The following is a 55,225-nucleotide window of genomic DNA, read 5'->3' as shown; positions in this document are numbered from 1 at the left end:
AACCGCTCCCCGTCCACGGCCGACTGCGCGAGGACGAAGGAAAATGCCGCCATCAGCGGCCCGATCAGGCGCGGCCGCTTCTGCCAGCCGGCGAAGCTCGCCTCCGACATGCGGCCGTTGACCAGGACCATGGGCACGCCGCGCTTGGCCGTGTCGAGCGCCAGGTTGGGCCACAGCTCGCTCTCGACCCAGACCGCCAGATCGGGCCGCCAATGGTCGAGGAAGCGGCGCACCGCCGCCGGATGGTCGACCGGCACGAACTGATGGAAGGCCCCCGCAGGCAGCCGGGTCGCCATCAGCGCGGCCGAGGTGACCGTGCCCGTGGTCAGCATCACGGCAACCCCGCGGTCGACCAGGCGGCGGATCAGGCCGAGCACCGATTGCGCCTCGCCGACGCTGGCGCCATGGATCCAGACCAGCGGCCCCGCCGGCCGGCCCCGCCCGGCGTGGCCGAGCCGTTCGGGCAGGCGTGCCGCATCCTCCTTGCCGCGCCGGCGCCGGCGCTCCAGCAGCGGGCGGACCAGCGGCGTCGCCGCATAGGTGAGCAGGCGGTAGAGGCCGGGCGTCATCATCGCCGCCTCCCGCGGCCGGGCTCTTCCGGCTCGATCGGGGTCCGGCCCATGCGGCGGTCGGCCTCTGCGGTCAGGTCGTTTAAAGTGGTTTCGAGGCGGAGCCGCCAAGCCTCGAAGCCCGCCTCGTCCAGGTCGGGCGGCACCACCATGGGCTCGCCGACCAGATAGAGGCCGTGGTTGAAGGGGGTGGAGAGCAGGAAACGGTCCCAGCTCTTCAGAAAGGGGCCGCGGCGGGTCGAACAGGTGATCGGCACGATCGGCACACCGGTCGCCGAAGCCGCCGCCACCGCGCCGCCCTGGGCGCGCATGCGTGGCCCGCTCGGCCCGTCCGGGGTGAAGACAGCGATGCCCTTGGCCGCCACGACGTCGAGCAATTCGCGCATCGCCGCGACGCCGCCCCGCTTGGTCGAGCCGCGCACGGTCGACATGCCCAGATTCTCGATCGAGCGGGCAATCACCTCGCCGTCGCGATGGGTCGAGATCAGCACGTGGAAGCCCCGCAGGCGGCGCCAGCGAACCCGCGCCATCAAGAGCAACCGGCCGTGCCAGAAGCACACCACCAGGGGCTTCTGATTCTTCCAGGCGTCGAGCAGCAGGGCGAGACCCGGCCCGTCCTCCTCCATCCGGCTGGTCGCGCGGACAAAGCGGATATAGAGCCCAACGAGCCGCGGCAGCAGCCACTGCACGACGCCCGACTTGGCCAGCCGCTTGCCCAGCGGCACCTTCTTATTGCGCTTCGGCCTGGGCATAGAGCCGTGCATAGAGGCCACCCCGGGCCAGCAGTTCCTCGTGGGTGCCGCCTTCGACGATGCGGCCGCCTTCGACCACATAGATGCAGTCGGCATCGACGATGGTGGACAGGCGGTGCGCGATCACCAGGGTGGTGCGGCCCTTCATCAGGGTGCGCAGGGTCGACTGGATCGCCCGTTCGGACTCCGTGTCGAGAGCCGAGGTCGCCTCGTCCAGGAGCAGGATCTTGGCATCGCGCAGGAAGGCGCGGGCGATGCAGATGCGCTGGCGCTGCCCGCCGGAGAGTTTTACGCCGGATTCGCCGACCACGGTCTCGAAGCCCTGGGGCAGGCCGTTGATGAAGTCGAAGGCCGCCGCCGCCTTGGCCGCCGCCTCGACCTCGGCACGGGTCGCCCCCGGCCGGCCATAGCCGATGTTGGCCGCCACCGTGTCGTCGAACAGCGTCGCCTCCTGGGCGACCAGCGCCATGTTGCGGCGGAGCGAGACCATGGTGACGTCGCGGATGTCGGTGCCGTCGATCCGGATGGCGCCGCCCGCGGGGTCGTAGAAGCGCGGGATCAGGTTGATCGTGGTCGACTTGCCGCCCCCCGAGGGGCCTACGAGCGCGACCGTCTTGCCCGCCGGCACGGTGAAGGTGACACCCTTCAGGGCGGCCGTGCCGTCGTTATAGGTGAAATAGACGTCGTCGAAGGCGATCTCGCCGCGCTCGACCGCCAGGTCCTTCGCGTCCGGTGCATCGACCACCCGGGGCTTCACGTCCAGCATGGCGAAGACGCGCTCGGCCGCGGCCAAGCCTTCCTGCCAGGTGTTGTTCAGGGTCGAGAGGCTGCGCAACGGCTGATAGGCCATGATCATGGCGGCGATGAAACTGGTGAAGGCGCCGAAGCTCATCTCCGAGGTCTGCGCCTGCGACCCGGCATAGAGGATGATCCCGGCGATGGCGGCAGCCCCGACCGCGTCGTTGATCGGCACGGTGGCCGACTTGGTGCGCACGCCGCGCATCAGATGGCCCAGGCGGCGCTCGACCGAGGCGGTCACGGTGGCCACCTCGTCCGCCTCGCGGCCATAGGCCTTGACCAGGCGGGTACCGTCGAAACGCTCGGTCAGCAGGGAGGACAGGGTGCCGGTCTCGGCCTGGGCCTTGGTCGAGACCCGGCGGGTCTTCCGCCCGGCCTTGCGCATGACCAGCATGGCGATCGGAAAGCCGACCGAGGCCAGGATGGCGAGGCGCCAGTTCTGGTAATACATGACGCCGATCAGCATGACGACCGAGACGCTGTCGCGCAGCAGGCCGACGATCCCCTTCGACACCGCATCGGAGAGCAGGCCGGCGTCATAGAGGAAGGCCGAGAGCAGGCGGCCCGAATGGATGTCGTGGATCCAGGCCAGATCGGCGCGCATGAAGCGCTCGAACAGGCGGAGCTGGGTGTCGGCCACGATGCGCTGCCCGACATAGGACATCTGCACGCTCTGGATATAGTCGGCGATGGACTTGATGATCGCCGAGATGACCACCGCCGCCGGCACCACATAGAGCGCGGTCGGGTCGCGCTTCACGAAGATGTCGTTGATCGCGGGATCGAGCAGATAGGCGAGCGCCGCCGTCATGGCGGCGACGATCGCCATCATGATGCCGGCCAGCACGAGACGCCGGGCATGGGGCTTCACGGCGCTCGCGAGCAGCCGCTTGATGATGGAGGATGCGGCCTTGTCGGCGCCGATCGATGAGGCGGAGGTCGTGGTCAACTCGTAACTCGCATTCGGGCGCCGGACCCTAGCACGGTTGCGCCGACGGGCAAAACCGCCTTGGGGCGGCGTCCGGCGCAAGGCTAGAGTGGCGGCCATGGACAAGATTCTGGTCAGTGCCTGCCTGATGGGCGAGTCGGTCCGCCATGACGGCGGGCACCGCGGCTTGCGGCACCCTGCCCTCGAAATCTGGCGGGATCAGGGCCGGCTGGTCGTCCTCTGCCCGGAGGTCGCGGGCGGAATGCCGGTGCCACGCCCGCCGGCCGAGATTACGCCCGGCGGCGACGGCGGCGCCGTGCTGGCAGGGCGCGCCCGCGTCGTCGAAGCCGGCGGGCGCGACGTCACCGACGCCTTCCGCCTCGGCGCCGAAGCGGCACTCGACCTTGCGCGGGCGGAGGGCTGCCGCTTCGCCCTGCTGAAGCAGGGCAGCCCGTCCTGCGGCAGCGGCTTGATCCACGACGGCCGTTTCGCCGGCACCCTGCGCCTCGGCGACGGGGTCACCGCCGCCCTGCTGCGTGCCGCCGGCATCGCCGTCTTCGGCGAAGAACGGATCGATGAGCTGGCCGCAGCCCTGGCCCGCGAAGCCTGACGGCGCCTTGCCGGGGCCTGCCGCCGCCGCTATATGGAGGCGGCCAGGAAAAGAGGATCCATTGCTGAAGCGCAAGACGTTCAAGCGCCGCGCCCGCAAGGCGGGGGACAAGTTTCGCCGCGCGCGCGGCAACGGCTCCAGCCCCTGGCAGCGTTTCCTCGCCTGGTGCGAGGTGCTTTTCGTCGATCACGGCATCTTCCGCCTGCTGTTCTGGAACAAGCGCCGGGTTTCGCCCTCCATGTGGCGCGGCGCCCAGCCGACCTCCTGGCAGGTGCGCGGCCTGGCGCGCCAGGGCGTCAAGACGATCGTCAACCTGCGCGGCAAGCGCGACTGCGCCACCTATCTGTTCGAGCAGCGGGCAGCCCGGGAATCGGGCATCGCCCTGATCGACTTCGTCGCCACCTCGCGCGAGCCGCCGTCGCGCGCCACGCTGCACGCGGCGAAGCGCCTGTTCGAGACGATCCGCTACCCCGCCCTGATGCACTGCAAGTCGGGCGCGGACCGGGCCGGCATCATGTCCGCCCTCTATCTCTTCCTGCACGAAGGCCGCCCGGTCGAGGAGGCGAAGCGCCAGCTCTCGCTCAAATACGGCCATGTCCGCCAGGGCAAGACCGGCGTGCTGGACCGTTTCTTCGATGCCTATATCGAGGCGCGCGATGCCACCGGCATCGATTTCTGGACCTGGGTCGACACGGTCTACGATCCCGTCGCCATGAAGCGCGACTTCCACGCCGGCTTGATCGGCAATCTCATCGTCGACCGGATCCTGGGCCGGGAGTGAGGGCGGCGGCCACCCCCGCCAGCTTGTCCGGATTGACCATCATCAGCACCTGGGCGACGCAGTCGTCGCGGACCACCGGCACCAGGGCGAACCAGATGGCACCGTCGACCGTGGCCGCCAGGCCTGGATCGCCGTTCAGGACGAGGCGGGTGAAGCGCACCTCGCCCGTCACTTTGCGCGCGATCCCGGCGAAGAAGCGCAGGATCCGGTCGGCCCCGAAGATCGGGTTCAAGGCCGCCTTGCGCTTGCCGCCGCCGTCGGAATAGAGCACCGCCTCCGGGCCGAGCGTCGCCAGCAGGGCAGCGCCGTCCTGGCGCATCAGGGCATCGATGAAACGCCCGGCGACCGCATCGCGTGCCGCCTTGGGGGCATGGATCTCGGGACGCGCCGCCTTGAGCCGGGCGCGGCCGCGGCTGACCAGTTGGCGCACCGCCGCCTCGCTCTTGCCCAGGATGGCGGCGACCGCCCCGTGATCGTGGCCGAAGGCGTCGTGCAGCAGGAAGGCGGCCCGTTCGGCCGGCGGCAGGGCCTCCATCACCATGAGGAAGGCGAGCGAGAGATCGTCCGCCAGTTCGATGCGGGCAGCCGCCAGGCCGTCGTCCCCCGCCTCGTCCAGCAACGGCTCGGGCAGCCAGGGGCCGACATAGGCGGTGCGCTTGCGGCTGCGCAGGTGATCGATGGCGAGGCGGGTCAGCGCCGTCGTCGCCCAGGCGGCGACATTGCGGATCTCGCCCGCCGCCCCGGCGGCGTGGAAGCGGAGATAAGTCTCCTGCACCAGGTCCTCCGCCTCGGCCATGACCCCGGTCATGCGATAGGCGAGCCGGGTCAGGCGGCCCCGCTCAGCCTCGAAGGCGGCGGCATTCATAGCCGCCTCCGGATCGCGACGACAGCGAGCAGCAGGCAGAGCAGGGTCGGGCCATGCACGGGGCCGATGTCGGCCAGCGCCCGTCCCGGCGAGCAGCGCCCGGCAAAGGCATCGGTGACATGGACGAGACTATGCAGGCCGTGGAAAGCCGCCGCGACCAGGGAAGCCCCCGGCGCCAGCAAGGCCCAGCGGGCCGCCAGGCCGAGGCCGAGGCCGCTGGCCAGATAGGCGCCGCCGATGTCGCCGATGAAATGGCGGTTGGGCGGCCCGGTATCGATCACGCCCGGAATCGCCAGATACCAGTCGGCCGGGGCCGCCAGCATGAACAGCCCGTTGGCGGCGAAGCCGAGGCCCAGCACCAGGGCCGCGGTGCGCCACCAGGGCGGCAGGAAATAAGTGTCTCGGGTCATCGTCCGTCCCTCCACTGCCCTGACGACGACGGGAGGGACGGGATTGTGACATCTCCGGCGCGGTCACGCCACGCGGCGGCGCGCCTCGCGGTCGAGGGCGAAATCGACCGCCGCCCTGGCATGGAGGGCCGTCGAATCGAAGCCGGGGCACGGCAGGGCATCGGGGTCGAGCAGCAGGCAGATCTCGGTACAGCCGAGGACCACCGAATCCGCCCCCGCCGCAATGCCGCGCGCCACGATCTCGAGGAGTGCTGCCCGCGACTCGTCGCGGATCACGCCGCGGCAGAGCTCGTCGAAAATGACCGAATGCACCGTGCCGCGATCGGCTGCTTCCGGCACAAGGACTTCGATCCCGTGCAGCGCCCGCATCCGCTCGGCATAGAAACCGTGTTCCATCGTGTAGCGGGTCGCCAGCAGCAGGGGCCGCGTGCGGCCGGCGGCGGCGAGCGCCTTGCCGGTCTCGTCGATGATGTCGATCAGCGGCACGGCGACCGCGCCGGCCACGGCATCGGCGACCAGATGCATGGTGTTGGTGCAGATCAGCACGCAGTCCGCCCCGGCCTGCTCGAGCCCCGCGGCGGCACGGCCCAGCAGACGGCCCGCCTCGTCCCAGGCGTCGGCCTTCTGCAGCTTGACGACACTGTCGAAATCGACCGAATGGAGCAGGATCTCGGCCGAATGCAGGCCGCCCAGGCGCGCCCGCATCGCCTCGTTGATCTGGCGGTAGTAGACCGCCGTGCTCTCCCAGCTCATGCCGCCGATCAGGCCGATCGTCTTCATCGCATCGCTCCGTTCCATCCAGTGGCGCCCATCATGGCGCGGCATCGGCAGGAAGGGGGCGCAAATCACGGGACAATTTCCCGCAGCCGTGCAAAATTTTCCCACGTCTTGATCCAATGGCGCGAAGAATTCCCATGCTCGACGATCGCGACGCCAGGATCCTGGCCCTGCTCCAGGCCGACGCCGACCAGCCGATTTCGGCGATCGCCGAGGCCGTGCATCTCTCCACCTCCGCCTGTGCCCGGCGCATCGCCCGGCTCCGCGAGGAAGGCTATATCGAGAGACAGGTGGCGCTGCTGAACCGGCGCAAGATGAAGGTGCCGACCACCGTCTTCGTGGTGATCAAGACCGCGCATCATTCGGCCGACTGGGTGGAGAGCTTCCGCCGCGCCGTGGCCGACATCCCGGAAATCGTCGAGGTTCACCGCCTGACCGGCAATTTCGACTACATCCTGAAGATCGTGCTGCCCGACGTCGAACATTACGACGTCGTCTACAAGCGCTTGGTCGGGCGGATCGAGTTGTTCGACGTTTCCGCCTATATCTCGATGGAGACGGTGAAACAGGGCAGCGCCGTGCCCACAACCTATGCCTGACCGCCGATCAGGGTTTGGGCGACGTCGGGCGGCGGGTTGAATTCGGTCAGCTTTTCGAGCAGGCGGGCGTGCAGTTCCGGCCCGGCCGAGACGACGTTGCGATGGCGCGTGCCGGAGCGGTTGTAGAGGAAACCTTCGCCCATATGGGTGGTCGCCAATCCGCCCGCCTCGGCCACCAGGAGGTCGGCAGCGGCGAGGTCCCAGTCGCTCTTGCCGGTCAGGCTGACCGAGCCGTCATGGGTGCCGGCGGCGACCTGGGCCAGGGCATAGGCGATCGAATTGCCGGTCGCGATGTCGATCGGCGGCCACGGCGTCGGCCAGAATTTGGAGCGGAACATGTCGGCCGAGCCGATCAGCCGCGCCCCTTCGATCACGCCCCGCGGAGAGACGCGGATCGGGGCGCCGTTCAGCCGGGCACCGGCGCCGAGCTGCGCCGTGAAGAGTTCCCGTGTCACCGGATTCAGGATGACGCCGGCCCGGGGCCGCCCCTCCTGCACCACGGCGAGGGAGACGGAATAGAACGGGCGGCCCTTGATGAAGGCCCTGGTGCCGTCGATCGGGTCGACCACGAAGATGCGCCGCGTGGCGAGCCTGGCCGGATCGTCCGCCGTCTCTTCCGAAAGCCAGCCGTAATCGGACCGGGCCGCCATCAGCATGGCCTTCAGATGGGCGTCGACCGCGAGGTCGGCCTCGGTCACCGGACCCTGGTTGTCCGGCTTCTCCCAGGCGCGGAAACCCTTCGCCTGCCAGTCCAGGGCCATTGCGCCGGCGGATTCCGCCGCCGCCGCCAGAAGCTCGAGATCGCGCCTGTCGTCGCTCATGCGCCGGCGATGGTCATGCCCTCGACCCGCAGGGTGGGCGCATTGGTGCCGTAGCGGAAGACGAGGTCGTTCGCCGGCGTCAGGTTCAGGAACATGTCCTTCAGATTGCCGGCGATGGTGATCTCGCTGACCGGATAGGCGAGCTCGCCCTTCTCGATCCAGAAGCCGGCGGCACCCCGGCTGTAGTCGCCGGTGATGCCGTTGACGCCGGAGCCGATCAATTCCGTGACATAGAAGCCCGAATCGATGTCGGCCATCAACTCGGCCGGGCCGAGGCTGCCCGGTTCGAGATGGACATTGGCGGCCGAGGGGCTGGGCGGGCCCGAAGTGCCGCGGCTGGCATGACCGGTCGTGGTCAGGCCGAGCTGGCGGGCCGAGGCGCTGTCGAGCAGCCAGGTGGTGAGCCGGCCCTGGTCGATCAGCTTCCGGGTGGCACCGGCGACGCCTTCGCCGTCGAAGGGACGCGAGCGGAGACCCCGCTTGCGGAAGGGATCGTCGACGATGGTGATGTCCGCGCCGAAGATCTGCTCGCCCATGCGGTCCTTCAGGAAGGAGGTGCCGCGGGCGATGGCGGCACCATTGATGGCGCCCAGCAGGTGGCCGACCAGGGAGGACGAGATGCGCGGGTCGAAGACCACGGGCACCTTGGCCGTCTTGGCCTTGCGCGGCCCGAGGCGGCGCACCGCCTTCTCGCCCGCCCGCCGCCCGATGGTGGCGGCGTCTTCGAGATCGCTCGAGAAGCGCGCGGCGGCATGGTCGTAGTCGCGTTCCATGCCGGTGCCCGTGCCGGCCAGGACCGAGACGGAGACACTGCTCATCGAATTGCTGTATTCGCCGGCAAAGCCGCCCGAGGTGGCGAGGCCGATCCGGTTGGCGCCCCAGCTGGCACCCGCCCCTTCGGAATTGGTCACGCCGGGCACGGCGAGCGCTGCCGCCTCGGCCGCGGCGGCACGGTCGAACAGCACCTGGGGATCGGGCTCACCCGCTTCGGCGAGGTCGAGATCGGGCGGATGGCGTTCCAGGAGCGCCGGATCGGCGAGGCCGGCGAAACGATCGGGCGGCGCCACCCGCGCCATGCCCAGCGCCCGTTCGACCAGGCGGTCGAGGGCGGCCGAATCGATCTCGCTCGACGAGACGGTGGCCTGGGACTGGCCGACGAAGACGCGAATCCCGATGTCCCGCGTCTCCGACCGCTCGAGCTCCTCGAGCTTGCCGAGGCGCCAGGAGGCGCCCAGGGAAATCGCTTCGAAATACAGGGCGTCCGCGGCATCGGCACCGGCGCGGCGCGCCCTGGTCAGCAAATCGTCCAACAACGCGAGTGGTTCGGCCATTCTCTCTACCCGACAGGCATGCGTGCGCATCCTATAGGGACGGAAGGGCCGGCGTCACATGTTTTGGTCAACCGTGGCGGACCAGGCGCGGCCGGTCATGCCGGCTGCGCGGCAGACGGGCGTCGGCCCGCTCGCCCGCGGCGAGATAGAGCAGGCGTTTCAGCTCCTGCCGGCCACGGGTGACATTGTCCAGGATGAGGCCGGTCATCAGCGACAGCACCGAGAGCACCATGACGCCGACCGAGACGATCAGGGTCGGGAAGCGCGGCACCAGGCCGGTCTCGACATAGTCGATCATGACGGGGATGAAGAAGGCGACCGCCAGCAGGGCGAAGAAGCCGGCGAAACCGCCGAACAGGGCGAGCGGCTTTTCCAGCATGAGCAGGCGCAGGATCAGCTTCAGGATGCGGAAGCCGTCGCGATAGGTGCTGAGCTTCGACTGGGTACCTTCGACCCGGGCCGAATAGCGCGTCGGCATCTCGGCCGTGGCGAGGCGGAGTTCGAGCGTGTGGACCGTGATCTCGGTCTCGATCTCGAAACCGCCGGAGAGCGAGGGGAAGGCCTTCACGAAACGGCGCGAGAAGATGCGGTAGCCCGTCAGCATGTCGGTGAAGGTGCGGCCGAACAGCTTGGTCACCAGGGTGGTGAGCAGCCAGTTGCCGAAGCGATGGCCGCGGCGGTAGGCCTCGGGATCGTCGTCGACGCGGGTGCCGACCACCATGTCCAGATTCTCGTCGACCAGGCGGCGCACCAGGGCGGGGGCGGCACCGGCATCGTAAGTCCCATCGCCGTCGACCATGATGTAGATGTCGGCCTCGACGTCGGCGAACATGCGGCGCACCACGTTGCCCTTGCCGCGGTGGGTGACCTGGCGGACCACGGCGCCGGCGGCCCGCGCCACCGCCATTGTGTCGTCGGTCGACATGTTGTCGTAGACATAGACCGTGGCGCCCGGCAGCACGGCGTGGAAACTCTTCACCACCTGACCGATGGCGGCTGCCTCGTTCAGGCAGGGGATGATCACGGCGATCTCGCGCCCCTCACCGGCATTCAGGTCCATCGTCTCGTCCTCGGCTGCGGGGCCTCAGCCCTCGAGATCACATAACGCGAATCGGCCCCAGTTCGTTCCCGCCGGCTCGAAGCGATGGCGAACAGGCCGGCAAGCGCCGATCGAAAGACCCGGCGAGAAGGTGGCGAGTGCCGACGCCACCCTTTCGCGCTCGGTCGGATCGAACAGGATCAGGCGCGCCGGCCCGGCCTCGGCCAGGGCCCGGCGGATCTCGGCGGCATAGCCCGCCTTCTGTTCCGCCGGATCGATCCAGAAACCGTCGAAACGGAGAAAGCGCACACCTTCCGGAAAGGACGGGATCAGGAAGGCGGACGGGGTCAGCCCGGCCATCAGGACGACCGCCCGCTCCGGCTCGGCGATCGGCGGTGCCTCGACCCCGGCCAGGTCGGGGCCGAAGGGAACCCGCTCCGTCTCCGGCATGCGGGTGGTCACCAGAAGCACGGCCAGCATCAGAACGCCCGCGCCGAGCGCGGCGCGCCGCGCCGCCACCAGATGGGCGAGTGCCGCCGCCGCCAGCAGCGGTCCGAGCAGGGCGAAGCCCAGGGCATAGCGATAGATGGCGAAGAGCAGCGACCAGGGCACCAGCGTCGCCACCGTCACCAGGGCGAGCGTCGCCGCCGGCCCCCGCGGCAACCGGCCAAGCAGGCGCAGCCCCAGCAGGACCAGCGCGCCGCCATAGGCGAGCGGCAGGCGGAGATCGGTGAACACCGCCTCGGACGAAATGTGGTCGACCAGCCCGGCCAGGAAGGGCAATTGCACCCGGGGCCACGGCACCCCCTGGGTGAAGCCCGGATCGGCGAAGCGAAGCGGGGGCACATAGGGCGAGGCGAAAATGTCGTTGTAATAGGGCATCAGCGGATTGCCGAAGTCGGCAGCGAGCAGCGCCATCCAGAAGCCGCCGGTCAATGCCGTGCCGCCGATGCCGGCCGCCGCGAAGCCGAGGAAGTGGCGAAGCCCGCCGCGCCGGAACGCCCCGGCCGCGACCGTGAGGGTGAGGCCGACGACGAAGGGCGCCAGCACCGGCTTCAGCCCGAAGCCCGCGCCGGCCAGCAACCCGGCCGCGAGCGGCGAACCGCCGAGCAGGGCGGCGATCGACCCGAGCACGAAGAGGGAGAGGATATTGTCCCCCGCCGTCGCCCCGATCAGGCCGATGTTCATGGCAGCAGAGATACCGCCGAGCGCCAGCAGGGCCGCCCCGCTGCGCGGCAGCGCCGGCAGCACCCGGCGCCCGATCGCATAGAGCGGCAAGGCGTTGAGCCCCTGCACCAGGCCGAGGCCGACCGAACCCGCGAGCGGGCCGAAGGCGGTCACGGCCAGATAGAAGGGCAGGTCGACCAGCGGATTGTGGAAGCTCGGCCCCATGAAGGCGGGCAGCACGTCGAAGCCGAGCCTGCCGTGCAGCAGGGCATAGGGCACGTACCAATGATAATTGCGGAGGTCCCAGCCGCCGTCCTGGCCGAGCCAAGCCGCCGCCGCCCCGCTGCCCAGAATGCCGAGGGCGAGCAGCAACACGGCCGCGGCACGATCGAGCGTTTCGGCCGAAGAGGTCCGCGATGCGGGATTCATGGACGAAACACTCCGTAACCTCCGGCCGACTACCGGCGAATTATCTCATGAGGCCGGAAAATCCGCGCCTCCGTCGACGAAGAAGAACGCTGTCGCGACGACCGATGCAACCTACGTCTGGATGATCCAGGGGGAAGACATGAACAAGACCGGTTTCACTCTCGCCGCCGCCGCGGCCACCCTTTTCTCGGCCGGTGCCTTGATGCTGGCGCCGGTCGCCGCCTCGGCCGCCGACAGCGTGCATTGCGTCGGCGGCAATGCCTGCAAGGGCCAGAGCGCCTGCAAGTCGGGCAATCACGAATGCAAGGGCCTGAACGCCTGCAAGGGCCAGGGTTTCGTCATGACCCCGGACAAGGCGTCCTGCGAAGCGGCGGGCGGCCACGTCGGCTGATCGGCTGCGGATTTCGGGGCCGGCTGCGGCCGGCCCCCCACTTCGAAGGGGTACCATGATCCAGGGTTTCGGCCTCGGCCTTCGCACCGAGCATTACCGCGATCTCGACCAGGACGGGGTTGCCGTCGACTGGCTCGAAATCATTTCCGAGAATTTCATGGTCGACGGCGGCCGCCCGCTCGACTGGCTGGACCGGATGCGGGCGCGCTATCCGATGGTGATGCATGGCGTCTCGCTGTCGATCGGCGGCACCGATCCGTTGGACGAGACCTATCTCGACCGCCTGGCCGCCCTGGCCGAACGGGTGGAACCCGGCTGGATCTCCGACCACCTGTGCTGGACCGGGGCCGGCGGCATCAACCTCCACGACCTGCTGCCCCTGCCCTATACCGAAGAAGCGCTGGCCCATGTCGCCGCGCGCATCGGCCGGGTGCAGGACAAGCTGCGTCGCCCCCTGGTGATCGAGAATGTCTCGAGTTACATCAGCTACCGCGTCTCCGACCTCTCAGAAGCGCAGTTCCTGGCCGAACTGGTCGCCCGCAGCGGCTGCGAGCTGCTGCTCGACGTGAACAACGTCTATGTCAGCGCCTTCAACCACGGTTTCGACGCGCTCGCCTTCTTCGACACGCTGCCGCGCCGGGCGATCCGCCAGATCCATATGGCCGGACACAGCCACAACGGCAGCCACATCATCGACACCCACGACGCCCCGATCGCCGAAGATGTCTTCGCCCTCTATGCCGAGGCGCTGCGCCGCTTCGGCCCGGTGCCGACGATGATCGAGCGCGACGCCAATATCCCGCCGCTGGCCGAGCTCCTGACCGAGCTGGACCGGCTGCGTGCCACTGCCGAAATGGGGCTCGCCGCATGATCACCCTCGCCCAATTGCAGGACACCGTCGCGCGCGATCTCCTGGGCTCCCCCGGCCTGATCGAGCCCCTGATCCACGACGGGCCGCGGGCGGAAAAGACCGTGCTGGCCGACGCCTATCGCTATGCCTATGGCGCCCGCCTGGTCGAAGTCCTGGGCAACGATTTTCCGGCCACGGCTGCCCTGCTCGGCCCCGAGGGTTTCGAGGCGGCTGCGCGGGGTTACATCGCCCGCCACCCCTCGCGGCACTATTCGATCCGCTGGGCCGGGCGCGCCTTGGCCGCCGACCTGGCGGCGCAAGGCCTCGCCACGGCAGCCGATCTCGCCGCCTTCGAATGGGCCCTCGGCCTCGCCTTCGATGCCGCCGATCCCGGCACCGCCGCGGTCGAGACCCTGGCCGGCCTGGCGCCCGAGCAATGGGAGGGGTTGCGCCTCCTGCCCCATCCGAGCCTTCAGCGCCTCGACCTCGGCCATGCGGCGCATCTCGCCTGGGCCGGCTTCGATGCGACGGGTACCGTCGAGGCCCCTGCGGCCTTGGACGCGATCCTGCCCCTCGCGGTCTGGCGCGCCGGGCTCGACGTGCAATATCGCCCGCTGCAGCCGGACGAGGCGTGCCTGCTCGACGCCATGGCGGCGGGCACGCCCCTCGGCGCGGCGCTGGGCGAGACCGATCCTGCCCAGGCGGTCACCTTTCTGGCCGGCTGGTGTGCCGGCGGCCTGGTGGCGGCGCTGCTCTTCGACTGAGCGTTCAGGCCAAGCCTTCGGGCTTCGGACCGCCGGTCGCCCAGTCCAGCATCTCGACCGTGTGGAACACGGGCAGCGCGCCATGGCCGGCGATCTGCGTGAGGCAGCCGATGTTGCCGGCGACCACGACGCCCGCCCCGGTCGCCGCCAGGGCCGCCGCCTTGTCGCGGCCGAGGGGGGCGGACAGCTCCGGCTGGAGCATGTTGTAGGTCCCGGCCGAACCGCAGCAGAGATGGGCGTCCTTCGCCTCCCGCACGGTGAAGCCGGCCTTGGCGAGCAGGCGTTTCGGCGCCGAGACGCGCTGGCCGTGGCGAAGCGAGCAGGCGTCGTGATAGGCGATCGGCCGCCCGGCCGCGGCGCCCGTGGGGGCGAGCTCGACGCCGTCCAGCACCTCGGTCACGTCGCGCGCCAGCGCCGCGATCCGCGCCGCCGCCGCGGCCCGGACCGGATCGCCCTGCAAGAGGTGGCCGTAATCCTTGATCGTGGTGCCGCAGCCCGACGCGGTGACGATGACGGCGTCGAGCCCGTCCAGATGGGGCGCCAGGGCATCGACCAACAGCGCCGCCATGGCCCTGCCCTGCGCCTCCTTACCCATGTGCAACGGCAGCGCGCCGCAGCAGCCGGCGGAAGGCGGCACCACGACCTCGACGCCATGGCGGGTGAGCAGGCGGACGGCGGCGGCATCGACCGAAGGCCGCAGCACCGGCTGGACGCAACCGATGACCAGGGCCACGCGGGCCTTGCGCAGCCCTTCGGCGGCATGGACCTGGCCCGGCTTCACCAGGGTCGGCCCCGGCAGCCTGGCCGGCACCAGGGCGCCCAGGGCACCGAGCCGGCCCGGCAGGCGGCGCACGATCGGCCCGAACAGGAAGCCGGCCAGCAGGCTGGCGCGGAAGCGCCGCCGCCCGGGCAGGGCCAGGGCGATGGCGGCCCGGATCAGGCGGTCGAACAGGCTGCGCGGCGCCGTCGCCTCGACATGGGCCTTGCCGTATTCCACGAGATGGGCGTAGTCGACGCCCGAGGGGCAGGTCGACATGCAGTTGAGACAGCCGAGGCAGCGGTCGAGATGGTCGCGCACCACCTCGTCGGCCGGGCGGTCCGCCTCGAACATCTCCTTCATCAGGTAGATCCGGCCGCGCGGCCCGTCCAGTTCGTCCCCGGTCAGGAGATAGGTCGGGCAGGTCGCGGTGCAGAAGCCGCAATGCACGCATTTCCGCAGGATCTGGTCGATCTCGGCCAGTGTCGGGTCGGCGGCCAGGCGTTCCGGGGCGAAGTCGGTCCGCATGCGCTCAGCCGAGCTTGCCGGGATTGAGGATGCGGGCGGGATCGAAGGCGGCCCGAACCCGTTCCTCGATCGCGGCGCGGGCCGGATCGGCCGGCTCGAAGACGGGCACGCGGGCGCGGAGATCGGCATCGGCGCGGATCAGCGTGGCGCTGCCCCCCGCCGCCTTGGCCGCCGGCCGGATCACCGATGCCCCGGCATCGCCGCCCGCCGGTGCGGCGAGCCAGAGCCGGCCGCCCGCCCAATCGGCGAACCAGCGAAGCCCGGGCAGGCGCGCGGCCAGATCCTGCGCCAAGGCGCAGCCCGACGCCGGCGGCACGAACAGGCGCCACAACGGCCGCTCGCCCTCCGGCAGCAGGCCGGTGATGTCGCGGATCGCGGACCAGGTCTCGTCCGACGCCGCCCCTTCGATCGCCTCGACCGCCGCGGCCCCGCCGACCAGGTCCTGGAGATCGGCCAGGCGTTCCTCGAGCGCCGTCGCCGGCCCGTCGAAACGGACCAGCAGGGCCGAGCCGGCCAGGGGATGGCGCGCCCGCACCGCGACATCGGCCGGCAGATAGGCGATGGCGAGCGCCTCCAGCGGGCTGCCGGCGATCCGCTGCATGAGCTTGCCGGCGGCGGCGGGACCCAGATCGAGCAGGGCCGCCGTCACCGTGGCCGGCGCCGTGCCCGCGACGCGGAGCGTGAGGCGCGCCATCACCGCCAGCGTGCCGAAGGAACCGGCCAGCAGCTTGGGCAGGTCGTAACCCGTGACATTCTTCACCACGCGCCCGCCGGCCTTGAAGATCTCGCCCCGCCCGGTCACCGCCTCGACCCCCAGCAAATGATCGCGCGCAGCGCCTGCCCGCGGCCGTGCGGGACCGGAGAGATTGGCCGCGACGGCACCGCCGATGGTGCCCAGGCCCGCCGCCTCGCCATAGAGCGGGCCGAGGTCGGGTGGATCGAAGGCCAGGCACTGGCCGTTCCGGGCCAGTGCCGCCTGCACGGTGGCGAGCGGCGTGGCGGCGCCGAGCGTGATCACCTGTTCCGCCGGCTCGTAGGACTGGATCCCGGAAAAGGCGGAAAGCTCCAGCACCGCCTCGGCGGTGACGGGATGGCCGAAGCCCGCCTTGGTGCCCCCACCGACGACATGCAGGCGACGTGCCGCCGCAGCCGCTTCGGCGACGGCGGCGGCCAGATCCTCGATCGTGGTCGGGCGCAGGCGTTCCATCAGAACCTCGGCAGTTCGGGAAAGCGGAGCTTGCCGCCGGAGACATGCATCCGGCCGAGCTCGGCGCAGGCGTGGAGGACAGGAAAGACCTTGCCGGGATTGAGCAGGCCGGCCGGATCGAAGGCACATTTCAGGCGCTGCTGCACGGCGAGATCGGTCGGGTCGAACATCGTGCCCATCAGGTCGCGCTTCTCGATGCCGACGCCGTGTTCGCCGGTCAGCACGCCGCCCACCTCGACACAGGCACAGAGGATGTCGGCGCCAAAGGCTTCGGCCTTCTCGAGTTCGCCCGGGCGGTTGGCGTCATAGAGGATCAGCGGGTGCAGGTTGCCGTCGCCGGCATGGAAGACATTGGCGCAGCGAAGCCCGTATTTGGCCGAGAATTCGGTGATCCTGGTCAGCACTTCGGGCAGGCGGCCGCGCGGGATGGTGCCGTCCATGCAGAGATAGTCGGGCGAGATCCGGCCGACCGCGGGAAAGGCCGCCTTGCGCCCGGCCCAGAAGCCGAGCCTTTCGGCATCATCGCGCGTCCGCCGCAGGCTGGTGGCGCCGCCCTCGCGAAGCATGGCTTCGACCCGGTCCATCTGGGCCTCGACCTCGCCCGCCGGGCCGTCCAGCTCGACGATGAGCAGAGCCTCCGCCTCGCGCGGGTAGCCGGGATTGCAGAAATCCTCGGCCGCATTGATCGCCAGGCGGTCCATCATCTCGATGCCGCCGGGCACGATGCCGGCGGCGATGATCGCCGCGACCGCCGCCCCCGCCGCCTCGACCGTGGCGAAACCGGCGAGCAGCGCGCCGGCCCCTTGTGGCTTCGGCGTGATGCGCACGGTCACCTCGGTGACCACGCCGAGCAGACCTTCGGAGCCGGTGACGATGCCGAGCAGGTCGTAACCGCTGCCTTCCGGCGCCTTGCCGCCGAGGCGCAGCACCTCGCCCTCCATGGTGACCAGTTCGAGACCGAGGAGATTATGGGTGGTCAGGCCGTATTTCAGGCAATGCACGCCGCCCGAATTCTCCGCCACGTTGCCGCCGATGGTACAGGCGATCTGACTCGACGGATCGGGCGCGTAGAAGAAACCGTCAGCCTCCACCGCCTTGGTCAGGGCGAGATTGGTGACGCCGGGCTGCGTCACGATGCAGCGGTTGTCGAGGTCGATCTCGAGGATGCGGTTGAAGCGCGCCAGGCTCAGCACGACGCCGTCGGCCAGCGGCAGGGCGCCACCCGAAAGCGAGGTCCCGGCGCCGCGCGGCACGATCTTGACCGCCCGCTCGCGGCACAGGCGCAGCACGGCGGCGACCTCGGCCGTGGTGCGCGGCAGGACGACGGCCAGCGGGCGCTGGGCATAGGCGGTCAGGGCGTCGCATTCATAGGCGGCCACGGCACTGTCCGCCGCGATCACCGCATCGGCCGGCAACAGGCGGCGCAAGGCGGCGACCAGACCGTCGCGGCCTTCGATCACCGCCTGGTCCGGCAGCGGCATCCTCAAGGCCATGGCATCCCTCCTCCCGCCGTCAGGATGGCAGTTTGCGCCAGTGTTGCAAGCCCGCGACTCACCCCACACAAGCCACGCGACTTAACCATATTGGTGACAATTATGGGCGAGTTTGCCGGCAAATTGTGACGCTATAGGGGTCCTGAAGAACCTGAGGCAGCCTTGCGTTTCACCCACCGGATCGAGCGTTTCGCCCCCCAGCCACATTTGGCCGGCCGCCGCGCCGGGCAGGTGGCCGGGCTGTTGCTCGCGGCCGTGCTGGCCCCCGTGGCGGCCCGGGCTGAGACCCTGGTGGTGCTGGGCCGGCCGCTCGAATTGGCGCCGCCGCAAGGCTTCTGCCGCCTGTCGCCGGAAGCCCCGGCGGAAACCGCCCTGGCCGAGGCCTTGGCCGCGGCCGCCGGCCCCGCCCGGCACCAGGTGATGGCCTTCGCCGACTGCGACCAGCTCGAAGCCTGGCGTTCGGGTGGCGCCCCGGCACCGGCCCGCCTGGGCCAGATCGCCGGCCTGCTGAACGACGCGGGCGAACCCCATACGGTCGATGTCACCGCCAACCACCTGCATCAGATGCGCAAGGGAATGCCGCGACGCAGCGCCAGCGAAATCGCAGCCGTGCCCGGGCCCGTCGCCACGCTGGTCGAAGGCCAGGGCTATTTCATCACCGCACTCAATCCGGGGGGCGGCCGGCCCCTGTCGGTCGAGGCGGTCACGGTGGTCGCGGCGATGCCCCTGGCAATCGATCTTTCGCTCGCCCCGGCCGCGGGCACGGAGGCGATGGGCCGCCAGATCGCGGCCGCGGCCGGCGACCTCGCCGAGGCCGTGGGCGAGACCCTGGCCGTGAACGATGTCTTCGACGAGATCGAGACGGTGAGCACCGGCACCCAGTCCGCCTCGATGAACCTGCTGCCGGTGGTCGCCGGCTTCCTGGGCCTGTTCAGCCTGGCGGCCTTCCGCTCGCTCTGGCTTCTGCTGCGGGCACCGCGCAGCCGGATCTGAGGACCGGCCGCACGGCGGATCAGGGCAGCGTCAGCTTGAACAGGGGGACCAAGCGGGCCTGGTCACCGTCTTCGGGGAAGCGGAACACCAGGCGGCGCATCCCCGCCTCGTCGTTCTCGATCCGCGTCCACTCGACTTCGCCCTTCTCGACCGCCTTCACTTCGAGCCAGGGCCCACTGAGCGAAGCGAACTGGACGTTGCGCCCCTTCTTTTCTGCGACCAGCTTGTTGTAGGTGTCTTCCATGGCGGCGTCGGCGAACGGCTTTGCCGTCGTGATCTCCACCCGGAAGCGCCCGTCGGCCGACGAAAGGCGCCGGCCGCCGCCCTTGATCGCCTCGTCCTTGACCAGGAGCTTGGCCGGATAGGTCAGGACATAACCCGCCTTGGCATCGCGGAGTTCGGTCCAGCCGGCGGCTTCCGCCGCCTTGTCGGCCTCGGCCTTCAAGGCCGCCCAGTCGCCGGCGCCGAGCGGGCCGACGGGCGCGCGGCCGCGATCCTTCTGCCAGGCGGCCAGCGCCATACGGGGATTGCCCTCATAATCGTCGAGGATGAAGCCGGCCAGCGCCAAGGCGTGGATCAGGTCGTCCTCCGGCACCTCCACGTCGGGTGCCGCCGGCCCCACGAATTCCAGTGTGCCGTGGACCGTCGGCACGTCGTAGACGTCGGCCGCGACGGCGAAACGGCCGTTCGGCTTGCCATCGCGCAGGTCGACGTCGAGCACGACCCGCCCGCCGGTCGAGAAATTGCCGGTGAAGACGCAATGATCGAGCAGACAGTCGCCGCCCAGCGCGGCGAAACCTTCGGTCGGGCCCAGGGAAGCGATGAAGCCGTCGGCCCCCGCGGTGGCGCCGTAACTGTCCATCACCTCGTCGAAGGGACGGTATTCGCGGTGCACATCCAGGATGAAGTCGATCGGTGCCGCATAGGCGTCTGCCCGGGCGCGGAGCTGCCAACGCTCACGCTTCTCGGCCATCGCCCCCTCGGCCAGAGGCTTGGCCTCGCCGCCGCCCGGCACCCAACTGGCGGGCGGCACCGGCGGTGCTGCCGGCGGGATCGCGGGGGCGGTCTCGGGGACGGCGGGCGTCGCCGCCCCTTCGGCAAAGGCGACACCGGGCAGAGCCGCCGCCGCCGCCATCAGCAGCGCCGCGACAAAGCCGCGATCGACCAGACACACCATGACTTCCCCCTTGCCGGACCGGCACCCCGCGCCAGTCTGTCAGCGGCGGCGTGCGGCCACAACCCCTGCGATTATCGAACCGGCCGGATTCAAACCAGCCGGCCCCAGAGGTCGTATTCGCCGGCGGCCTCGATCGTGACTTCGACGATTTCGCCCGGGCGGAGACGCCGCGTCGGCTCTTCGATGATCACATTGCCGTCGATCTCCGGCGCATCGGCATAGGAGCGGCAGATCACGCCGTCCTCGGTATCGATCTCGTCGACGATGACCTGGAGCGTGCGGCCGACCTTGGCGTCGAGCTTCTCGATCGAGATTTCCTGCTGGAGTGCCATGAAGCGGTTCCAGCGCTCCTCCTTCACCTCTTCCGGCACGGCGCCGGGCAGGTCGTTGGCCGGCGCACCCGCGACCGCCTCGTAGCGGAAGCAGCCGACCCGGTCGAGCCGCGCCTCCTTCAGGAAGCCGAGGAGTTCCTGGAAATCCGCCTCGGTCTCGCCCGGGAAGCCGACGATGAAGGTCGAGCGGATGGCGAGGTCGGGCACGTCGCGGCGCCATGCGGCGAGGCGTTGCAGGACCTTCTCCTGGTTGCCCGGCCGGCGCATCGCCTTCAGCACCGAGGCCGAGGCGTGCTGGAACGGAATGTCGAGATAGGGCAGCACCTTGCCCTCGGCCATCAGGGGGATGACTTCGTCGACATGGGGATAGGGATAGACATAGTGCAGCCGCACCCAGGCGCCGAGTTCGCCCAATCCTGCCGCGAGATCGGTCATATGGGCGCGCCGCTCGCGCCCGCGCCATTCGGCCCCCTTGTGGCGCAGGTCGACGCCGTAGGCCGAGGTGTCCTGGCTGATCACCAGAAGTTCGCGCACGCCGCCGTTCACCAGGTTCTCCGCCTCGCGCAGCACTTCGTCGATCGGGCGCGAGACGAGGTCGCCGCGGAGCTGCGGGATGATGCAGAAGGAGCAGCGGTGATTGCAGCCTTCGGAAATCTTCAGATAGGCATAGTGGCGCGGCGTCAGCTTGACGCCGGCGGGCGGCACCAGGTCGAGGAAGGGGTCGTGGCGCGGCGGCACCACGCCGTGCACCGCCGTCATCACCTGTTCGTAGCGATGCGGCCCGGTCACCGCCAGCACGTTCGGATATTGCGACAGGATCAGGTCCGGCGTCGCGCCGAGGCAGCCGGTGACGATCACCTTGCCGTTCTCGGCCAGCGCCTCGCCGATCGCGTCGAGGGATTCCGCGCGGGCGGAATCGAGGAAGCCGCAGGTATTCACCACCACGACGTCGGCCCCGGCATAGTCCGGGCTGATCTCGTAGCCTTCGGCCTTGAGCTGGGTGACGATCCGCTCCGAATCGACCAGCGCCTTGGGGCAACCCAGCGAAACGAGACCGACTTTCGGGCCGGCCTTGGGCGCGGCGACTGATTTCGACATGATATTCCTGGGGGAAACGGCGTTCGGGCCTTTATGGGTGCGATGGCGCCATTCCGCAAGGCCCGGCCGTCAGCCTACCGTAAGCAAAGTGGCATAGGCTCTGCGCACGAATGACGGGTCCGTTCCATGCGTTTGCTTCTGCTTGAAGACGAGGGTGACCTGGCCACCCTGGTGGCCAACGGCCTGCATCAGGCCGGATTCTCGGTCGACCGCGCCGCTACGCTGGCGGAGGCGGAGGAGTTGACCCGCCACTTCCGTTACGACGCCATGGTGCTCGACCGCGGCCTGCCCGACGGCGACGGCCTCAGCCTGGTGCGCGGCCTCCGGCGCCGCCAGGACACGACCCCGATCCTGGTGCTGACCGCGCGGGACGACCTGGACGACCGTATCGACGGCTTGAACAGGGGCGCCGACGACTATCTGGTGAAGCCTTTCGCCTTGAGCGAAGTGGTGGCCCGCCTGCGGGCCCTGCTGCGCCGGCCCCATTCCGCGGTCGACTGTGTGCTGAGCCTCGGCGACCTCGCCTTCGATCCCGACACCCGGCAGGCCGAGGTGGATGGCAAGCCGATCTCGCTCTCGGTCCTCGAGGGCAATGCGCTGGAAATTCTGCTGCGGCGCGCCGGCAAGGTGGTCCGCCGCACCCAGATGGAGCAGAGCCTCTACGACTCCGGCACGGTGATCGGCTCCAATTCCCTGGAAGTCCTGATCCACCGCCTGCGCCGCAAGCTGGACGCGGCAGGCAGTGCCTGCGCCATCGTCACGGTGCGCGGCCTCGGCTATTTGCTTCAACCCATGCCGCCGCTGTGACCGGCGTATCGCTGCAGCGCCGCCTGGCGGTCAGAATCGGCGGCCTGTTCCTGCTGACCACGCTCGCCGCCATCGGCTTTGCCGTGCTCCGCGTGCGCGAACTCGGCCCGGCGCTCGACCGCCGATCGCTGCACGCCCAGTTCGCAGCAGTCGAGACGGCGCTGGCGGTCGGCCTGGACGGCGCCCCCTTCGTCGCCACCGAAAGCCCCGCCCTGACCGATTACGGCGGCCGGCCGGCCGACCCGCTCTATGCCGTCTACGACGCCGGCGGCCGCCTGATCGCCAGTTCGCCCGGTGCGGACGGCGAGCGTATCCTCAGCCATCTCCCCGACAACGGCGACGGCTTCTTCCAGTTCAGGCCCCAGCAGACCAACGATTTCGGCGACCTGCCGACCACCCGCGACGGGCTGGCCGGACACAGCGAAGCGACCGGCGCGCCGGTCGAGATCGCCGTGATCGAAGCCGCCAACCCGGACGACGAGCTGCTCGACGTCCTGTCGAGCGAGGCGACCGAAGACCTCCTCTATGTCGGCATTCCCTTCACCATCTTCACCGGCCTGATCGGCATCGCCACCATCCGCGGCAGCCTGTCGGTCGTCTCCGACGTGTCGCGCACCGCGGCCCGCATCGGCCTGGCGCCGCCCGGGCTGCGTCTCGATCGACCGGACATCCCGAGCGAAGTGCGCCCCCTGGTCCAGGCCGTCGACCGCATATTGGACCGGCTGGAGGGCGCGATCGATGCGCAGCGCCGCTTCACCGCCGAGGCCGCGCACCAACTGCGTACCCCCCTGGCGATCGCACTCGCCCGGCTCGACCAGGCGCCGGGCGGCATGGTGCCCGAGGCGGCGCTGCGCGACGATCTGGCTCGGCTGGAACGGCTGGTCGGCCAATTGCTGGCCGCCGCCCGCGCCGAAGCCGGCCTCTATGCCGGGGCCGAGAACCGCCTGTCCGCCCTCGACCTCGCCCGGGACGCAGTCGAGAGCATGGTGCCCCTGGCGCTGAACCGCCACTCCGACCTCGGCATCGAAGAACACGGCGATTTCACCGTCGCCGGCAATCGGGCCGCCCTCGAAGGGATGCTGGGCAACCTGATCGAAAATGCGCTGGATCACAGCCCGCCCGAGACTCAGGTCGATGTCGTGGTCGACGGCCGCGCGCGCAGCATCGCCGTCGCCGACCGTGGCCCCGGTGTCCCGCCCGAGCTGCGCGAGCGGATTTTCGAGCGTTTCTGGACCTCGGAGAAGCCTTCGGGGCGCAGCGGTACCGGCCTCGGCCTGTTCATCGCCCGTTCAATCGCGGCGAGCCACGGTGCCAGCGTCGCCATCTCCGACCGGCCCGGGGGCGGCGCCATTTTCACCGTCACCTGGACCAACAAAGAGAAGGACCTGACATGACCTCCGCCTTCACCCCCGTCCACCCCGTGATCCGGGCCATTCACTGGTCCGTCGTCGCCCTTCTGATCGCCCTCTTCGCGATCGCCTGGAGCATCGATTTCTTCGAACCCGGCGCGCTGAAGGCGTCGGTCGTGGCGGTGCACCGCTCGCTCGGCCTGATCGTCCTGGTACTCGCGGTGATCCGTCCGCTGGCCCGGATCGTCATCGGCATGCCGCCCGCCGAACCGGCGCCGCCCCTCGCCGCCCTGGCCGCCAAGGCGCTGCACCTCGCCCTCTATGCCGCGATCATCGTAATGCCGCTGGCCGGCTGGATCGCGACCAATGCCAACGGCTATCCGGCCGATATCTTCGGCATTCCGGTGCCGACTCTGACCGCCAAGGACGAAGGGCTGGCCGACCTCGCCTTCGAGGCGCACGAGGTGCTGGGCAATCTCATCGTCGCCGCCGTGGTGCTCCATGTCGCGGCTGCCCTGTGGCACCACGTGATCCTGCGCGACAACACGCTGCGCCGCATGCTGCCGACGCGCTCGTAAGGTCGGCGTAAGCGGAGGACGGCTAGACAGGTGCCGTCCTCCCCCCGACCGGGGAGCCTGCCAGAAGGAAGACCCCATGCGTTACCTGTCGCTCGGCCTTGCGTTTGCTGCCTTCGCCGTCGCCGCCCCGGCCTTCGCCGACTGCGCGGCCGATCTCACCTCCGCCCGTGCTGCCGTCTCCGCCACCTCCGATCAGGCCAAGGCCAAGGAATTGCAGACCCTGGTGGACCGGGCCGACATGGAACTCAATGCCGAGCATGACGAGCGCGAATGCCGCGACATCATGCGCGACGCCAAGAAGCTGATGAACTGAGCCGGGTACGCAACGCGATGCGCGCCCCCCTCTTCCTCGGCGCGGCTGCCCTCCTGGCGCCGGCCGCGGCCTTCGCCGACAGCACCTATCCGCTGATCAATTCCGAGACCACGATCGAGATCCAGAACGACGGCCTCGTCCATACCAACGATCCGGCGGGCAAGACCTACGACGACCTGCACATGAAGCTGGAGCAGGAGACCGGACTGTTCCTGACCCCGGAATTCGGCATCAAGTCGCAGATCACCGTGGAACCCCTGATGACGCCGGAGGGCAACCGCTTCTTCGCCAATACCGGCGCCTATCTCGAACAGCTCTATGCCCAGTACCGGACCAGCGTGGCCGGCGTCTATGCCGGCAAGTTCGACCCGCTGTTCGGCCGCGCCTATGACAATGCGCCGGGCATCTACGGCACCGATTTCGCCTCCGACTACGAGCTGACCGAGGCGGACGGCGTCGGCGGCGTGGTGAATTTCGGCAACGACCAACTCGGCCATTACGAGCTGCGCGGTGCCGCCTTCACCCTCGACACCACCTTCCTGTCCGAGAGCCTGTTCACCCGGCCGACCGGCACCAACCCGCGCACCGACCGGCCGCGCCGCTTCACCCTCGACCAGGGCGGCCTCTACAACACCGGCAGCCTGGACAATGTGGCCTTCGACCTCTCGGTCTTCGGCATTCGCGCGCTGCCCGGCCTGATGGCCTATGTCAGCTTCGAATCGCTCGGCAACGGCACCCCCGGCGCCAGCCGCCAGACCGGCGAAGCCGCCGGCCTCGAATACACGATCGATCTCGGCGACGACAACAGCCTGATCCCGCGCCTCGAAGTCGCCCATTTCGAGAATTTCGACGGCGATCCGGCGACCAACGCGCTCTATTCCACCGCCTCGGTGGAATTCGACCACGGTCCGTGGGATGTCGCCGCGATCGCCGGCGACCGCAAGTACCATGCGACCGAGGTCGGCGGTGCCGACTATCACGACCACCTGCGCGAAATCTCGGCCGGTTACACTTTCGAGGACGGCCCCAAGGTCGAACTCAGCGCCGCGACCGAGAGCGACAATGCAATCGCCAACACACTGATCGGCGCCAAGCTGACCTGGAGCCTCCGCACCCCCTAAGCCAGGGACACGCGGTAGGAAAAGACACGACTGGAGCCCGGCATCACCTCGAAGATGCCGGGCTTTTTCGTGAATTCGCCGTCGAAGCCGCGCGGACTGGCGAAGCCGGCCCAGGGTTCGAGGCAGAGATAGGGCGCCCCCGGCTTGGTCCAGATGCCGAACTGGCCGAAGCCTTCCCAGGTGAAGCGAATCGCCATCCGTTCCGTGCCGAAGCTGAGGCCCCGGCTGACCGGCGCCTCGAAGATCATTGCATCGGGCAAGAAAAGCTCATCGTCGAGCGCCAGCACCCGGCCCACGACCGGCGTCGGCTGCGGTTCGGGCAGGATCAGGCCCTGGTCGAGGCGGCGGATCGGCGCCGGCTCCTCTTGGTCGAAGCGGACGGCATGGGCTTCGCGCGGCGCCGACCTGTCCATCGGCCAGCGGAAGGCCGGGTGGGCACCGACACTGGCGGGCAGCACCTCGGCACCCGGATTGGCCACCTCGTAGGTGACCGAAAGGCCACCCGAATCGAGGGCGAAGGAAATATCGAGCCTGAAGGCGAAGGGATAGGCGCGCCGCGTCGCTTCCCCGTCGGTCAGGCGGAAAGTGGCGCGGTCGCTCGCCTGTTCGACCAGGGCGAAGGGCAGGTCGCGGGCGAAGCCGTGCTGGCCCATGGGGTAGGAGACACCCCGGTGCAGCAGCCGGTCGCCCGACAGGCGCCCGACGATCGGGAAGAGATTGGGCGCATGGCGGCGCCAGGGATCCAGGGCCGGCCAGATCAGTTCGCCCGCGCCCTCATGGGCGAGGGAGCAGAGTTCGGCGCCGAAGGGTTTCACGGCGGCGCGCCAGGGGCCGGCGGCGATGGTCAGGGCAGAGTCGGTCATGGCCGCATGGTCCTTTGCCCCGCGCCCCCTGGCAAGTCGGGCCGCGCCCCCCTATAAGCAGGGCATGTCCCTGCCAGCCCCTCTCGACATTCTGCACAAAGTCTTCGGCTTTTCCGCCTTCCGCGGCCGCCAGGCGGAGATCGTCGACCATGTCGTGGCCGGCGGCGACTGCCTCGTGGTCATGCCGACCGGCGGCGGCAAGTCGCTCTGCTACCAGGTGCCGGCACTCTGCCGCGACGGGGTCGGCATCGTCGTCTCGCCCCTGATCGCGCTGATGCAGGACCAAGTCGAAGCCCTTCGCCAACTCGGCGTGCGTGCGGCAGCCCTCAATTCCTCGCTCGACCCCGCCGAGGCGCGCACGGTCGAACGGGCGCTCCGCCAGGGCACGCTCGACCTCCTCTACGTGGCACCCGAGCGGCTGCTGACCGAGCGTTTCCTCGACCTCTTGGACGAATCCAAGATCGCCCTCTTCGCGATCGACGAGGCGCATTGCGTCTCGCAATGGGGCCACGACTTCCGGCCGGAATATCTCCAGCTCGAAGTGCTGCACCGGCGCTGGCCGGCGGTGCCGCGCATCGCCCTGACCGCGACCGCCGACGGCCCGACGCGGCGCGACATCGCCGAACGCCTCGGCCTGCAGGACGCGCCCCTGTTCATGGCCGGCTTCGACCGGCCCAACATCCGCTATACCGTGGTGCCCAAGGTCGAGCCCCGGGCCGGCCTGAAGCGCTTCCTCGATACCCACAAGGGCGAGGCCGGCATCATCTACTGCATGAGCCGCGCCAAGGTCGAGACCATGGCGGAATGGTGCGTCGACCAGGGTTACCTGGCGCTGCCCTATCACGCCGGCCTCGACCGCGAGATCCGGGCCAAGAACCACGACCGCTTCATCAAGGAAGAAGGCGTGATCATGGTCGCCACCATCGCCTTCGGCATGGGCATCGACAAGCCGGACGTCCGCTTCGTCGTCCACCTCGACCTGCCGAAGACGATCGAAGCCTATTACCAGGAGACCGGCCGCGCCGGGCGCGACGGCCTGCCGGCGGAAGCCCTTCTCTTCTACGGGATCGAGGATGTCGCGCGGCTGCGCCAGCTCATGGCCGGGTCCGAGGCGGCGGAAGCGCACAAGCGGGTCGAGCGCAGCAAGCTCGAAGCCCTGCTCGCCTTCTGCGAGACGGCGCGCTGCCGGCGCCAGGTCCTGCTCGGTTACTTCGGCGAGACCGAGACCAAGCCCTGCGGCAATTGCGACACCTGCCTGCACCCGGTGAAGACCAGGGACGGCACCATCGAGGCACAGAAGGCGCTCTCCTGCATCTACCGCACGGGCGAGCGCTTCGGCGCCATGCATGTGATCGACGTGCTGATGGGCCACGAGACCGAGAAGGTGAAATCCCTCGGCCACGACCAGATCAAGACTTTCGGCGCCGGCCGCGACCGCAGCAAGGAGAGTTGGCGCGGCACGCTCCGCCAATTGGCGGCCCTCGGCCTGATCGAAGTCGATCTGGAGCGTCACGGCGCGCTGGTCCTGACCGACGAGGCGCGGCCCGTGCTGCGCGGCGAACGCAAGGTCGAGCTGCGCGACGATCCGGTGACGCCCACGGTGAAGCGGAGCAGCCGGCGCAGCGCTGCCGCCGCCGACCGCCCGGCCATGGACAGCACCGAAGGCTCCCTCTTCGCCGCGCTGCGCGCGCTCCGCCTGGAACTCGCGCGGGAACAGGGCGTGCCGCCCTATGTGATCTTCCACGACACGACGCTCTACGAACTCGCGTCGCGCCGCCCGCTCGACCACCTGAGCTTCGCCGCGGTGCCCGGCGTCGGCCAGGCCAAGCTGGAGCGCTACGCCGACCGCTTCATCGAAGTGATCGAACATTTCGACGGCTGACGCGCGGGCGCCGTAGGGCACCGTGGCCTTTGCCCGCTGCCCTGCCTACGCTAGTGTCACTCGTCATCCGACGGAGGTTGCGGCCACCGCGGTCGAGGGAAGCCGATGAACGCCCGCCAGATCCTGATGCTGCCCGTCCATGTCCTGGCGCTGGCGACCGGTGCCAAGTCCTTCGTCGGCAATCCCGTCATCGGCAGCACCTTGCTCAACCGCCTAGGCCTCCATGTCGCCCGCATGGTGCTGGCCGACCGGATCATGGCCTTCCGCCGCCTGCTGCTCTCCGCCCTGGTGGCGCCCGAGGACCGCCAAGCCCTGCGCCGTGACGGTTTCATCCTGAAGCCCGACTTCCTGGCGCCCGAGGATCTCGCGGCGATCGAGGCCGAGGTACGGGCGATGAACGAACCCGCGCGCGAATGCTACCAGGGCGACACGGTCACTTGGCGCGTGCTGCTCGACGAGGACACGCTGTCGCGCCTGCCCGCGACCCGCAAGCTGATCGAGGACAGGCGCTATCGTCACCTGCTGTGCTATGTCGCCGGGCGGCTGCGGGTGCCGAGCCACTGGGTGCAGCGGATCCGTTCCGGCGTCCGGGCCGGCAAGCGCGACCCGCAGACCAATCTTCACGCCGACACCTTCCAGCCGAACATGAAGGCCTGGCTGTTCCTCGACGACGTGAGCGAGGACAATGGTCCCTTCACCTTTGTCCCCGGCTCGCACCGGATGACCTGGCGGCGCGTGAAATACGCCTATCGGCGCAGTATCGCCGAGGCGGGCGCCACCGACAGCTATTCCGCCCGCGGCTCCTTCCGTTTCGAGGAAAAGGATCTGGCCGAACTCGGCTTGCCGGCGCCCCGGGCCTTCGCGGTGACGCGGGGCACGCTCGTCGTCGCCGACACGGTCGGCCTGCACCGGCGGGGCGATTCCCGCCTCCGCCCCTCGAGCCGGCTGGAAATCTGGTCGATGTGCCGGACCAACCCGTTCAATCCGCTGCCCGGCCTGCCCTTCCGCTTTCTCGACCGGATCGACCTCGCGCTCTATCGCGCCTTCATGTCCTATCAGGACAGGAAGGCGGCGAAGCGCGGCACCAAGCCGAGCTGGCGCCCCGTGCCGAGGCGCTGACCGAGCCTATTTCCGCCGCATGGCGTCGAGCAGGGCGGCGCCGAAACTGCCCTGCTGGTTCTTCTCCTCGCGCTTCGGCGGCGGCGGGGCGCGGCGGGAATCGTTCGGGCGCTGCCCCTGGGGCGGCTGCGGCCGGCCACCATCGCGCGCCACCGGCTCGCCCTTGCGCATGGTCAGCGAGATGCGCTTGCGCTTCACGTCGACCTCGAGAACCTTCACCTTGACGACGTCGCCGGCCTTCACCACCTCGGCCGGGTCCTTCACGAAGCGGTCGGCGAGCTGGCTCACATGGACCAATCCGTCTTGGTGCACGCCGATGTCGACGAAGGCGCCGAAGGCGGCCACGTTGGTCACCGTGCCTTCGAGCACCATGCCCGGCTTCAGGTCGGTGATCTCCTCGACGCCGTCGGCGAAACTCGCCGTCTTGAATTCGGGCCGCGGGTCGCGGCCAGGCTTTTCCAGCTCGGACAATATGTCCTTCACCGTGGGCAGGCCGAAGCGGGCGTCGACGAAATCCGCGGGGTCGAGGGATTTCAGCAGTTTGGTGTCGCCCATCAGCGTGCGCAGGTCGCGGCCGCAGGCGGCGACGATCTTCTTGGCGACACCGTAAGCCTCGGGGTGGACGGAAGAGGCGTCGAGCGGCTCGGCAGCGTTCGGGATGCGCAGGAAGCCGGCGCATTGTTCGAAGGTGCGCGGGCCGAGGCGGGAGACGTCGAGCAGGTCCTTCCGGCTGCGGAAGGGACCGTTGGCGTTTCGATGGGCCACGACTGCCTCCGCCAATGAGGCGCCGAGGCCGGAAACGCGGGCGAGCAGCGAGGCGGAAGCAGTGTTGAGGTCGACGCCGACCGCATTCACCGCATCCTCGACCACGGCGTCGAGCGCCTTGGCCAGGCGGTGCTGGTCGACGTCGTGCTGATACTGGCCGACGCCGATCGACTTGGGCTCGATCTTCACCAGTTCCGCCAGAGGGTCCTGCAGGCGCCGGGCGATCGAGACGGCACCGCGCAGCGAGACGTCGAGATCGGGGAATTCCGCCGCCGCCAAGGCCGAGGCCGAATAGACCGAGGCGCCGGCTTCCGAGACCACCACCTTGATCGGCTTGTTGCCGGCCGGCAGGTCGCCGATCAGCTCGGCCGCCAGCTTGTCGGTCTCGCGGCTGGCGGTGCCGTTGCCGATCGCGACCAGTTCCACCTTGTGCTTCAGGATCAAGTGACCGAGGGTCGCCTGTGCGCCGCGGAGGTCGTTCTTGGGCTGGAACGGATAGACGGTGGCGGTCTCCAGCAGCTTGCCGGTGCCGTCCACCACCGCGACCTTGACCCCGGTGCGGATGCCGGGGTCGAGCCCCATGGTGGCGCGCGAGCCGGCAGGGGCGGCCAGCAGCAGATCCTTCAGGTTCCGCGCGAAGACATGGATCGCCTCTTCCTCGGCCCGCTCGCGCATCTCGTTCATGAGATCGATCGAGAGGTGGAGGGAGAGCTTCACCCGCCAGCACCAGCGCGCCACCTCGCCCAGCCATTTGTCGGCCGGGGTCGCCGCCTTGGGATCGATGCCGTAGGCGCCCATGATGCGCGCCTCGACCGGCTTCACCGGGGCGTCGCTGTCGGCATCCACCTCGATGTCGACGGTCAGGAAATCCTCGTTCCGGCCGCGCAGCATGGCCAGCGCCCGATGCCCGGCGACCTTGGACCAGGGCTCGACATGGTCGAAATAGTCGCTGAACTTGGCGCCGGCTTCGGCCTTGCCCTCGACCAGCCGGGCATGGACCCGGGCATTTTCCTTCAGGTAGTTGCGGAGGGAGCCGACCAGATCGGCATTCTCCGCCATCTGCTCGACGATGATGTCGCGGGCACCGTCGAGCGCCGCCTTCACGTCCGGCACCTCGTCGCCGAGATAGGCGGCGGCGGCTTCCTGGGGCACCAGGCGGCGGTCGGCCAGGATCGCCTCGGCGAGCGGGCCGAGGCCCTTCTCGCGGGCGATTTCCGCCTTGGTGCGGCGCTTCGGCTTGAACGGCAGATAGATGTCTTCGAGTTCGGCCTTGGTCGTCACCGCCTCGATCTTGGCGCGCAGCTCGTCGGTCAGCTTGCCCTGGCTCTCGATCGAATCGAGCACGGTCTTCCGCCGGTCCGAGAGATCGCGCAGATAGGTCAGCCGCTCTTCGAGGGTGCGGAGCTGGGTGTCGTCCAGCCCGCCGGTCGCTTCCTTCCGGTAGCGGGCGACGAAGGGCACGGTGGCGCCGCCGTCCAGCAGCTCGACCGCGGCCGCCACCTGTTCGGCCCTGGCGGCGATTTCGGCGGCGATGATGCGGGCGATGCGGGGATCGAGGACAGCCATGAATTCAGACTCGCAGCGGTGGGGCGGCGACCATAAGCCATGCGGCGCCCCAGGGGAACGCCGCACGGCCATGCCGGTTCAAGCCGAGTGGACGACGATGGTGAAACCTTCGTCCGCCGTCGGGGTCACGAAGAAGCTCGAGATATGGTCGAATTCGGCATCGGTCGGCGCATAGTCGTGGCCGCCCGCGGCGCTGCGAGCGTGCATCCGGGCCCGGCAGAGGTCTTCCGGCGTATCGAGGAGATGCAGCCGGTGATCGGCCCCCGAAGCCTCGACCAGGCCGCGCATCCAGGACCGGCTGTGCAGCGTATTGGCCGGAAAGTCGAGGACGACGGAGACCCCCACGCGCAGCAGATCGACGACATGAGGCCCCATGACCGCGCGCAGCCGGGCCGAGCAGCGGACATAGTCGGCGACTGCCCTGATCTCGCCTTCATAGAGGCGGGACAACCAGAAATCCTCGGCGATGGTGACGGTTCCCGGCGCGGCGCCGAGGCGTGCGGCGAGCGTCGATTTGCCGGCGGCGATGCGCCCGCACAGGAGATGCAGGGTGGCCCGATGTTCAGGCATGGCGATGACTTTCAGAAGCGGCGCCGAGGCGCCGGATGTCGACTCGAGGCGAACAGGTCCCGGCCCGACCGATCAGGCCGGGTGGCTAATTCGAAGGCCCGGACGAGGGCCGTTGCCGCGAGAAGCGAAAGTCATGGCGGAAGCCTAGCGCATCTTCCGGTGCCGAGGAACCGTGCGGCCGGCAAGAAAAACCCCTCTCCCTTGGCAGGGAGAGGGGCTTCGATCGCGGCCGGCGCGCTGCCGGCCGGGGGCCAGGCTCAGTGCGCCAGGCCCTTCACGATTTCTTCGACCATCTTCTTGGCGTCGCCGAAGAGCATCATGGTGTTGTCGCGGAAGAACAGTTCGTTCTCCACGCCGGCGTAGCCGGACGACATGCCGCGCTTCACGAAGAGCACGGTCTTGGCCTTGTCCACCTCGAGGATGGGCATGCCGTAGATCGGCGAGGCCTTGTCGGTCTTGGCCGCCGGGTTGGTCACGTCGTTGGCGCCGATGACGAAGGCGACGTCCGACTGCGGGAAGGCCGAGTTGATGTCTTCCAGCTCGAACACTTCGTCGTAGGGCACGTTGGCTTCGGCAAGGAGCACGTTCATGTGACCCGGCATGCGGCCCGCCACCGGATGGATGGCATAGGAGACCTTCACGCCCTCGGCCTTCAGCAGGTCGGCCATTTCACGCAGCGCATGCTGGGCCTGGGACACCGCCATGCCGTAGCCCGGCACGATGATGACCGAACCGGCGTTCTTCATGATGAAGGCGGCGTCGTCGGCCGAGCCCTGCTTGACCGGACGGGTTTCCTTCTTGGCCCCGCCGGCGGCGGCAGCGTCGGACGAATCCGCGCCGAAACCGCCGAGGATGACCGAGATGAAGGAGCGGTTCATGCCCTTGCACATGATGTAGGACAGGATCGCACCCGACGAACCCACCAGCGAGCCGGTGATGATCAGCGCCGTGTTCTGCAGCGTGAAGCCGATGCCGGCAGCCGCCCAACCCGAATAGGAGTTGAGCATGGACACCACCACCGGCATGTCGGCGCCGCCGATCGGGATGATCAGGGTGATGCCGATCACGAAGGAGAGCGCGGTCGCGAGCCAGAAGGCCCAGAGCGCCGAACCGCCCGAGACGATGAAATAGGCGACCAGGCCGACGATGCCGAGGGCGATCACGATGTTCAGCAGGTGGCGCCCCGGCAGCATGATCGGGGCACCCGACATGTTACCGTTCAGCTTGGCGAAGGCGATGATCGAGCCCGAGAAGGTGATGGCGCCGATGGCGACGCCGAGGCCCATCTCGACCAGGCTCTGCGGATGCAGGGCGCCGGCCGTGCCGATGCCGTAGTTGTCCGGCGAATAGAGGGCGGCGAAGGCGACCAGCACCGCCGCCATGCCGACCAGGCTGTGGAAGGCGGCGACGAGCTGCGGCATCGAGGTCATGGCGACGCGCTTGGCGATGATGCCGCCGATCGATCCGCCGATCGCCAGGGCGACCAGGATCATGGCGATGGTGACCGGGTCGAGACCCGGGAACACCTTGCCCGACAGCAGCGTGGTCACGACCGCGATGGTCATGCCGATCATGCCGTAGCGATTGCCCGTGCGCGAGGTCGCAGGCGACGACAGGCCGCGCAGCGCCAGGATGAACAGGACGCCGGCGACGAGGTAGAGGAGTGCGGCGAGATTGGGATTCATCGTCAGCCCCTCACTTCTTCTCTTTTTTCTTGTACATGGCGAGCATTCGGCTGGTCACCATGAACCCGCCGAAGATGTTCACCGACGCGAAGACCACGGCGACGAAGCCGAGGGCCTTCGAGAACCAGTTCTCGGCCGTGAGGCCGGGGACGGCGACCGCGATCACGGCGCCGACGATGATCACGCTGGAAATGGCGTTGGTCACGGCCATCAGCGGCGTGTGCAGGGCGGGGGTGACGCTCCAGACCACGTAGTAGCCGACGAAGATCGCCAGCACGAAGATCGAGAGGAAGAAAACGAAATCATCGACCATGGTCTCTCTCCTCAGGCCGAAGCGAAGGCGGGATGGACCACCGCACCGCCCTTGGTCAGGATCGATGCCTTGATGATCTCGTCGTCCCAATCGATCGCGAGCTGCTTGGTTTCCTTGGAGACCAGCGGCGTGATGAAGTTCAGCAGGTTCTTGGCGAAGAGCTGGGAAGCGTCGACGCAGATCCGGCTGGGCAGGTTGACGATGCCGACGATATGCACGCCGTTCTCCGTCACCACCGTCTCGCCCGGCTTCGACAGCGGGCAATTGCCGCCCTGCTCGACCGCCAGATCGACGATGACCGAGCCCGGCTTCATGGTGGCGACCATCTCCGGGCTGACCAGCACCGGCGCCGGCCGGCCCGGGATCAGGGCCGTGGTGATGACCATGTCCTGCTTCTTGATCGTGTCCGCGATCAGGGCCGCCTGTTTGGCCTGATATTCCTTGGACATTTCCTTGGCATAGCCGCCGGCGGTCTGGGCGTTCTTGAACTCTTCGTCCATCACCGCGATGAAGGTGCCGCCGAGGGATTCGACCTGTTCCTTGGTGGCCGGGCGCACGTCGGTCGCCGACACGATGGCGCCGAGGCGCTTCGCGGTCGCGATCGCCTGCAGGCCGGCGACGCCGACGCCCATGATCAGGGCGCGCGCAGGCGCCACGGTGCCCGCCGCGGTCATCATCATCGGGATGGCGCGGGAATATTCCGCCGCCGCCTCGATCACCGCGCGGTAGCCCGCGAGGTTGGCCTGGGACGACAGGATGTCCATCGACTGGGCACGGGTGATGCGCGGCACGAGTTCCATGGCGAAGGCATCGATGCCGGCATCGGCATAGGCCTTCACGGAGTCGCGGTCGGCATAGGGGTTCAGACCGGCGATCAGCGTGGCGCCGCGCTTGATCAGCGGAAGCTCTTCCGCGACCGGGCGCTGCACGTGGAAGATCACGTCGGCATCCGCCAGGGTCGACGCCAGATCCGGCGCGATCTTGGCACCGGCGGCGGCGAAGGCGTCGTCCGTCACGGCGGACGCGAGGCCGGCCCCGGCCTCCACCACCACTTCGGCGCCGAGCGCGATCAGCTTCTTGACGGATTCGGGCGAGGCGGCGACACGCTTTTCGTTCGGCCGCCGCTCCTTCGGAATGGCAATCCTCATCAGGCCCCCAGAAATGTAGAGATTGGAACGAAGGTCTGCGGGCGGACCGGCAACGGCCGCACCCCGACCACCCGGATCAGAGCAGGAAGATCGCCATCAACACCAGCAGCGCCACGAGGCCGATCATCGACCACTTGGTCAGGCTGGTGAACATGTCGTAGGTCTTGCGATGTTCGGTGATGTCCATGTTCATGGCGTTGTTCCCCGAGGCTCCAGCGATCCGTTGTCCGGCGCAACCCAAATACGGCGCTGGGCGTAGATCCAAAGTGTCCAGTTTCTTGTTCGCCCGACAGAGCTGACGAGACTTCCCGCCGACCATGCCGGATCCTTCGTTCGGCGGCACTATTACAAAAGGACCCACGGCAAACAAGCACTGTCTCGTCGCTCTACCCGGGCCGGAGGCGCAGGAAAATTGCCAAAAGGAACCAGATCGCCGGTCAATCTTGCTGCGCCGCAGCGTCACGCTCGATTTCGAGCAGCCGGCGCTTGCGTTGCGTGCCCCAACGATAGCCGGTGAGCGCGCCGTCGGCGCCCAACGCCCGGTGGCACGGCACGAGAATCGAGACCGGATTCGCCCCGCAGGCGCGGCCCACGGCGCGTGCCGCCCCCGGCTTGCCGATCGCCGCGGCGAGGGCACCGTAAGTCCGCGTCTGGCCCGGCGGAATGGCCCGCAGCGCCTGCCAGACCGAAATCTCGAAGGCGGTCCCGCGAAGGTCCAGCGGCAATTCGCCGCCGGAAGAAGGCGAGGCCGCCCGGGTCTTCACCGCCTCCAGGACGGGGGCCAGGGCCGCCTCGTCGCGCCGGATCCGGGCGCGCGGGAAGCGGCGGGCCAGGTCGGCGATCAGCGGCTCGTCCTCGTCGCCCATGAAGAGGGCGGCGACCCCCTGCTCCGTCGCCGCGACCAGGGTGCGGCCGAGAAGCGTGTCGACAATGCCGAAGGCGAGATCGAAACCGCCGGCCTTCAGGCGCGCCGGCGTCGTTCCCGTGGCCTCCTTGACCGCGCGATAGGCATGGGATGCGGCGCCGAAACCGGCCTCGTAGAGGGCACCGGCGACATCGTCACCCCGGGCCAGGGCCGCAACCAGCCTGCCCTGCTTGCAGCCCGCGGCATAGTCGCGCGGCGAGAGGCCGGTCAAGCGTTTGAACAGGCGCTGAAAATGGAAGGGCGAGAGATGCACCGCCTCGGCCAGTGCTCCCAGGGTGGGCGCCGCCTCCCCCGCCGCCAGCGTGTCGCGGATCAGGGCACAGGCCTTTTCGACCGCGGCCGCGGCCCGGCCGGCCGCCGCCCCCAGCGACTGGTCGGGGCGGCAGCGCTTGCAGGGGCGGAATCCCGCCGCCTCGGCCTCGGCCAGGGTCGAAAAGAAGCGCACATTCTCCCGCCGCGGCCGGCGCGAGGCGCAGCCGGGCCGGCAGGCGACCCCGGTGGTGGTCACGCCATAGATGAAGTCCGGCCCCTCCCCGCCCGCGACGAGGCGGTTCCAGCAGGCATCGGTGTCGAGGGCGGCGGTCGAGCTGATGGCGGCAGCATACATGGGAAATTCCTCCGGTCTTGCTGCACCATGGCGCCTACTGGCGCCCCTCTCTGCCCGGATCTTGCGCTTCAATTCAGCGCTTCACGTGCCAGACCTTGAAGATGCCGGTGCCGGTCGCGATCGTGGTATCGCCGACCCAGATACGGCCCTGGATATGGCGGAAATCGCCGTCCTCTCCGGTCAGTTTGCCCGCGCCCTCGACCCAGGCGCCGAGCGGCGGCGAGGCGACGAAATCGATCACCAGGCGCACGGTCACCCAGTTCAAGCCGGTCTTGTGCGAGATGACATGGCCGAAGGCGACATCGGCAAAGCCCATCAACATGCCGCCATGGCAATTGTTCAGCATGTTGGTGTGATGCGGCCCGACCCGGAAGGCCCGCACGTAACCGCCGTCCTCGGTATCCTTCTCGTAGAGCGGCCCGACGGTCAGCCCATAGCCGCTGTTCCAGGCGAGGCGCCGGAAGCCGGGTGGCGGCACGTCAGAATCTCTGGAGGAAAAAATTTCGCTCATCGCGCCAGCAAGTCAGATGGCAACTTGACCGTCAATGGTGGCCGATAAGCCGAGGCCCCCCCGGTACCGATTAGAAGTTCGAGCAACGCGGGATGGATGAACAGTTTTTCCCGCCCGACTTTCTTCGGAACCAGGACACCAATTTCGGTGAGCGCATTGAGATAGTTCGATGCCGTCTGCCGCCGTGCCACCCCGGCCTCGACCAAGTTGGCAATCCGGCAATACGGCTGAATGAAGATCTGCTCGACCAGCTCCCTCGAATGGATACCGGGCCGGTGCAGACGAATATGTTCAGATGCCAGTTCCATTTGCGCGTGTATGTCGCGAATCTTGGCAGTGGTCCAGAGCGCCGCCTCTTCGACTGCACCGACCATATAGAGGACCCATTCCGCCCATTCTCCGGCGCGCGTCACCCCGGCGAGTAAACGATAATAGGTCTCCCGCGTCCGGTTGATGGCGGCACTGAGGTAGAGCACCGGCAGTTCGAGCAATCCCTCGGCGACAAGAAACAGAAGGTTGAGGATGCGGCCGGTTCGCCCATTGCCGTCCGTGAACGGATGGATCGCCTCGAACTGGTAGTGCAGCACCGCCATCCGGACGAGCGGATCGAGGTCGGACGGGTCGTGCATGAAGACTTCCCAATTCGCCATCAGGTCGCGCAACAGGTCCGCGCCGACCGGCGGCGTGTAGACGACTTCGCCGGTCTTGTCGTTGCGCAACTGGGTTCCGGGAACACGCCTGACCTCCATTTCCACCCCTTTGATCTCGGCACAGATCTCGGTCGCGGTGACGGTCGACAAGGGACGCCGGGCGATCGCAAGAAACCCGCGACGGAGGGCGGATCCATAGCGGAGCGCTTCCTTGGTCGCCGGATCGACTGCGGTGGAATCGCCCTGTCCGATCGCCCGGAACAACCGGTCCGAAGTGGTCACCACATTCTCGATCTCGGAACTCGCCTGGGCTTCGAGAACGGGAATGGTGTTGATCAGCATCGCCTGATTGGGCAACAGCGTCCCGGCCTGCTTCAGCTCGGCCAATGCCGCCCTCGCGCCGATGCAACGCTTCAGGACGGCCTTGCTCTCGAGGTCGGTCCCGGGCGGCAGTCTGGGCAAATCGTTGTAGGGCTGGGTCGGATCGGGCGGCCCCATTCGGCGTCCTCGGCATATGTCGATGTCATCAACATATCCGAAAAACATGCATGAAAAACGCAGAAAAATCGACACATGCCTAGATAAGGCATTGATTTTCTGTGAGCGCCGAATGATTCCCCATCACTCGGCGCCGTTTAACGGTCAAGTCGAGGCGCTGACCATCGCGAAGGTCGGGCCGGAGAGATAGAACTGTTCGGAGCGTTCGACGAAGGTACCGCTGCGCTTGCCGTCCTGGCCCGGATAGGGGTGATAGGGCTCCATCGCCGTCACCTTCCGGGTTCCCTTGTCCTGACCGAAGATGACGTTCATGTGGGTGCCGCCGATCAGCGGATAGGTGAAGACCATGAGCGTCGGCCGGTCGCCCAGTGGCAGCGGCTTGTCCTTCCAATAGGCGGACTGGGCCAGCACCGCCTTCATCATGAAGCGCGGCTCGCGGCAGAAATTGTAGAGGAAATAGGTCGGCGGCATACCGCCGTCGTCGTTGCAGAACCGCGTGTATTGCACGATCAGGTCCATCTGGCTGAGCGCCGGGCGGCCGCCGCCCAGCGCCTTCAACCACCAGGACGAACAGGCGGCCCAGCAGGCATTGCCGTCGATCTGACCGATCGCCGGTGTCGATTTGTAGTCTGGCATGATGTGGTTCTCCCCCCGAAGAACGCGACTTGGCAACGGAACCACGAATCCGCGTCGAAGGAAATGGCCGCCGTCACACCGGCTCGACACCCGCCGCCGCCAGTGCCGCCCGCTGGCGCCCGGCCAAATGCGCGGCATCGAAGCCGTCAAGCGCCTCGTTGAACAGGCGGTACCAGTTCTGCCGGGCGTCGAGATGCAGGAAGACGGCGCCGAGCCCGATCGCCGCCCGGTCCATGAAGACGAATTCGCGCGGCGGCCGGATCGGCCCCAGGCTCTTCAGCCGGCGGTGCACCTCCATCATCTCGCGCCGTCCGTATTGGGCGGGCGAGACGCCGTCGGCGATGCTGCGGCTGCGGTCGTCGAGCAGCGGGCCATAGATGAAGCGGGCCCAGATGTTCAAGGTCTCGATCAATTCGTTGGAAAGGCCGCGGAAGCCCCAGATTTCATAGGCGTGCACGGCCTGCGCCGCATCGCCGGTGCGCAGCGCGTGATAGAGCGCCGAGACGCCTTCGACGAAGCCGGGTGGGAAGACGCGGATGCAGCCATAGTCGAGCAGGTTGATGCCCTCGGCATCGCCCCTCACGGTGTAATTGCCGAGGTGCGGATCGCCATGGATCACACCGATCCGGGTGAAGGGCAGCCACCAGGCACGGAACAGGACCTGGGCCAGATGATTGCGCCGCTCCTCCGTCGCCGATTTCCAGTCGAGGATCGGGGTGCCGTCCAGCCAGTTCATGGTCAGCAGGCGCCGGGTCGAAAGATCGGCGAAGGGCCGCGGCACGGCGATTTCCGCCTGGTCGGCCAGCACCGTACCGTAAAGGCGCATGTGCGCCGCCTCGCGCCCGTAATCCAGCTCCTCGCGGAGCCGCGCGGCGATCTCGTCGTAGATCTCGGCGGTGTCGATCACCCCGTCCATCCGCTTGTGGATCGAGAGGGCGAGCTTGAGCTGCTTCAGGTCGGCCTCGACGGCCGAGAGCATGTCGGGATATTGCAGCTTGACCGCGAGATCCACGCCATCGAGCGAGACCGCCCGGTGCACCTGGCCGAGGGAGGCGGCGCCGACCGCCTCGGTCGAGAATTCGGCGAAACGCGCGCGCCACTCCGGCCCCAGTTCGGCCGCCATGCGCCGGCGCACGAAGGGCCAGCCCATGGAAGGCGCCTGGGATTGCAACGTGGCCAGTTCCTTGGCGAATTCTTCCGGCACCGCGTCGGGCACCGTGGCCAGGATCTGGGCGACCTTCATCAGGGGGCCTTTGAGGCCGCCCAGCACCTTGCGCAGCTCGGCCGCGATCTTGGCGTAATCGGCTTCGGCGCCGACGATGCGCCGTCCGGCTTCGCGCATGGCGAGGCCGGAGACGGCGCCGGTCACCTTGGCATAGCGGCGCGCGCGGCTCGAAAAGCGATTGCCTTCCGCGTCGCGCTCGTCCGCCATCTCACATCGCTTCGAGCTGGTCGATGAAGCCCGAGACGACGCCGAGGCCCTTCGACCAGAAGGACGGATCGGAAGCGTCGAGCTTGAAGGGCGCCAGCAGTTCCTTGTGACGGAGCGTGCCGCCGGCCTTCAGCATGTCGAGATACTTCTGCTGGAAGCCGCCCTCCGCGCCTTCGTAGACGGCGTAGAGCGAATTCACCAGGCAGTCGCCGAAGGAATAGGCATAGACGTAGAAGGGCGAATGGATGAAATGCGGGATGTAGCACCAGTAGCTCTCATATCCCGGGTTCATCCTGATCGCCGGGCCCAGGCTCTCGCTCTGGATTTCCAGCCAGATTTCGCCGATCCGCTCGGCCGTCAGTTCGGACTTGCGGCGCTCGTCGTGGACGCGGCATTCGAACTGGTAGAAGGCGGTCTGGCGCACCACCGTGTTGATCATGTCCTCCACCTTGGTGGCGAGCAGGATCTTGCGGCGGGCGGGGTCGGTCTCGCGCCGGAGCAGGGCCTGGAAGGTCAGCATCTCGCCGAAGACCGAGGCGGTCTCGGCCAGGGTCAGGGGCGTATCCGCCATCAGGCAGCCCTGGTCGGCCGCCAGCACCTGGTGCACGCCGTGGCCGAGCTCATGGGCCAGCGTCATCACGTCCCGCGTCTTGCCCTGGTAGTTCAGCAAAAGATAGGGATGGGCCGAAGGCACGGTCGGGTGGGCGAAGGCGCCGGGCGATTTGCCGGGGCGGACCGGCGCGTCGATCCAGGCTGCGTCGAAGAAGCGCTTGCCGATCGTCGCCAGCTCCGGCGAGAAGTCGCCGTAGGCACCGAGCACGGTCGCCTTGGCCTCGTCCCAGGAAATCGTGCGGTCGTCGCCGGTCGGCAGCGGCGCGTTGCGGTCCCAGAAATTCAGCGCGTCCATGCCCATCCACTTCGCCTTCAGGGCGTAGTAGCGGTGGCTGAGCTTGGGATAGGCGTCACGCACCGCCTTCACCAGGGCGTCCACCACCTCGGCTTCGACGGCGTTGGAGAGATGGCGCGAGGCGGCCGGCGTCGGGTAATGGCGCCAGCGGTCCTCGATCTCCTTGTCCTTGGCGAGGGTGTTGGTGATCAGGGCGAACAGGCGGATGTTCTTTTCGAAGACCTCGGTCAGGGCCTTGGCGGCCCGTTCGCGCACCGCCCCGTCCTTGTCGGAGAGCAGGTTCAGCGCCTCGGCCGAGGTCAGTTCCTTGCCGTCCACGGTGAAGCGGAGCTGGGCGAAGGTCTCGTCGAACAGGCGGGTCCAGGCGGCACGGCCGGCGACATATTTCTCGTGCAGCAGCTTCTCGATCTCGTCCGAGAGCTGATGCGGCCTGAAGGCGCGGAGATCGCGCAGCCACGGCCGGTAATGGGCGAAGGCTGGTGATTCGGCGAGCTTGGCTTCGAGCACGTCGTCTTCCAGCCGGTTCAGTTCCAGCGTGAAGAAGAGCAGCACGCTGGAAATATCGGTCAGGCGTTCCTGCGTCGTCTGGTGGAACTGGGCGATCTTGGCGTCGGCCATGTTGCCGGCATAGATCAGCCCCGAGTAGGAGCCGATCCGGCCGAGCAGGTCCTGCAGCACCTCGTATTCGCGCATCGCCTTGCCGAGCGTGTCGCCCGGCAGGGCTTCGAGCTTGCCCTGATAGGCATCGGCGAAATTTTTCGCCGATGCCTCGCCGGCCTCGAAGGCCTTGGCCAGCTCGGGCGAATCGGGCCCCGGGTAGAGGTCCGTCAGATCCCATTCCGGCAAGGCCCCCAGGCCTTCGTTCCGAACCGCATCGCCGCTCATCGACATCACCCTAATCTTAGGTCCTTTGCCGATATGGGCCGATTGGCGGCTACGATCAAGCGCCGACGGCGCCTTCGTGCATACCGAGGGCTTCGAGATAGAGTTCCAGGATCGCATCCATCTCCTGGCGCTCCGCCTTGTCGATCTTGCGCAAGCGGATCACCTGGCGCAGCACCTTGGTGTCGAAACCGTTGCCCTTGGCTTCGGCATAGACTTCACGGATGTCGGCGGCCAGCGCCGCCTTCTCTTCTTCCAGTCGCTCGATTCGGGCGACGAACTGGCGCAGCTGCTCGCCAGCGATGCCGACGACTTCGGCCATGGGCTATCCTCTCGATCATGGAAATTCGGGCCCGGACGTTAGCCGGGGCGGGCCCCGCTTGGCAATCGGGCAGACCCTGACAGATTTTTTTCAGAAGCCGTTGACAAGCCCCCGTCCCGGACGCTATCAACCCGGCCTCGCACCTGCCCAGGTGGCGGAATTGGTAGACGCGCTAGTTTCAGGTACTAGTGCCCGTAAGGGCGTGGAAGTTCGAGTCTTCTCCTGGGCACCACGGCGATTGGATCGCCGAAGCCCCCCTCGCCGGGGGCCAGCTCGACAGCACAACTCCTGCCGGATCGAGGACGTCATGTCCGTGACCCTTCACCACGGCGACCTGCCGGCCGATCTCGACCTCGGCCCGGTCGTCGCCATCGATACCGAGACCATGGGGCTCAACCCCCATCGCGATCGCCTGTGCCTGGTGCAGCTCTCGGCCGGCGACGGCAATGCTCATCTGGTGAAGATCGCCCTCGGCCAGACCGCGGCGCCCAATCTGGCGCGCCTGCTGACCGATCCCAAGGTGCTGAAGCTCTTCCATTTCGCGCGATTCGACATCGCCGCGATGAAGCAGGGCCTGGGCGTCGTCACCGCGCCGGTCTATTGCACCAAGATCGCCTCGCGCCTGGTGCGCACCTTCACCGACCGCCACGGCCTCAAGGACCTGGTGCGCGAGCTGATCGGGGTCGAGATCTCGAAGCAGCAGCAGTCGTCCGACTGGGGCGCCGAGGATCTGAGCGAGGCGCAGCAGGCCTATGCCGCCTCGGACGTGCTCTATCTCCATGCCCTGAAGGCCAAGCTCGACGCCATGCTGGCGCGCGAGGGCCGCACGGCGATGGCCCAGGCCTGCTACGATTTTCTGCCGACCCGCGCCCAGCTCGACCTTGCCGGCTGGCCCGAAGTCGACATATTTGCCCATTAAGACGTGGCGGCCGGGCGCCCTGCCCTCGCCCGTGGGTTCCATGACGAAATGACAGCCAGAGCCGCGACCGCCTCCGATTCCCCGACCGACCTCGACGAGGCGCGCCGCGTCCTCGCGCTCGAGGCCCAGGGGATCGAGACCCTGGCCGAGTCCCTCGACGGGCGTTTTTCGGATGCAGTCGGGCGGATCGCCGCTTCGACCGGGCGGGTCATCGTCTCGGGCATGGGCAAATCCGGCCTGGTCGGGCGCAAGATTTCAGCCACGCTCGCCTCGACCGGCACGCCCTCCGTCTTCGTCCATCCGGCGGAAGCGAGCCACGGCGACCTCGGCATGATCACGACCGACGATGTCGTGCTGTGCCTGTCCAATTCGGGCGAGACCGCGGAACTCGCCTCGATCATCGCCTATGCCCGGCGCTACGGCATCACCCTGGTCGCGATCACGGGCGGGCTGGACAGTACGCTCGCCCGCGCGGCGGACGTGCTGCTGCCCCTGCCCCCGGTGGCGGAGGCCTGCCCGCTCGGCCTCGCGCCCACCACCTCGACCACCATGCAGCTCGCCCTCGGTGACGCGCTGGCGATCGCCCTGATGGCCAGGCGCGGCTTCACCGCCGAACAGTTCCGCTCGTTCCATCCGGGCGGCATGATCGGGCGCAAGCTCGCCTGGGTCTCAGACCTGATGCATGGGGGCACGGAAATCCCCCTGACCACGCCGGGCGAGCGCATGGACCGGGTCATTCTGACCATCACCTCGGGCCGTTTCGGCTGTGCCGGCGTGACAGACGCCGAGGGCCACCTGGTCGGCATCATCACCGACGGCGACCTGCGCCGGAAAATGGGGCCCGAGTTGCTGAAGCTGACCGCCGGCGAGGTAATGACGCGGAACCCGCGCACGATCGGCGCCCGGGTGCTGGCCGCCGAAGCGCTGCACATGATGAATACCCACGCCATCACGGCCCTTTTCGTGGTCGACGAGGCGGGACGGCCGCTCGGCATCCTGCATATCCACGACCTCCTGCGCGCCGGGGTGGCCTGACATGGCGAACGGGCCGCAGCCGCCGTTCGGGGCCGCGGGGCCGCGCCCGCGCGGCGCCGCCGTTCGCCGCAGCGTGACGCCCTACAGCCGTTTCGTCGGGCTGATGAAGATCCTGCTGCCGCTGGTCGCGGTCGGCCTGCTGGCCGCGGTGCTGGTCTGGCCCTCGCTGGAGAGCCGCCGCGAACAGGCGTTCTCTTATGCCAGCGTGGAAATCCGCTCCGACGGCCTCGAGATGCTGGCGCCGGTGCTGACCGGCACCGACGACAAGGGCCATCCCTTCACCATGACGGCGAAGCGGGCCACCGCCGACGGGCTGGAGCCGACCGAGATCACCCTCTACGACATCGACGCCGACCTCGCCGGCCAGGACGGCAAGCCGGTGAAGCTGATCGCCAGCAGCGGCATCTACCGCCCGGGCGACAAGACACTGAAGCTGGACGGCGACGTCACCGTGACGCTGGCGGACGGGCATCGCATCCGGCTCGAAACAGTCTTCGTGGATCTTGCCAAAGGCACCGCTTCGAGCGACAAGCGGGTGGAGGGATCGGGCCCCACCGGCCAGATCGAAGCCGACCGCATGGAGGCCGCCGATAACGGCCACAAGTTGCGCTTCGACGGCCGGGTCCGGGTAGTGATCACGCCGCCCGCTCCCGCGTCCGACCAGCCGAGGAATGGCCAATGACGACGATGGTACGAGTATTGCGCCGCGCGGCCGCCCTGAGCCTGGCCGGATCGCTGGCCTTCGCCGCGACGGCCCTGGGCCAGGGGGCGACCCCGGCCGGCCCGCCCCGGCTGAACTTCAATTCGAGCGCCCCGATCGAGATCCTGGCCGATTCCCTCGAAGTCCAGGACCAGAGTTCCAGTGCCGTCTTCTCGGGCAACGTGAAGGTCACGCAGGCGGACATGATCCTGCGCGCCGACCGCCTCGAGGTGACCTATGCCGGCGGCAGTGTGACCGATACGACGGGCGGCCCCTCGGCGATCAAGAAGATCATCGCCAAGGGCAATGTCTTCGTCACCTCGAAGGAAGACACCGCACAGGGTGACGCCGCCGTCTACGAGCCCGAGAAGGGCGTCGTGACCATGACCGGCAACGTCATCCTGACCCGTGGACAGAACGTCCTGAAGGGCAGCGAACTCGTGGTCAACCTGCACACCGGGCGCAGCGTGATGACCGGCGGGTCGGCCGACGGCCGGGTGAAGGGCCTGATCGTGCCGAACAGTGCCGGCGGTGCGGCCGCGCAATGAGCCTCGCCCCCGCGGCCGACGAGGCGCCCGCGGCCGAAACCGGCCTGGTCGCCCATTCGATCGGCAAGATCTACAACAAGCGTCCCGTCGTGCGCGGCGTCAGCCTGCACCTGCAGCGGGGCGAAGTGGTCGGCCTGCTGGGCCCGAACGGCGCCGGCAAGACCACCTGTTTCTACATGATCTCGGGCCTGGTCGCCCCGGACTACGGCACCATCCTGTTCGACGGACAGGATGTCACGCCGCTGCCCATGTATCGCCGCGCCCGCCTCGGCATCGGCTATCTGCCGCAGGAAGCCTCGATCTTCCGGGGCCTCAGCGTCGAGGACAACATCCGCGCCGTGCTCGAGATCGTCGAGACCGAGCGGGACCGGCGCGAGGCGATCCTGGACGATCTGCTGGCCGAATTCTCGATCGCGCATCTGCGCAAGACCTCGTCGGTCGCGCTGTCGGGCGGCGAGCGGCGGCGCGTCGAAATCGCCCGGGCCCTGGCCACCGACCCCGCCTTCATCCTGCTGGACGAGCCGCTGGCCGGCATCGACCCGATCGCGGTCGACGAGATCCGGAACCTGATCAGCCATCTGAAGGACCGGGGCATCGGCGTGCTGATTACCGATCACAATGTCCGCGAAACGCTGGACATGATCGACAGGGCCTACATTATTCATGAGGGGCAGGTCCTGATGGAGGGCTCGCCCGACGAGGTGGTGGCCCACGAAGGTGTGCGCCGCGTCTATCTCGGTGACCGCTTCAGCCTCTGACGGAAGGACCCAATGGCGATCGCGCAACGACTGGAACTAAAGCAGGGCCAGTCGCTGGTGATGACCCCCCAGCTGCAGCAGGCGATCAAGCTGTTGCAACTGAGCCAAGTCGAGCTCGCCTCCTTCGTCGAACAGGAACTCGAGCGCAATCCCCTGCTGACCCGCGACGAGGGAGAGCGGCCGGACGCCGAGTCGCCCCCCGGGTCCGAGAGCCCGGAAGCCGCCCCGCGGGAAGGCCCGACCTCGGTCGATCGCGACATCCGCGACAGCGGCGACATGGGCGAACGCGCGGCCAGCCTCGAGGACGGTTACGAGAATGTCTTCGGCGACGACGCGCCGAACGACCGCGCCTCGCTCCAGGCGGCGGGACCGGACGACCTGGTCGAGACCAATTGGAGCGGCATCGGCAGCGGCGGGCGCAGCGATTTCGACGAGGGCGACCTTTCGGGCGACGCCCGCCTCGTCTCTTCCGAATCCCTGCGCGACCACCTGATGGCGCAACTGGCCGAGTTGTCGCTCGACCCGGCGAGCCGGCTGATCGCCGCCAACCTAGTCGATTCGCTCGACGAAGCCGGCTATCTGACCGAGGAGACGGCGGATATCGCCGCCCGCCTGGGCATCGACGAGACGACGCTGGAAGCCCTGCTGCTGAAGCTCCAGTCGCTCGACCCGCCCGGCGTCTTCGCCCGCTCGCTGGCCGAATGCCTGGCCATCCAATGCCGCGAGGCGGACCGGCTGGACCCCACCATGGCGGCGGTGCTGAAGCATCTCGACCTGGTCGCCCGGCGCGACCTCTCCGGTCTCGCCCGGATCGCCGGTGTCGACGAGGACGAGATCGTCGAGATCATCAAGGAAATCCGCACCCTGAACCCGAAGCCCGGGCACGCCTTCGACACGGCGCCGGTGCAGACGGTGATTCCCGACGTCTACATCCGCCGCGGTGCCGAGGGCGACTGGCTGATCGAGCTGAATTCGGAGACCATGCCGCGCGTCCTGATCGACCGGCGCTATGCCGCCCGTCTCTCGGCCGGCGACGCCACGAAGAAGGACGACAAGGCCTATCTCTCAGACTGTCTCGCTTCGGCCAATTGGCTCGTGAAGGCGCTGGACCAGCGGGCACGGACGATCCTCAAGGTGGCGACCTCCCTGGTCCGCCAGCAGGACGCCTTCCTGCGCCATGGCATCGCCCATTTGAAGCCGATGAACCTGAAAGCGATCGCGGAAGAGATCGGTATGCACGAATCGACCGTCTCGCGCGTCACCGCCAACAAGTGGGTGTGGACGCCGCGCGGGCTGTTCGAGATGAAGTTCTTCTTCACCGCGGCGATCGGCTCGACCGATGGATCGGACGCCCATTCGGCCGAGTCGGTGCGGCACCGGATCCGCCAGTTGATCGACGGCGAGGCACCGAACGCCGTCCATTCCGACGACAAGCTGGTCGAACTCCTGAAGCGCGACGGCATCGATATCGCCCGGCGCACCGTCGCCAAGTATCGGGAGGCCATGGGCATCGGCTCGTCGACCGAGCGGCGCCGGCAGAAAGCCCTCGCCGGCCGCTGAGCCCAAAAGATCCCTGGGAAAAATGTCCCGGGGGGCGCTCCGCTCTGGAAACCGGGAACGTTAGCTCGTAAGTATGAGGTGACGGACTCGCGGTCCGGCAGCGGCCTCGGGGGAGGCGGCGCCCGATGACGGTGCCGCGCCGCCGGAGCGGGAGCCCCGTCCAAGCGCCCCATTCCTTACGCGCAGGCACATCATGAAGCTGATCATTTCCGGCAAACAAATCGACGTCGGCGACGCTCTCCGCACTCATGTCACGGAGCGGCTTAAAGTCCTCGTCGGCAAATATTACGACCGGCCGATCGACGCCACCGTCACCTTCTCCCGGGAGGCCCACCTCTTCTGCACGGATGTGACCGTGCATTTCGGCGCCGGCCTGACGGTCAATTCGCAAGGCGAAGGCACCGAGATCTACGGCAGCTTCGAAGCCGCCGCGGAGCGCGTCGAAAAGCGCCTGCGCCGCTACAAGCGCCGCCTGAAGAATCACCACCACGGTGCCATCCGCACGATCGAGCCGGCGCTGGCCCGCGTCCTGACCCCCGAGGCCGAGGACGACCACGAGGAACATGCGAACGGCCTGGAAGGCACCGGCGGTCCCCTCGTGATCGCCGAGTCCGAGGCGGAGATCGAGACCCTGAGCGTTTCCGAAGCCGTGTTCCGGCTCGATCTCGGCGAGCACCCGGCGATCATGTTCCGCAACCGGGCCAACGGCGGCCTCAACGTGGTCTATCGCCGCCCGGACGGCAACATCGGCTGGATCGAGCCGAACAAGCGCGCCGTCGGCGCCCCCGCGTGAGGCTTGACCCTTGGAGCTTGACAGCATCATCGGTCCTGAGGGCGTGATCGCCGATCTCAAGGCCAACAGCAAGAAGCAGGCCCTGCAGGAATTGTCCGCCCGTGCCGCCACCATCACCGGCGTGCACGAGCGGACGATCTTCGACATCCTGCTGGAGCGCGAGCGCCTGGGCACCACGGGTGTCGGCCAGGGCATCGCGATCCCGCACGGAAAACTGGGCGAGATCGATCGCCTGTACGGCCTCTTCGCGCGCCTGTCCTCGCCGATCGACTTCGAGTCGATCGACGAGCAGCCGGTCGATCTGATCTTCCTGCTGCTGGCGCCCCAGGGCGCCGGCGCCGATCACCTGAAGGCGCTCGCCCGCGTCTCGCGCCTGCTGCGCGACCGCGAAACCTGCGAAAAACTCCGCCACTGCGACTCGGTCGAAGCGATCTACGCCCTGCTGACCGACAACACCCGGCCGCACGCGGCCTGACGTCCTCCGTCACCATCCCACGGCCCCGGCGAAGGCCGGGGCCGCACGGGTGTGGGGTTCGGAGCCGGCCGGTCAGTGCACGCTGACAGGCTGCATTTCGTGCTGAAGGGCCGCGGCGAAGGCCAAGTCACGGGTCTCGGCCAGGGCCAGCGGCGAACCGTCGGCAGCATGGACCGCGACCACGTTCTTGCCGTCGACCACGACGGGCTTCACATAGACCAGGGCACCGCCACCGAGGGCTGCCAAGTCTTCCGGCGTCATCTGCCGAATATCGATGTTTCTTGTCTCACCAATCATCTCACACCTCCGCGAGATGCCCCATCATGGGCGCATCCTGCTTAACGGGCCGTTTAAGCCCCGTTGCTCGACTCGCCGCCGTCCGTTTCCAGGATCTGACGCTCGTCGCTGCCGTCCACGCTCCCGTCGATCGGGATCGTGCGCACGACACTGGCCGGGACGGGACGGCGCAGGTCGACGTGCAGGAGCCCGTTGTCGAGCCCGGCCCGCACGATTTCGATGCCCTCCGCCAGCACGAAGGCCTTCTGGAACTGGCGGGCGGCGATACCGCGATGGATATAGGTCTTCTTCGCGTCCTCGGCCGCTTGGCGGCCACGCACGATGAGCTGATTCTCCTCCACGGTGACCGACAGGTCCTCGCGGGCGAAACCGGCCACGGCCAAGGTGATGCGCAGGGAATGCGGCCCCGTCTGCTCGATGTTGTAGGGCGGATAGCCGTCCGTCGCCGATTTGGCGACCCGGTCGAGCACCCGCTCCATATGGTCGAAGCCGAGCAGAAGCGGGCTGTTGAAGACGGAAAGGCGAGTCATGGACCGGCAAACCCCTCGATCGAGCGAGTACGCGTGACGGCCCCGAAGGCACCGCCACCAGTATGATCTGGCGATGGCGCCAACAAAATCAAGGGGGTGGCGCGCCCCGCGGCCGCATGGCCGGGGCGCGCCCGGCCCATCTTACGAGACGATGGGCGGCTGGAAGGACAGGCCCAGGTCCCAGGGGAAATAGATCCAGGTGTCCTGGCTCACCTCGGTCACATAGGTGTCGACCAGGGGCCGCCCCATGGGCTTGGCATAGACGGTGGCGAAATGGGCCTTGGGCAGCATGTCGCGCACCATACGGGCGGTCTTGCCGGTATCCACCAGGTCGTCGACCAGCAGGATCTCCGAGCCGCCGTCGGCCGCCAGCTCGGCCAGCTCGGGGGCGAGGCCCTTCATCAGATGCGCCGCCCCCTGTTCCTTGTAGTCGTGATAGGAGGCGATGCAGATCGTGTCGATCAGGCGGATGTTCAACTCGCGGGCGACGATCAGGGCCGGCACCAGGCCGCCTCGGGTGATGCAGACGATCGCCTTGTATTTCCGCTCGCCCGCCGTCAGGCGCCAGGTCAGGGCGCGGGCGTCGCGGTGAAACTGCTCCCAGGAAACCGGAAAGGCCTTCTGGCTGTTCGGCTCGCTCATTCGACGGAAACCCCGTTGGATGATTCGCAGGTCCCGCACGCGGCGGGCTACGAAAAGACTAGCGGGCGCGGGTACCGCCGGCCATGCCGAAACCGCTGGCCCGAAACCGCTGGCCCGAAAGCAGGAAAGGCGACCCGCTCGGGTCGCCTTTCTTGTTTACCGGACGGATGGTGGAGCCAAGGGGAGTCGAACCCCTGACCTCTTGAATGCCATTCAAGCGCTCTCCCAACTGAGCTATGGCCCCAAGCCGTCGGTCCCGCCGAGTCTGCCGGTCGCTGCCAGCGTCCCCTGCGGAGCGCGGACACTAGTGAGATCCCGCGCCCCGATCAAGCACTTTTTTCAGCGCTCTTTCTCTTCGTCCAAATCGATATCCGCGTCGACCACGTCCTCCAGATCCTCGTCGTCGAGGTCTTCATCCGCGTCGAGCAGGGTATCGTCCTCCTCCTCCTCGTCGACCGCCTCGTCGACGTCGATGTCGGCGTCCACATCGGCGTCCGCGTCGGTTTTGGCGATGATGTCGGCCTCGTCACCATCGAGCTCTTCGATGCCGACATCCTCCTCCTCTTCCTCGTCGCTCTCGTCGTCGGGGACGTCCTCGTCTTCGAGATCGTCGGGCTCCTCGTCACGGTCGACGGCCAAGACGGCCACCGCCTTGCTCTTCGCCACCTTGGTGTCGGGGCGCACGCGGCGCACCTTCAAGGCGGCTTCGGGCTCGAACACTGTTTCGCACTTCGGGCACGCGATGGGGTCGCGGCCCATGTCGTAAAAGCGCGCACCGCAGGCGAGGCACTGCCGCTTCACGCCCCATTCGGGTTTGGCCAAGGTCGTTCTCCACGCAAAATCAGGGGGTCGCTTTGCCATGAAGTGCACGGCCTGTCAAAGCAATCGGCGACGTGGTAAGTGCAGCCATCGTCGATTCGGACTTCGAGGCCCCCGCGTGCCAGCCCAGAGTGCAAAGAAGAGCCCCGCCCTCGCCGGCTCCGTCGCCGTGCCGGGCGACAAGTCGATCTCGCACCGCGCCCTGATTCTGGGGGGCCTCGCCGTCGGCCGGACCGAGGTCACCGGCCTTCTCGAAGGCGAGGACGTGCTGCACACGGCGGAATGTATGCGCCGCCTCGGCGCCGGCGTCACCCGCCTCGGCCCCGGGCACTGGCAGGTCGACGGCGTCGGCGTAGGCGGCCTGACCGAGCCGGCCGATGTCCTCGACATGGGCAATTCGGGCACGGGGGCCCGCCTGCTGATGGGGGCCGTGGCGGGCCACCCGATCACCGCCATCTTCACCGGCGACGCTTCGCTGAACCGCCGCCCCATGGCGCGGGTGACCGAGCCTCTGTCGCGCATGGGGGCGAGCTTCGTCGGCCGGGCCGGCAACAAGCTGCCCATGGCCGTAGTCGGTGCCCGGAACCCGATGCCGATCGAATACCGCCTGCCGGTCGCCTCGGCCCAGGTGAAATCGGCGATCCTGCTCGCCGGCCTGTGCGCGCCGGGCGAAACCTCGGTGATCGAGCCCGAACCGACGCGCGACCATTCGGAACGTCTGCTCGGCCATTTCGGCGCCGAGATCCGCATCGTCGACGCCGCCGACGGCAGCCGCAAGGTGACCCTGCGCGGCCAGCCAGAACTGATCGCGGCGCCGGTGATCGTGCCGGGCGATCCCTCCTCCGCCGCCTTCCCGCTGGTCGCCGCCCTGATCGTGCCGGGCTCCGATATCGTGATCGAGAACGTCGGTCTCAATCCGCTGCGCACCGGCCTCTTCGACACGCTGATCGAGATGGGCGCCGACATCACCTATCTGAACAAGCGGGTGGCCGGCGGCGAGCCGGTGGCCGACCTGCGAATTCGCCATTCGGCCCTGAAGGGTGTCGAGGTGCCGGCCGGCCGGGCGCCCTCGATGATCGACGAATATCCCGTGCTCGCCGTCGCCGCCGCCTTTGCCCAAGGTACGACGCGGATGAACGGCCTCGCCGAACTCCGGGTCAAAGAGAGCGACCGGCTCGCCGCCGTCGCCGCCGGCCTTGCCGCCAACGGCGTCGCCCATGAGGCCGGGCCGGACTTCCTGGTCGTTTCCGGACGCGGCAAAGTCGCGGGCGGCGGCACCGTGGCGACCCATATGGACCACCGCATCGCCATGTCCTTCCTGGTCATGGGCCTCGCCGCGGAAACGCCGGTGACGGTCGACGACGTCGCGATGATCGAAACCTCCTTCCCGGATTTCGGCCGGCTGATGGCGTCGCTCGGCGCGATTCTCGCATGAGCGGGTCCTTCATCGTCGCGATCGACGGGCCGGCCGCCGCGGGCAAGGGCACGCTGGCCCGGCTGATCGCCGATTATTTCGGCCTCGCCTATCTCGACACCGGCGCGCTCTACCGCGGTGTCGCCCTCAGCCTGATCGAGGCCGGGCTGACCGCGCCGACCGAGGCGGAAGCGGCCGCCGCCGCCCTGAATCTCGACCCCGGGTTGCTGCAGTCGCCCGATCTCCGGCGCGAGGACGTCGGCAATCTGGCCAGTGTGGTCGCCGCCATGCCGGCGGTACGCGCCGCCCTCGACAGTTTCCAGCGCAATTTCGCCGCCCGCCCGCCGGGCGGCGCGCCGGGGGCCGTGGTCGACGGGCGCGACATCGGCACCGTGATCTGCCCGGGCGCGCCGGTGAAACTATTCCTCACCGCCAGCGTCGCCGCCCGGGCGGCGCGGCGCTTCCTGGAACTCCAGGCCAAGGCCAGGCCCGCCGACCTCGCCCAGATCACGGCCGAGATCGAGGCGCGCGACGCGCGCGACGCCAGCCGCGCCACGGCGCCCCTCAAGGCCGCCGAGGACGCCCACTTGATGGATACCTCGAATTTGTCTATAGACGAGGTCTTCGCGCGAGCGAAGACCATCATCGAGACGGCGCGGCAGACACGGACCTGAGAGGTCCGCCGTTTTCCGTGCCCTTTGTCGTTCCTGCCCCCGCCCGGGAGACGGGGGAAGACCGCCGGAGACAACCGGCCGGCCCGTAAGAGAGACTAGGAGACTACTGACTATGACTGAGAAAGAGAATTTCGCCGAACTGCTGGACGAAGTGTTCGGCTCCGCCAATTCCCTCGAAGGCAGCGTGATCGAAGGCCGCGTGGTCGCGATCGAAAACGACTTCGCGGTGATCGACGTCGGCCTGAAGGCCGAGGGCCGCGTGGCCCTGAAGGAATTCGCCCCGCCCGGCCAGAAGTCCGAGCTGAAGCCCGGCGACATCGTCGAGGTCTACCTCGAGCGCATGGAAAACGCGATGGGCGAAGCGGTGATCAGCCGCGAGAAGGCCCGCCGCGAGGAAGCCTGGACCATCCTCGAGCGTGCGTTCGAGAAGGGCCAGCGCGTCGAAGGCGTCATCTTCGGCCGCGTCAAGGGTGGCTTCACGGTCGACCTGTCGGGCGCCGTCGCCTTCCTGCCGGGTTCGCAGGTCGATGTCCGCCCGGTGCGCGACATCACGCCCCTGATGGGCGTGCCGCAGCCCTTCCAGATCCTCAAGATGGACCGCCGCCGCGGTAACATCGTCGTGTCGCGCCGCGCCGTCCTCGAAGAGACCCGCGCCGAGGCCCGTTCGGAACTGGTCGCCAACCTCAAGGAAGGCCAGATCCTCGAAGGCGTGGTCAAGAACATCACCGATTACGGTGCCTTCGTGGACCTCGGTGGCGTCGACGGCCTGCTCCATGTGACCGACATCGCCTGGCGCCGCGTCAACCACCCGTCGGAAGCGCTGACCATCGGCCAGACCGTGAAGGTGCAGGTCATCCGGGTGAACCCCGAGACCCAGCGCATCTCGCTCGGCATGAAGCAGCTGCTCGCCGATCCGTGGGACGGCGTCGCCGCCAAGTATCCGGTGGGCGTGAAGTTCATCGGCCGCGTCACCAACATCACCGACTACGGCGCCTTCGTGGAGCTGGAGCCGGGTGTGGAAGGCCTGGTCCACGTCTCCGAAATGAGCTGGACCAAGAAGAACGTCCATCCGGGCAAGATCGTCTCCACCTCGCAGGAAGTGGAAGTGATGGTGCTCGAGGTCGACGCCAACAAGCGCCGCATCTC

At 68.3% G+C, this 55,225-nt stretch carries 57 protein-coding genes, 2 tRNA genes and 1 pseudogene (1 of these 60 cut by a window edge); 26 read left to right on the top strand and 34 right to left on the bottom strand.

From position 1 onward, the window contains the following. The 3 genes in view from WC493_RS03815 to WC493_RS03805 are tightly spaced (each overlapping or abutting the next) and all read right to left on the bottom strand, a layout consistent with a single transcriptional unit that may run on beyond the window. Positions 1-572: the 5' portion of a 3-deoxy-D-manno-octulosonic acid transferase gene (locus tag WC493_RS03815; RefSeq protein WP_373062683.1), read on the bottom strand. Its footprint begins 724 nt before the window's first position; the window shows 572 of its 1,296 coding nt (coding positions 1-572); the start codon lies at positions 570-572; its stop codon lies beyond the left edge, outside the window. After that, complete coding sequence (locus WC493_RS03810; RefSeq protein WP_373062681.1) at positions 569-1,321, bottom strand: lysophospholipid acyltransferase family protein; 753 nt, start codon at positions 1,319-1,321, stop codon at positions 569-571. Before WC493_RS03810 ends, WC493_RS03815 begins: the two co-directional genes overlap by 4 nt. Next, complete coding sequence (locus tag WC493_RS03805) at positions 1,299-3,068, bottom strand: ABC transporter ATP-binding protein (protein WP_373062679.1); 1,770 nt, start codon at positions 3,066-3,068, stop codon at positions 1,299-1,301. The genes WC493_RS03810 and WC493_RS03805 overlap by 23 nt, the downstream gene beginning before the upstream one ends. 97 nt (positions 3,069-3,165) lie before the next feature. Between WC493_RS03805 and WC493_RS03800 the strand changes: the two genes are divergently transcribed. After that, entirely contained in the window at positions 3,166-3,657 is a 492-nt protein-coding gene (locus WC493_RS03800; RefSeq protein WP_373062677.1) for a DUF523 domain-containing protein, read from the top strand. A 61-nt stretch (positions 3,658-3,718) separates the two neighbouring features. Next, a complete protein-coding gene (locus tag WC493_RS03795) occupies positions 3,719-4,438 on the top strand; it encodes a tyrosine-protein phosphatase (protein ID WP_373062675.1) in 720 nt (239 codons plus the stop codon). Here the strand turns inward: WC493_RS03795 and sigJ are convergent. From sigJ to WC493_RS03780, 3 genes are all read right to left on the bottom strand, one after another. Beyond that, positions 4,407-5,303, bottom strand: a complete 897-nt coding sequence (gene sigJ, locus WC493_RS03790) for an RNA polymerase sigma factor SigJ (RefSeq protein ID WP_373062673.1) — start codon at positions 5,301-5,303, stop codon at positions 4,407-4,409. The two genes, WC493_RS03795 and sigJ, sit on opposite strands and share 32 nt — an antisense overlap. Beyond that, positions 5,300-5,713 carry a hypothetical protein gene (locus WC493_RS03785; protein ID WP_373062671.1) on the bottom strand — a complete coding sequence of 138 codons (414 nt, stop codon included), beginning with the start codon at positions 5,711-5,713 and terminating at the stop codon, positions 5,300-5,302. The genes sigJ and WC493_RS03785 overlap by 4 nt, the downstream gene beginning before the upstream one ends. 63 nt (positions 5,714-5,776) lie before the next feature. Continuing rightward, positions 5,777-6,562 carry an aspartate/glutamate racemase family protein gene (locus WC493_RS03780; protein WP_373062669.1) on the bottom strand — a complete coding sequence of 262 codons (786 nt, stop codon included), beginning with the start codon at positions 6,560-6,562 and terminating at the stop codon, positions 5,777-5,779. Positions 6,563-6,627: 65 nt separating this feature from the next. Here WC493_RS03780 and WC493_RS03775 point away from each other — a divergent pair, with 65 nt between their 5' ends. Beyond that, complete coding sequence (locus WC493_RS03775) at positions 6,628-7,089, top strand: Lrp/AsnC family transcriptional regulator (protein ID WP_373062667.1); 462 nt, start codon at positions 6,628-6,630, stop codon at positions 7,087-7,089. Here the strand turns inward: WC493_RS03775 and WC493_RS03770 are convergent. From WC493_RS03770 to WC493_RS03755, 4 genes are all read right to left on the bottom strand, one after another. Beyond that, a complete protein-coding gene (locus tag WC493_RS03770) occupies positions 7,080-7,910 on the bottom strand; it encodes an inositol monophosphatase (RefSeq protein ID WP_373062665.1) in 831 nt (276 codons plus the stop codon). The genes WC493_RS03775 and WC493_RS03770 overlap by 10 nt on opposite strands. Beyond that, entirely contained in the window at positions 7,907-9,241 is a 1,335-nt protein-coding gene (locus tag WC493_RS03765) for a TldD/PmbA family protein (RefSeq protein WP_373062663.1), read from the bottom strand. Before WC493_RS03765 ends, WC493_RS03770 begins: the two co-directional genes overlap by 4 nt. A gap of 67 nt (positions 9,242-9,308) precedes the next feature. Then, positions 9,309-10,301 carry a glycosyltransferase gene (locus WC493_RS03760; RefSeq protein ID WP_373062661.1) on the bottom strand — a complete coding sequence of 331 codons (993 nt, stop codon included), beginning with the start codon at positions 10,299-10,301 and terminating at the stop codon, positions 9,309-9,311. 24 nt (positions 10,302-10,325) lie between these two features. Then, positions 10,326-11,876 (bottom strand): hypothetical protein, encoded by a 1,551-nt coding sequence (locus WC493_RS03755; RefSeq protein WP_373062659.1) that lies wholly within the window; start codon positions 11,874-11,876, stop codon positions 10,326-10,328. Between the two features lie 139 nt (positions 11,877-12,015). Here WC493_RS03755 and WC493_RS03750 point away from each other — a divergent pair, with 139 nt between their 5' ends. The 3 genes from WC493_RS03750 to WC493_RS03740 are packed head-to-tail and all read left to right on the top strand — an operon-like array spanning position 12,016 to position 13,881. Further along, positions 12,016-12,267 carry a hypothetical protein gene (locus WC493_RS03750; RefSeq protein WP_373062657.1) on the top strand — a complete coding sequence of 84 codons (252 nt, stop codon included), beginning with the start codon at positions 12,016-12,018 and terminating at the stop codon, positions 12,265-12,267. A 55-nt stretch (positions 12,268-12,322) separates the two neighbouring features. After that, positions 12,323-13,138, top strand: a complete 816-nt coding sequence (locus WC493_RS03745; protein ID WP_373062655.1) for a DUF692 domain-containing protein — start codon at positions 12,323-12,325, stop codon at positions 13,136-13,138. Beyond that, positions 13,135-13,881: a putative DNA-binding domain-containing protein gene (locus tag WC493_RS03740; protein WP_373062653.1), complete on the top strand. Its 747-nt coding sequence runs from the start codon at positions 13,135-13,137 to the stop codon at positions 13,879-13,881. The genes WC493_RS03745 and WC493_RS03740 overlap by 4 nt, the downstream gene beginning before the upstream one ends. A gap of 4 nt (positions 13,882-13,885) precedes the next feature. On the opposite strand, the gene glcF is transcribed toward WC493_RS03740, so the two are convergent. From glcF to WC493_RS03725, 3 genes are read right to left on the bottom strand one after another with little or no spacing between them, the layout of a single operon-like run. Then, positions 13,886-15,166, bottom strand: a complete 1,281-nt coding sequence (glcF, locus tag WC493_RS03735) for a glycolate oxidase subunit GlcF (protein ID WP_373062651.1) — start codon at positions 15,164-15,166, stop codon at positions 13,886-13,888. Positions 15,167-15,170: 4 nt separating this feature from the next. Continuing rightward, positions 15,171-16,373, bottom strand: coding sequence for an FAD-binding protein (locus WC493_RS03730; protein WP_373062649.1), 1,203 nt, complete (start codon positions 16,371-16,373; stop codon positions 15,171-15,173). Next, entirely contained in the window at positions 16,373-17,860 is a 1,488-nt protein-coding gene (locus WC493_RS03725; protein WP_373062701.1) for an FAD-linked oxidase C-terminal domain-containing protein, read from the bottom strand. Before WC493_RS03725 ends, WC493_RS03730 begins: the two co-directional genes overlap by 1 nt. A 168-nt stretch (positions 17,861-18,028) precedes the next feature. Between WC493_RS03725 and WC493_RS03720 the strand changes: the two genes are divergently transcribed. Next, positions 18,029-18,859 (top strand): hypothetical protein, encoded by an 831-nt coding sequence (locus WC493_RS03720; protein ID WP_373062647.1) that lies wholly within the window; start codon positions 18,029-18,031, stop codon positions 18,857-18,859. A gap of 19 nt (positions 18,860-18,878) precedes the next feature. Here the strand turns inward: WC493_RS03720 and WC493_RS03715 are convergent, their stop codons facing one another. Both WC493_RS03715 and rimO read right to left on the bottom strand, forming a co-directional pair. Further along, a complete protein-coding gene (locus tag WC493_RS03715; protein WP_373062645.1) occupies positions 18,879-20,036 on the bottom strand; it encodes a hypothetical protein in 1,158 nt (385 codons plus the stop codon). A gap of 89 nt (positions 20,037-20,125) precedes the next feature. Continuing rightward, the gene (gene rimO, locus WC493_RS03710) at positions 20,126-21,466 is read right to left on the bottom strand and encodes a 30S ribosomal protein S12 methylthiotransferase RimO (RefSeq protein ID WP_373062643.1); all 1,341 of its coding nucleotides are present in this window, start codon (positions 21,464-21,466) and stop codon (positions 20,126-20,128) included. Positions 21,467-21,592: 126 nt separating this feature from the next. Between rimO and WC493_RS03705 the strand changes: the two genes are divergently transcribed. From WC493_RS03705 to WC493_RS03685, 5 genes are all read left to right on the top strand, one after another. Next, positions 21,593-22,273: a response regulator gene (locus WC493_RS03705; RefSeq protein ID WP_373062641.1), complete on the top strand. Its 681-nt coding sequence runs from the start codon at positions 21,593-21,595 to the stop codon at positions 22,271-22,273. Next, a complete protein-coding gene (locus WC493_RS03700; RefSeq protein ID WP_373062639.1) occupies positions 22,270-23,667 on the top strand; it encodes a sensor histidine kinase in 1,398 nt (465 codons plus the stop codon). Before WC493_RS03705 ends, WC493_RS03700 begins: the two co-directional genes overlap by 4 nt. Beyond that, entirely contained in the window at positions 23,664-24,200 is a 537-nt protein-coding gene (locus WC493_RS03695) for a cytochrome b (protein ID WP_373062637.1), read from the top strand. The genes WC493_RS03700 and WC493_RS03695 overlap by 4 nt, the downstream gene beginning before the upstream one ends. Before the next feature lie 76 nt (positions 24,201-24,276). Next, positions 24,277-24,513 carry a hypothetical protein gene (locus tag WC493_RS03690; protein WP_373062635.1) on the top strand — a complete coding sequence of 79 codons (237 nt, stop codon included), beginning with the start codon at positions 24,277-24,279 and terminating at the stop codon, positions 24,511-24,513. Between the two features lie 17 nt (positions 24,514-24,530). After that, on the top strand, positions 24,531-25,634 hold the full coding sequence (locus tag WC493_RS03685) for a hypothetical protein (RefSeq protein WP_373062633.1): 1,104 nt from the start codon (positions 24,531-24,533) through the stop codon (positions 25,632-25,634). Here the strand turns inward: WC493_RS03685 and WC493_RS03680 are convergent. Further along, the gene (locus WC493_RS03680; protein ID WP_373062631.1) at positions 25,631-26,497 is read right to left on the bottom strand and encodes an aldose 1-epimerase family protein; all 867 of its coding nucleotides are present in this window, start codon (positions 26,495-26,497) and stop codon (positions 25,631-25,633) included. The genes WC493_RS03685 and WC493_RS03680 overlap by 4 nt on opposite strands. Before the next feature lie 64 nt (positions 26,498-26,561). On the opposite strand from WC493_RS03680, the gene recQ reads away from it, so the two are divergent. Next, a complete protein-coding gene (gene recQ, locus WC493_RS03675; protein WP_373062629.1) occupies positions 26,562-28,379 on the top strand; it encodes a DNA helicase RecQ in 1,818 nt (605 codons plus the stop codon). Between the two features lie 105 nt (positions 28,380-28,484). Beyond that, positions 28,485-29,498: a phytanoyl-CoA dioxygenase family protein gene (locus WC493_RS03670; RefSeq protein ID WP_373062627.1), complete on the top strand. Its 1,014-nt coding sequence runs from the start codon at positions 28,485-28,487 to the stop codon at positions 29,496-29,498. A 6-nt stretch (positions 29,499-29,504) separates the two neighbouring features. Here WC493_RS03670 and WC493_RS03665 read toward each other — a convergent pair whose 3' ends face one another. From WC493_RS03665 to WC493_RS03605, 13 genes and pseudogenes are all read right to left on the bottom strand, one after another. Further along, positions 29,505-31,829: a Tex family protein gene (locus WC493_RS03665; RefSeq protein ID WP_373062625.1), complete on the bottom strand. Its 2,325-nt coding sequence runs from the start codon at positions 31,827-31,829 to the stop codon at positions 29,505-29,507. A 78-nt stretch (positions 31,830-31,907) separates the two neighbouring features. Continuing rightward, the gene (locus tag WC493_RS03660) at positions 31,908-32,399 is read right to left on the bottom strand and encodes an AAA family ATPase (RefSeq protein WP_373062623.1); all 492 of its coding nucleotides are present in this window, start codon (positions 32,397-32,399) and stop codon (positions 31,908-31,910) included. 257 nt (positions 32,400-32,656) lie between these two features. Continuing rightward, the gene (locus WC493_RS03655) at positions 32,657-34,084 is read right to left on the bottom strand and encodes an NAD(P)(+) transhydrogenase (Re/Si-specific) subunit beta (RefSeq protein WP_373062621.1); all 1,428 of its coding nucleotides are present in this window, start codon (positions 34,082-34,084) and stop codon (positions 32,657-32,659) included. A gap of 10 nt (positions 34,085-34,094) precedes the next feature. Continuing rightward, positions 34,095-34,385 (bottom strand): annotated as a pseudogene (locus WC493_RS03650) (proton-translocating transhydrogenase family protein); the annotation flags it as partial. A 23-nt stretch (positions 34,386-34,408) separates the two neighbouring features. After that, positions 34,409-35,545, bottom strand: a complete 1,137-nt coding sequence (locus WC493_RS03645) for a Re/Si-specific NAD(P)(+) transhydrogenase subunit alpha (protein WP_373062619.1) — start codon at positions 35,543-35,545, stop codon at positions 34,409-34,411. A 76-nt stretch (positions 35,546-35,621) separates the two neighbouring features. After that, positions 35,622-35,738, bottom strand: coding sequence for an aa3-type cytochrome c oxidase subunit IV (locus tag WC493_RS03640; protein ID WP_373062617.1), 117 nt, complete (start codon positions 35,736-35,738; stop codon positions 35,622-35,624). Between the two features lie 244 nt (positions 35,739-35,982). After that, positions 35,983-37,077, bottom strand: coding sequence for a methylated-DNA--[protein]-cysteine S-methyltransferase (locus WC493_RS03635; protein WP_373062615.1), 1,095 nt, complete (start codon positions 37,075-37,077; stop codon positions 35,983-35,985). A 73-nt stretch (positions 37,078-37,150) separates the two neighbouring features. Continuing rightward, the gene (locus tag WC493_RS03630) at positions 37,151-37,555 is read right to left on the bottom strand and encodes a PaaI family thioesterase (protein ID WP_373062613.1); all 405 of its coding nucleotides are present in this window, start codon (positions 37,553-37,555) and stop codon (positions 37,151-37,153) included. 29 nt (positions 37,556-37,584) lie between these two features. Beyond that, entirely contained in the window at positions 37,585-38,736 is a 1,152-nt protein-coding gene (fic, locus tag WC493_RS03625) for a protein adenylyltransferase Fic (protein ID WP_373062611.1), read from the bottom strand. Between the two features lie 144 nt (positions 38,737-38,880). Next, the gene (locus WC493_RS03620; protein WP_373062609.1) at positions 38,881-39,372 is read right to left on the bottom strand and encodes a hypothetical protein; all 492 of its coding nucleotides are present in this window, start codon (positions 39,370-39,372) and stop codon (positions 38,881-38,883) included. Positions 39,373-39,445: 73 nt separating this feature from the next. Beyond that, positions 39,446-40,804 carry an ABC1 kinase family protein gene (locus tag WC493_RS03615; protein WP_373062607.1) on the bottom strand — a complete coding sequence of 453 codons (1,359 nt, stop codon included), beginning with the start codon at positions 40,802-40,804 and terminating at the stop codon, positions 39,446-39,448. 1 nt (position 40,805) lies between these two features. Next, complete coding sequence (locus tag WC493_RS03610) at positions 40,806-42,602, bottom strand: M3 family oligoendopeptidase (RefSeq protein WP_373062605.1); 1,797 nt, start codon at positions 42,600-42,602, stop codon at positions 40,806-40,808. Between the two features lie 49 nt (positions 42,603-42,651). After that, on the bottom strand, positions 42,652-42,915 hold the full coding sequence (locus tag WC493_RS03605) for a DUF2312 domain-containing protein (RefSeq protein ID WP_373062603.1): 264 nt from the start codon (positions 42,913-42,915) through the stop codon (positions 42,652-42,654). 145 nt (positions 42,916-43,060) lie between these two features. On the opposite strand from WC493_RS03605, the gene WC493_RS03600 reads away from it, so the two are divergent. The 9 genes from WC493_RS03600 to ptsN all read left to right on the top strand — a co-directional run bounded on the left by WC493_RS03600 (position 43,061) and on the right by ptsN (position 49,703). Then, positions 43,061-43,147 (top strand) — tRNA-Leu (locus tag WC493_RS03600). A 75-nt stretch (positions 43,148-43,222) separates the two neighbouring features. After that, positions 43,223-43,834, top strand: a complete 612-nt coding sequence (locus WC493_RS03595; protein ID WP_373062601.1) for a ribonuclease D — start codon at positions 43,223-43,225, stop codon at positions 43,832-43,834. Positions 43,835-43,882: 48 nt separating this feature from the next. After that, positions 43,883-44,869, top strand: a complete 987-nt coding sequence (locus WC493_RS03590; protein WP_373062599.1) for an SIS domain-containing protein — start codon at positions 43,883-43,885, stop codon at positions 44,867-44,869. 1 nt (position 44,870) lies between these two features. After that, on the top strand, positions 44,871-45,551 hold the full coding sequence (gene lptC / locus WC493_RS03585) for an LPS export ABC transporter periplasmic protein LptC (RefSeq protein WP_373062597.1): 681 nt from the start codon (positions 44,871-44,873) through the stop codon (positions 45,549-45,551). Continuing rightward, entirely contained in the window at positions 45,548-46,117 is a 570-nt protein-coding gene (lptA, locus tag WC493_RS03580) for a lipopolysaccharide transport periplasmic protein LptA (protein WP_373062595.1), read from the top strand. The genes lptC and lptA overlap by 4 nt, the downstream gene beginning before the upstream one ends. Next, positions 46,114-46,875, top strand: a complete 762-nt coding sequence (gene lptB, locus WC493_RS03575; RefSeq protein WP_373062593.1) for an LPS export ABC transporter ATP-binding protein — start codon at positions 46,114-46,116, stop codon at positions 46,873-46,875. Before lptA ends, lptB begins: the two co-directional genes overlap by 4 nt. Positions 46,876-46,887: 12 nt before the next feature. Then, the gene (gene rpoN, locus WC493_RS03570; RefSeq protein WP_373062591.1) at positions 46,888-48,435 is read left to right on the top strand and encodes an RNA polymerase factor sigma-54; all 1,548 of its coding nucleotides are present in this window, start codon (positions 46,888-46,890) and stop codon (positions 48,433-48,435) included. Between the two features lie 193 nt (positions 48,436-48,628). Continuing rightward, positions 48,629-49,228 (top strand): ribosome hibernation-promoting factor, HPF/YfiA family, encoded by a 600-nt coding sequence (hpf, locus tag WC493_RS03565; RefSeq protein ID WP_373062589.1) that lies wholly within the window; start codon positions 48,629-48,631, stop codon positions 49,226-49,228. A gap of 10 nt (positions 49,229-49,238) precedes the next feature. Further along, entirely contained in the window at positions 49,239-49,703 is a 465-nt protein-coding gene (gene ptsN / locus WC493_RS03560; RefSeq protein ID WP_373062587.1) for a PTS IIA-like nitrogen regulatory protein PtsN, read from the top strand. Positions 49,704-49,775: 72 nt separating this feature from the next. Here the strand turns inward: ptsN and WC493_RS03555 are convergent, their stop codons facing one another. The 5 genes from WC493_RS03555 to WC493_RS03535 form a co-directional block, all read right to left on the bottom strand. Continuing rightward, positions 49,776-50,000, bottom strand: a complete 225-nt coding sequence (locus tag WC493_RS03555) for a DUF1150 family protein (protein ID WP_373062585.1) — start codon at positions 49,998-50,000, stop codon at positions 49,776-49,778. Positions 50,001-50,053: 53 nt separating this feature from the next. Then, on the bottom strand, positions 50,054-50,530 hold the full coding sequence (locus WC493_RS03550; protein WP_373062583.1) for an Hsp20 family protein: 477 nt from the start codon (positions 50,528-50,530) through the stop codon (positions 50,054-50,056). A 141-nt stretch (positions 50,531-50,671) separates the two neighbouring features. Beyond that, the gene (gene gpt, locus WC493_RS03545) at positions 50,672-51,172 is read right to left on the bottom strand and encodes a xanthine phosphoribosyltransferase (RefSeq protein ID WP_373062581.1); all 501 of its coding nucleotides are present in this window, start codon (positions 51,170-51,172) and stop codon (positions 50,672-50,674) included. A 168-nt stretch (positions 51,173-51,340) separates the two neighbouring features. Further along, a tRNA-Ala gene (locus tag WC493_RS03540) sits at positions 51,341-51,416 on the bottom strand. A gap of 95 nt (positions 51,417-51,511) precedes the next feature. After that, on the bottom strand, positions 51,512-51,994 hold the full coding sequence (locus tag WC493_RS03535; protein ID WP_373062579.1) for a TIGR02300 family protein: 483 nt from the start codon (positions 51,992-51,994) through the stop codon (positions 51,512-51,514). 115 nt (positions 51,995-52,109) lie between these two features. Between WC493_RS03535 and aroA the strand changes: the two genes are divergently transcribed. The 3 genes from aroA to WC493_RS03520 all read left to right on the top strand — a co-directional run. Further along, a complete protein-coding gene (gene aroA, locus WC493_RS03530; protein ID WP_373062577.1) occupies positions 52,110-53,426 on the top strand; it encodes a 3-phosphoshikimate 1-carboxyvinyltransferase in 1,317 nt (438 codons plus the stop codon). Beyond that, positions 53,423-54,079, top strand: a complete 657-nt coding sequence (gene cmk / locus WC493_RS03525; protein WP_373062575.1) for a (d)CMP kinase — start codon at positions 53,423-53,425, stop codon at positions 54,077-54,079. The genes aroA and cmk overlap by 4 nt, the downstream gene beginning before the upstream one ends. A gap of 112 nt (positions 54,080-54,191) precedes the next feature. Further along, positions 54,192-55,225, top strand: a 1,034-nt coding sequence (locus tag WC493_RS03520) for a 30S ribosomal protein S1 (protein WP_373062573.1), incomplete at its 3' end; no start/stop codon positions are given.

The sequence above is a fragment of the Zavarzinia sp. genome (assembly GCF_041650655.1).
In the GTDB taxonomy this organism is placed as follows: Bacteria; Pseudomonadota; Alphaproteobacteria; order Zavarziniales; family Zavarziniaceae; genus Zavarzinia.
Note: the sequence above shows the minus strand (reverse complement) of the source record. Positions and strands in the feature narration are given on the sequence as shown.

What these genes read in the sequence shown, in the direction of transcription:
- gpt (WP_373062581.1), bottom strand. Translation starts at nt 51,172, where the DNA reads ATGAGCGAGCCGAACAGCCAGAAGGCCTTTCCGGTTTCCTGGGAGCAG.
- lptC (WP_373062597.1), top strand. Translation starts at nt 44,871, where the DNA reads ATGGCGAACGGGCCGCAGCCGCCGTTCGGGGCCGCGGGGCCGCGCCCG.
- WC493_RS03555 (WP_373062585.1), bottom strand. Translation starts at nt 50,000, where the DNA reads ATGATTGGTGAGACAAGAAACATCGATATTCGGCAGATGACGCCGGAA.
- WC493_RS03810 (WP_373062681.1), bottom strand. Translation starts at nt 1,321, where the DNA reads ATGCCCAGGCCGAAGCGCAATAAGAAGGTGCCGCTGGGCAAGCGGCTG.
- WC493_RS03605 (WP_373062603.1), bottom strand. Translation starts at nt 42,915, where the DNA reads ATGGCCGAAGTCGTCGGCATCGCTGGCGAGCAGCTGCGCCAGTTCGTC.
- fic (WP_373062611.1), bottom strand. Translation starts at nt 38,736, where the DNA reads ATGGGGCCGCCCGATCCGACCCAGCCCTACAACGATTTGCCCAGACTG.
- glcF (WP_373062651.1), bottom strand. Translation starts at nt 15,166, where the DNA reads ATGCGGACCGACTTCGCCCCGGAACGCCTGGCCGCCGACCCGACACTG.
- WC493_RS03665 (WP_373062625.1), bottom strand. Translation starts at nt 31,829, where the DNA reads ATGGCTGTCCTCGATCCCCGCATCGCCCGCATCATCGCCGCCGAAATC.
- cmk (WP_373062575.1), top strand. Translation starts at nt 53,423, where the DNA reads ATGAGCGGGTCCTTCATCGTCGCGATCGACGGGCCGGCCGCCGCGGGC.
- WC493_RS03755 (WP_373062659.1), bottom strand. Translation starts at nt 11,876, where the DNA reads ATGAATCCCGCATCGCGGACCTCTTCGGCCGAAACGCTCGATCGTGCC.
- WC493_RS03785 (WP_373062671.1), bottom strand. Translation starts at nt 5,713, where the DNA reads ATGACCCGAGACACTTATTTCCTGCCGCCCTGGTGGCGCACCGCGGCC.
- WC493_RS03550 (WP_373062583.1), bottom strand. Translation starts at nt 50,530, where the DNA reads ATGACTCGCCTTTCCGTCTTCAACAGCCCGCTTCTGCTCGGCTTCGAC.
- WC493_RS03685 (WP_373062633.1), top strand. Translation starts at nt 24,531, where the DNA reads ATGCGCGCCCCCCTCTTCCTCGGCGCGGCTGCCCTCCTGGCGCCGGCC.
- WC493_RS03645 (WP_373062619.1), bottom strand. Translation starts at nt 35,545, where the DNA reads ATGAGGATTGCCATTCCGAAGGAGCGGCGGCCGAACGAAAAGCGTGTC.
- sigJ (WP_373062673.1), bottom strand. Translation starts at nt 5,303, where the DNA reads ATGAATGCCGCCGCCTTCGAGGCTGAGCGGGGCCGCCTGACCCGGCTC.
- hpf (WP_373062589.1), top strand. Translation starts at nt 48,629, where the DNA reads ATGAAGCTGATCATTTCCGGCAAACAAATCGACGTCGGCGACGCTCTC.
- WC493_RS03590 (WP_373062599.1), top strand. Translation starts at nt 43,883, where the DNA reads ATGACAGCCAGAGCCGCGACCGCCTCCGATTCCCCGACCGACCTCGAC.
- lptB (WP_373062593.1), top strand. Translation starts at nt 46,114, where the DNA reads ATGAGCCTCGCCCCCGCGGCCGACGAGGCGCCCGCGGCCGAAACCGGC.
- WC493_RS03660 (WP_373062623.1), bottom strand. Translation starts at nt 32,399, where the DNA reads ATGCCTGAACATCGGGCCACCCTGCATCTCCTGTGCGGGCGCATCGCC.
- WC493_RS03695 (WP_373062637.1), top strand. Translation starts at nt 23,664, where the DNA reads ATGACCTCCGCCTTCACCCCCGTCCACCCCGTGATCCGGGCCATTCAC.
- WC493_RS03615 (WP_373062607.1), bottom strand. Translation starts at nt 40,804, where the DNA reads ATGGCGGACGAGCGCGACGCGGAAGGCAATCGCTTTTCGAGCCGCGCG.
- rpoN (WP_373062591.1), top strand. Translation starts at nt 46,888, where the DNA reads ATGGCGATCGCGCAACGACTGGAACTAAAGCAGGGCCAGTCGCTGGTG.
- WC493_RS03595 (WP_373062601.1), top strand. Translation starts at nt 43,223, where the DNA reads ATGTCCGTGACCCTTCACCACGGCGACCTGCCGGCCGATCTCGACCTC.
- WC493_RS03635 (WP_373062615.1), bottom strand. Translation starts at nt 37,077, where the DNA reads ATGTATGCTGCCGCCATCAGCTCGACCGCCGCCCTCGACACCGATGCC.
- lptA (WP_373062595.1), top strand. Translation starts at nt 45,548, where the DNA reads ATGACGACGATGGTACGAGTATTGCGCCGCGCGGCCGCCCTGAGCCTG.
- WC493_RS03770 (WP_373062665.1), bottom strand. Translation starts at nt 7,910, where the DNA reads ATGAGCGACGACAGGCGCGATCTCGAGCTTCTGGCGGCGGCGGCGGAA.
- WC493_RS03730 (WP_373062649.1), bottom strand. Translation starts at nt 16,373, where the DNA reads ATGGAACGCCTGCGCCCGACCACGATCGAGGATCTGGCCGCCGCCGTC.
- WC493_RS03610 (WP_373062605.1), bottom strand. Translation starts at nt 42,602, where the DNA reads ATGTCGATGAGCGGCGATGCGGTTCGGAACGAAGGCCTGGGGGCCTTG.
- WC493_RS03640 (WP_373062617.1), bottom strand. Translation starts at nt 35,738, where the DNA reads ATGAACATGGACATCACCGAACATCGCAAGACCTACGACATGTTCACC.
- WC493_RS03740 (WP_373062653.1), top strand. Translation starts at nt 13,135, where the DNA reads ATGATCACCCTCGCCCAATTGCAGGACACCGTCGCGCGCGATCTCCTG.
- WC493_RS03655 (WP_373062621.1), bottom strand. Translation starts at nt 34,084, where the DNA reads ATGAATCCCAATCTCGCCGCACTCCTCTACCTCGTCGCCGGCGTCCTG.
- WC493_RS03750 (WP_373062657.1), top strand. Translation starts at nt 12,016, where the DNA reads ATGAACAAGACCGGTTTCACTCTCGCCGCCGCCGCGGCCACCCTTTTC.
- WC493_RS03775 (WP_373062667.1), top strand. Translation starts at nt 6,628, where the DNA reads ATGCTCGACGATCGCGACGCCAGGATCCTGGCCCTGCTCCAGGCCGAC.
- WC493_RS03705 (WP_373062641.1), top strand. Translation starts at nt 21,593, where the DNA reads ATGCGTTTGCTTCTGCTTGAAGACGAGGGTGACCTGGCCACCCTGGTG.
- WC493_RS03760 (WP_373062661.1), bottom strand. Translation starts at nt 10,301, where the DNA reads ATGGACCTGAATGCCGGTGAGGGGCGCGAGATCGCCGTGATCATCCCC.
- recQ (WP_373062629.1), top strand. Translation starts at nt 26,562, where the DNA reads ATGTCCCTGCCAGCCCCTCTCGACATTCTGCACAAAGTCTTCGGCTTT.
- WC493_RS03690 (WP_373062635.1), top strand. Translation starts at nt 24,277, where the DNA reads ATGCGTTACCTGTCGCTCGGCCTTGCGTTTGCTGCCTTCGCCGTCGCC.
- WC493_RS03765 (WP_373062663.1), bottom strand. Translation starts at nt 9,241, where the DNA reads ATGGCCGAACCACTCGCGTTGTTGGACGATTTGCTGACCAGGGCGCGC.
- WC493_RS03715 (WP_373062645.1), bottom strand. Translation starts at nt 20,036, where the DNA reads ATGGTGTGTCTGGTCGATCGCGGCTTTGTCGCGGCGCTGCTGATGGCG.
- WC493_RS03745 (WP_373062655.1), top strand. Translation starts at nt 12,323, where the DNA reads ATGATCCAGGGTTTCGGCCTCGGCCTTCGCACCGAGCATTACCGCGAT.
- WC493_RS03680 (WP_373062631.1), bottom strand. Translation starts at nt 26,497, where the DNA reads ATGACCGACTCTGCCCTGACCATCGCCGCCGGCCCCTGGCGCGCCGCC.
- WC493_RS03620 (WP_373062609.1), bottom strand. Translation starts at nt 39,372, where the DNA reads ATGCCAGACTACAAATCGACACCGGCGATCGGTCAGATCGACGGCAAT.
- WC493_RS03670 (WP_373062627.1), top strand. Translation starts at nt 28,485, where the DNA reads ATGAACGCCCGCCAGATCCTGATGCTGCCCGTCCATGTCCTGGCGCTG.
- rimO (WP_373062643.1), bottom strand. Translation starts at nt 21,466, where the DNA reads ATGTCGAAATCAGTCGCCGCGCCCAAGGCCGGCCCGAAAGTCGGTCTC.
- WC493_RS03800 (WP_373062677.1), top strand. Translation starts at nt 3,166, where the DNA reads ATGGACAAGATTCTGGTCAGTGCCTGCCTGATGGGCGAGTCGGTCCGC.